Origin of the sequence: Caballeronia sp. SBC1, assembly GCF_011493005.1 — a bacterium.
Taxonomy (GTDB): Bacteria; Pseudomonadota; Gammaproteobacteria; order Burkholderiales; family Burkholderiaceae; genus Caballeronia.
Genome location: NZ_CP049156.1, coordinates 57672 through 115160 on the forward strand (window position 1 = coordinate 57672; position 57489 = coordinate 115160).

Below are 57489 nucleotides of genomic sequence, written 5' to 3' on the forward strand. Positions count from 1 at the left end.
ACTGCGACGAGTTGCTTGCCGTGTGCATCCAGCATGAGATGGATCACTTGATGGGCCGCGTGTTTGTCGAATACTTGTCGTCGCTCAAGCAGACGCGAATTCGCGGCAAGATGAGAAAGCTCGAAAAGGCGCTGTGACGCGTCGATTCACCAAGACTGATGCTGGAATTTGCAGGTTGCTGAATCGATGACTCAATCGCTGCGTGTCGTATTTGCTGGAACACCCGAATTTGCCGCTGTCGCGCTGGCCGCCATTCATGCGGCGGGGTTCCATGTGCCGCTTGTGTTGACGCAGCCGGACCGGCCGGCGGGGCGCGGTTTGAAACTGGCAGCGGGTCCGGTGAAGCGATTCGCGGTCGAGCACGGTTTGCCGGTGGCGCAGCCGACCTCCTTGCGACGCAATGGCAAGTATCCCGAAGAAGCGGCGGCTGCAATCGAACTGTTGAAGGCTACGCCGCACGACGTCATGGTTGTTGCTGCGTACGGGCTGATCCTGCCGCAGGAAGTGCTCGACATCCCGCCGCTGGGTGCAATCAATATCCACGGTTCGCTGCTGCCTCGCTGGCGCGGCGCGGCGCCCATTCATCGTGCGCTCGAAGCCGGAGACGGCGAGACGGGTATCACGTTGATGCAGATGGATGCAGGTCTCGATACCGGTGCGATGATCGTCAAAGGCCACATCGCGATCGCGCCCACCGATACCACCGCCACGCTGCACGACCGCATGGCGCAACTGGGCGCCGATCTGATCGTTGAAGCGCTGCGGGATCTTGAGCGGGACGGCGCCTTGGCCGCCACGCCGCAGCCGCAGGACGGCGCCACGTACGCGGAGAAGATTGCCAAACACGAAGCGGCGCTGGACTGGCGTCGTCCGGCGAGCATGCTCGCGCGTCAGATTCGCGCCTTCGATCCGTTTCCAGGTGCGTCCGGAACGCTCGATGGCGTAGTCGTGAAGATATGGGCCGCCGAGCCGGTGGAACTGACGGGTGATGCCGAGGCAGGCGTGATTGTGGAAAGCGGCGCGGAGGGTGTCTTGGTTGCGTGTGGTCAGGGCGGGTTGCGTCTTATGCAGTTGCAAAAGCCCGGCGGCAAACGACTCCCTGTGCGCGAGTTTCTCGCTGGATCGCCTATTGTTAAAGGGCAACGATTCGAACTTCGGGAAGTTGCGCCGGGTGCCTGAAAGGTGTCTGCGTATTTCCCACGCCGTCGCTAAGACGGTGGCTAACGCCAGCCAAAAACAAAAATCACCCAAGGGCCTGCCGCAATGCTCGGAATCACCGGTTTCACGCTATTTATCGTCGCCGTCATGTTGCTCAGCGTTACGCCGGGGCCCGATACGGCGTACATCGTCGGCCGAAGCGTTGCGCAAGGGCGGGGCGCGGGCGTGGTGTCGGCGCTGGGCATTGCGGTCGGCTGCATTGTGCATACGTTGGCCTGTGCGTTCGGACTGACGGCGTTGCTGGCGGCATCGGTGACAGCGTTCACCGTCGTCAAGTTCGCGGGCGCGATTTATCTGATCTATCTTGGCGTGCGGCTGATCTTCACCAAGCCGGCAGCCGCAAAAACCAGCAACAAGCAGAGTGGAGAAACCCGGGTTCGCGCCGCACCGAAGTCGCTGCAGCAACTCTTCACGCAAGGCTTCGTCACGAATGTGCTGAACCCGAAAGTGGTGCTGTTCTTCGTTTCGTTTATCCCGCAATTCGTTGCTGTCGACAGCCCACACAAGACACTCGCCTTCCTCGCACTCGGTTTTGTGTTCGTGCTGGTCAGCACCTTCTGGAATACATTCGTGGCGTGGATCGCCGGCAGCGTGACGCAACGCTTCTCCGGCAAGCCGAGCGTCAAGCTGTGGCTGGACAGGGTGGTGGGCAGCGCATTCGTCGGATTGGGCATCAAGCTGGCGACTTCGCACAGGTGATTGAATTTTTCCGTGATGCCCTTATCTAACATTTTGCTTACAATCCGAGGCCGGCCAATCGTTGATTGATTGCTCGGTCAGGCAAAAAGGCCGCTTCGGCCGCTCGCGCTTAAGGCGCATTGATATTGGGTGAGGAGTTCAAGACATGTTCAACTGGGTCAAAACGGCGATGCTGATGGCAGCGATCACGGCCCTTTTTGTCGTGATCGGGGGAATGATCGGCGGCAGCAAGGGGATGATGCTTGCGCTGATCGTCGCCCTCGCTATGAATTTCTTCTCGTACTGGTTCTCCGACAAGCTCGTGCTGAAGATGTACAACGCACAGGAAGTCGACGAAGCCAGCGCGCCGCAGTTTTATCGCATGGTTCGCGAGCTTGCCACGCGGGCGCAATTGCCCATGCCGAAGGTGTATCTCATCAACGAAAACGCGCCCAACGCGTTCGCAACCGGGCGTAATCCGGAGCACGCGGCTGTTGCTGCGACTACCGGCATCTTGCGGGTGTTGTCCGAGCGCGAGTTGCGCGGCGTGATGGCGCATGAGTTGGCGCATGTGAAGCACCGCGACATTTTGATATCGACGGTATCGGCGACCATGGCTGGTGCGATCTCGGCGCTGGCCAACTTCGCCATGTTCTTTGGCGGCCGGGATTCCGAAGGCCGGCGCTCGAATCCGATCGCCAGTATTGCTGTAGCCATGCTGGCGCCACTGGCGGGTGCGCTGATCCAGATGGCGATATCCAGGGCGCGGGAATTTGAAGCCGATCGCGGCGGCGCGCAGATTTCCGGCGATCCACAAGCGCTCGCCAGCGCGCTCGAGAAAATTCACGCCTATGCAGCGGGTGTGCCGTTCCCGGCTGCCGAGCAGCACCCGGCCACTGCACAGATGATGATCATGAACCCGCTTGCGGGCGGCGGAATCTCCAAGCTCTTTTCGACGCACCCGGCGACCGAGGAGCGCGTCGCGCGCCTGATGGAGATGGCGCGAACCGGACGAATGGAGTGATGTCGCCTGTCTGTCTGAGGCCATAGTCATGGATTCATTGCCGCGCGAGCGGCGATGGGTCCATGTTCATAGCGTGTCGTAAACAGCGGCGCGCTGCCTCCAATCCCGCCCGTTCGGCCAGCATCCGGGTTCCAATCTCAGCCCAAACCCCTTGCAAGTTACAATGCTTCGTTTGTGCGGACCGGCATCGGCCGGCTCGAACGCCTTCGCCCCGACATGACCGAAAAGCCTTCCCGACGCCGCGCCGTTTCATCGGCGGATAGCAGCCGAGCGTCGTCCGACGCCCGTCTAGCCACGCTTCACCTCGCTCCCGATTCACTTGCGTTCGCGCTCGATGCCGCCGCGCAAGCGGTCGGCGCGGTGCGTGCCGGTTCTGCGTTGCCCGCAGCTTTGCAGACGGTCATCGAGGCAACGCACGTGGCGGTATCGCGCGGGGCGACACAGGACATTGCGTACCGCACGCTGAGGCGTCTTGCCGTGGCCGACGCGCTGCTCGCGAAACTGGTGCGCAAGGCGCCGCCGCCGCATGTGTCAAATGTGATGGCCTGCGCGTTCGCGTTGCTCGTGGACGATGAAGCCCACGCCGCGTACACGCCTTTCACCGTTGTCGATCAAGCAGTCAACGCGATAGCCGCACGGCGCGAATTCGCGTTTGCGAAGGGTCTGGTCAATGCCGTTTTGCGCTCGTTCCTGCGCGAACGTGAAGCGTTGCTCGCCGAGGTTCAAAGTAACCCCGTCGCACGTTTCAACTATCCCGCATGGTGGATCGACGCGGTCAAACGCGGCCAGCCCGACGAATGGGAAAACATCCTCGACGCCGGTAACCGGCAAGGCCCGCTCACATTGCGCGTGAATGCACGGCGCATGAGCGTGGCGCAATATCTCGAAGTCCTTAAGGCAGAGCACATAGAAGCCGATGCCGTCGGTATTCACGCCGTGCGCCTCAAGACGCCGATGGCGGTCGACAAGATCCCCGGTTTCGCTGACGGCGTTGTGTCGGTTCAGGACGCCGGCGCGCAGCTCGCCGCACAGTTGCTGAACGCGCGCGACGGCATGCGCGTGCTCGACGCATGCGCCGCGCCTGGCGGCAAGACAGGCCACGTGCTGGAACTGGTGAACGTCGAGTTGATCGCGGTGGAAAGCGATCCGGGGCGCGCACGGCGTATTGGAGAGAATCTGCAGCGCCTGAATGTGCAGGCGGAAATTCGCGTAGGCGATGCCGGCGAACCGTCGGGCTGGTCGGACGGCGATCCGTTCGATCGCATTCTTGCCGACGTGCCGTGTTCGGCATCGGGGATCGTGCGGCGTCATCCTGACATTCGCTGGTTGCGCCGTCCGTCAGATATCGCAGCCTTGGTCGAAGAACAGCGCCGCATTCTCTCCGCGCTCTGGCCCCTGGTCGCGACCGGCGGCGAGTTGCTCTACGTTACGTGCTCGATCTTCCCCGAAGAGGGCGAGTTGCAGGCGCAGTGGTTTGGAGAGGTGCACGAAGATGCGGTACGATTGGACGCGCCGGGGCAATTATTGCCAACAGCCAGCCGCACCGGCGCGGCTGGTTCGCAAGTATCACCGGACCCGGTCACGAACTCGCTGACGGACAATTCAGGCGAGGCGCAACGTACCCGCTCAACACGGACGCGGGACGCGGAAGCCTTTGCGGACCATGACGGATTCTTCTACGCGCGCTTTCAGAAACGGTGACGATCAAACGCTTTTTCCCGCTGCGGCTCGCGCCTGCCGGCCAGGCCGTGCTGGCCTTGTTGTTGAGCCTTGCGCTGTCGTTCATGCCCGCTTCGGCCGCGCAGGCCGATCCCATTGCTGTGCAGCGCGCGTCGTTGCAAGCGGACGGATCGGGCTGGAGTCTCGACGCCCGTTTCGACTTCGATCTCAACAGCAGCCTTGAAGACGCTGTGAACAAGGGCGTGCCTTTGTATTTCACAACCGATTTCGATTTGTCACGGCCGCGCTGGTATTGGTTCGACGAAGAACCGGTGAGCGTATCGCAAAGCATCCGGCTTTCATTTCAGCCCCTGACACGCGAATATCGTGTCTCCACGGGCGGCTTGCAGCTCGGATTCGCCACGCTTGAGGAAGCACTCGCTGTCATCAAGCACGTGACGTCGTGGCACGTGATCGATCGTAACCAGGTCAAGCCAGGCGAGACGTATAACGCGTCGGTGCGCATGCAGCTCGACATTGCACTGATGCCCAAGCCGTTCCAGATCGACGCGGTCAACAACCGCGACTGGAATCTCTCTTCCGACTGGAAGCGTTTTACTTTTACGGCGGCGACCAGTGCTAAATAAACTACGCCGCCGGCCGTTGCGCCGCACGAACATGACGGGGCTCGTGGTTCGCGTGCTTGTGACAACGGTTGCGCTCACGGCCATTCTGCTGCTGGTCATGTTGGCCCTTGCCAGCGCGAACACCGAGTTCTTCGATCGTTATTATCAGTGGCTCTACGCCGCGAATCTCGCGGTGGCGGTCGTGCTCATCCTGATTGTCATCGGGCTGGTGGCGATCATTATCACCAGGGTGCGACAGGGTAAGTTCGGTACGCGGTTGCTCGCGAAACTCGCGTTCATCTTTGCGCTCGTGGGTGTGGTGCCGGGCGCGATCATCTACGTGGTGTCGTATCAGTTCGTCTCGCGCAGTATCGAATCATGGTTCGACGTGAACGTGGAAACCGCGCTCACGTCCGGATTGAATCTCGGGCGCGGCATGCTCGATGCATCGCTGTCAGATCTGCAGAACAAAGGCCGCCTGATGGGCGACCAGCTCGCGAGCGCCGATCCAACCAGTCTCACGCTCACGCTGTTGCGCTTGCGCGATCAGTTCAACGTGCAGGACGCCACCATCGTTGAGCCGGCAAGAAGCGGCTCCGGCACCGCGCCCGATGTGCGCGTGGTGGCGCAGGCATCGAGTAATTTCGCGGCGCTCGTGCCCGACGACCTGCCAACTCCATTGCAACTGAATCAGGCGCGTAGCAGGCCGTATGGGGCGATTGAAGGCGAGGTCGACGGCGATTCAAGTCAGACCGGGCCAAAGGGCGCGTTGAGGCTGCGGGTGATCGTGAAGATCCCCGACAGTTCGACCACGGAACTGCAGCCGGCCGAACGTTTCCTGCAGATCGAACAGCCGGTCAGTACCGGACTTGCCCGCAACGCGGACGCCGTGCAGCGCGCGTATCGCGAGTATCAGGAAAAGGCGCTCGGGCGGACCGGCTTGCGCAAGATGTATATCGGCACGCTGACGCTGGCGTTGTTTCTCGCCACCTTCATCGCGATGATGCTTGCGCTTGCGCTCGGCAATCAGCTCGCGCGGCCGTTGTTCCTGCTCGCGCAAGGCACGAAGGAAGTCGCCGAGGGCGATTACACGCCCAAGCGCGAAGTGAAGTCGCGAGACGAGCTCGGTTTCCTCACGCAGTCGTTCAACGCAATGACGCGGCAATTGTCCGAGGCGCGTGCGGCGGTCGAGAACAATCGGATCGCGCTCGAACATTCGAAGGCGTATCTCGAGAGCATTCTCGCGAACCTGACCGCCGGCGTGTTTGTGTTCGACCGGCAGTTCCGCCTGACCACGGCGAATCGCGGCGCCGAGCGGATCTTCCGGCAGCCGTTCAATGCGTCGCTGAACTTGCCGCTTGAGCAGATCGGCGTGTTGTCCGAATTCGGCGCGATGGTGCGCAAGGCATTTGCGGATCGCGATGCAGCCGCAAGCGGCAGCGGCAAGCCCATTGGCGACCGCGGGCATTGGCAACAACAACTCGCCGTTCCGGTAGCCGGCGAGACTGATCCGTTGACCTTGCTGGTACGCGGCACGCAGTTGTTGACCCTGACCGAAAGCGATACCGACGACGCTGAAACAACCGGCTATGTAGTCGTATTCGACGACATCTCCGACGTCATCTCGGCGCAGCGTTCGGTGGCATGGGGCGAAGTGGCGCGGCGGCTCGCGCACGAGATCAAGAATCCGCTCACGCCGATCCAGCTATCGGCTGAACGGTTGCAGATGAAACTCACCGACAAGCTCGCACCCGCCGACGCCGAGGTGCTCAAGCGTGGCGCGACCACTATCGTGAATCAGGTGCAGGCGATGAAGCAGATGGTCGACGACTTCCGCGAATATGCGCGTACGCCGCCGGCTGTCCTGGGCAACCTGCAGCTCAATGATCTTGTGACCGAAGTGCTGACCTTGTATGGCATTGAAGAAGGCAAGAGTCATATCACTATCGAGCTGACAAAATTGCCGGTAATTCGCGGCGATGCCACGCAGCTTCGACAGGTGATTCACAATCTTTTGCAGAACGCGCAGGATGCGGTGGCCGATGTGGCTGAACCGCGCGTGCTGCTTGAAACGAAGACAGTAGAATATGGCGATCCCGATGCCTCTGGACATGCCCGCGTAGCGGTGCGGTTGACGGTATCGGATAACGGTTCTGGTTTTCCCACGCGAATTCTTTCGCGCGCGTTCGAGCCTTATGTGACAACGAAGGCCAAGGGCACGGGTCTGGGTCTTGCAACGGTAAAGAAGATCGTCGACGAGCATGGCGCGCGCATCGACATCCGCAATCGTTCGAAGACTCCTGACGTGATCGAAGGCGCGCAGATCTCGATTCTGTTCCTGCAACTCGCGGACGATTCCGCCGAACCGGGCGCGACGTCGCCCTCGGCGGCGGCGAGCCACGGAACGACAAAAGCATTAGTGCAGACAAGGGCAGCGTAAATGGCAACCATCCTGGTGGTAGACGACGAAATGGGTATCCGGGAATTGCTCTCGGAGATCCTGAGCGACGAAGGTCACGTGGTGGAGACGGCGGAGAATGCGCAGCATGCGCGGGAGTACCGGTTGCGGCAGGCGCCGGATCTCGTGCTGCTCGACATCTGGATGCCCGATACCGACGGCGTGACGCTGCTGAAAGAGTGGGCCGCGCAGGGCAAGCTCACCATGCCGGTGATCATGATGTCGGGCCATGCGACTATCGATACGGCGGTTGAAGCGACGAAGATCGGTGCGCTCAACTTCCTCGAGAAGCCGATCGCGTTGCAAAAATTGCTCAAGGCGGTTGAGCAGGGTCTTGCGCGTGGCACGGCTGCCGCGCCGATCGCGAACGCCGCCATGCGGCCGCCGTTGCCGGCAAGTGGTTCAACGGTGCCGGCTTCGGCTGCGGTGCCGGTGGCTTCGTCGCTGAGTCTGGCGGGCGGCGACTCAGGCGCGCTGGGTGCGGCAGCAGGTCCGGCGGGCGCGACGGCATCCATCTCCTTTGACATCCCGTTACGCGATGCCCGCGATGCCTTTGAGCGTGCGTACTTCGAATATCACCTGGCGCGTGAGAACGGCAGCATGACGCGCGTGGCGGAGAAGACGGGACTGGAGCGTACGCACTTGTATCGCAAGCTCAAGCAGCTCGGCGTGGACCTGGGCAAGAACAAAAGCGAGGCTTGACTGGCGGGGGTTCCAGGATCGTTGCAGTAAAAAGGTGGCAAAAAGCACTTGAGCGACATAATCCCCTTTGATATACTTTCGTTCTTCGTGGCCCGGTAGCTCAGTTGGTAGAGCAGCGGATTGAAAATCCGCGTGTCGTTGGTTCGATTCCGACCCAGGCCACCACAGTTGCAAAAAATGCCCGGAAACCGCAAGGTTTCCGGGCATTTTCAATTGGGTTTCGCGCGCCCTTCCGGGTTGCTGCCTGCAAACAGGCGACTAACCTTGAAAGCACCCAACCCGTCTCCGTTCTTCTTGACGCGAGTCAAGTCCTGGCCGAGAGCGAACGGACGCCTTCATGATAAAATCCTTGGTTCTTCAAAGACTTGGCTAAGATAGAACTCGTGCAGCGACGGCTTCTCAACATTAGCCAAATCGTGCACTTCATCCTCTCCATCGGAGTTTTACGGTGACTCGGACAGACGTTAAAGACAGCGCATTGGTGCTGTTTTCCGGTGGCCAGGATTCGGCCACATGCCTCGCGTGGGCGCTCGATCGTTTTACAACCGTCGAGACGCTCGGCTTCGACTATGGTCAGCGCCATCGTGTGGAACTTGAATGCCGCGACGGCTTCAGGGCATCGGTCAAACAGCAGTTCCCGCAGTGGGCCGAACGGCTCGGCGAAGACCACACGATCGACCTGTCCGTGCTCGGCGCAATCAGCGATACCGCCATGACGCGCGAGATCGAAATTGAAGCCAGCGCGAACGGTTTGCCCAACACCTTCGTGCCCGGCCGCAATCTGATGTTCATGACGATCGCTGCCGCCATCGCATATCGGCGAGGTTTGAAGGTGCTCGTCGGCGGCATGTGCGAAACGGATTTCTCGGGCTACCCCGATTGCCGCGACGACACCATGAAGGCGCTGCAAGTTGCCCTTAATCTCGGCATGGACAGCCGCTTCCTGCTCGAGACACCGTTGATGTGGCTCGATAAAGCCGACACGTGGCGCCTGGCTGAACAGCTAGGCGGCGAGGCGCTGGTGGAACTGGTGCGCGTCGAGACGCACACGTGTTATGTCGGCGAGCGCTCCGAGTTGCATGAATGGGGTTTTGGCTGCGGCCAATGCCCGGCTTGCAAGCTGCGCAAGCGCGGCTACGAAGCTTACAAGTCGGGTGAGCAAGTCACCACTGAACCGGTCTGATCATGACGTACGCAGTAAAGGAAATTTTCTACACGTTGCAGGGCGAGGGCGCAAACGCCGGCCGCCCGGCCGTGTTTTGCCGCTTCGCCGGATGCAATCTCTGGTCGGGTCGCGAGGAAGATCGCGCGGAAGCCGTCTGCCAGTTTTGTGACACGGATTTCGTCGGCACAGATGGCGAGAACGGCGGCAAATACAAAACGCCTGCAGACCTCGTTGCCATGATCGCGTCGCAATGGCCGGAAGGCGAAGCGCACAAGTTCGTGGTCTGCACCGGCGGCGAGCCCATGCTGCAAATCGACCCGCCTTTCGTCGATGCCCTGCATGCAGCCGGCTTCGAAATGGCGATCGAAACGAACGGATCGCTGCCGGTGCTCGACAGCATCGACTGGATTTGCGTGAGCCCGAAAGCCGGCGCGCCGCTAGTGGTGACGAAGGGCAACGAGTTGAAGGTTGTGGTGCCGCAAGACAATCAGCCGCTGGCCGATTACGCGAAACTCGACTTCGAGTATTTCCTCGTGCAACCCATGGACGGCCCGTCGCGCGACATCAATACGAAGCTCGCTATCGACTGGTGCAAGCGGCATCCGCAATGGCGCCTGTCCATGCAGACGCACAAGTACCTGAACATCCCCTAACGCGAATCAAGCCCAAGCTGAGCAGACGTGCAGACGATCACCCGAAAACTCGAATTCGATGCGGGCCACCGCATCCCCGATCACCGCAGCCAGTGCCGTAACCTGCACGGTCATCGGTATGTGCTGGAAATCACGCTGCAAGGCGAACTCGTCGAAACGGAAGGCGCGCCGGATCGCGGCATGGTGATGGACTTCGCCGACGTCAAGGCGCTGGCCATGGAACATCTGGTCAACAAGTGGGACCACGCGTTTATCGTCTATGCACGCGACGAAGTCGTGCGCAGCTTTCTCGAGAAAATGGCCGACCACAAGACCGTCGTGCTGGACCGCATTCCTACCGTGGAAAATCTCGCCGCCGAGGCATTCCGGATTCTCTCCAGCGTCTACAACGATCACTACGGCGTCGATCTGAAGTTGAAGCGCGTGCGTCTGTACGAAACGCCTAATTGCTGGGCAGACGTCGAAGGCGTCTGACGGCTTCCTTCACAGGTCGTCAAAGCGGGCTCCTGCCAGCGCTCTTTTGTCACGGTATGATCTTTGGACAAGCCGCACGTTTTATTGCGGCGCATTCCAGCGACACAGCCTATTGGAGCGAGACATGCCTGCCAGCCATCCCGCCGCGCCTGACCTACCAAGGATCACGCGATGAGCACCTACACCAATCTCCTCAAACAGCGTTTCACCGAATCAGGCACCTTGTATGGCCTGTGGCTGTCGCTCGGCAGCGCGGACGTGGCCGAAGCCGTGGCGCATGCGGGTTTCGACTGGCTGTGTATCGACATGGAGCATTCGCCGAACGACAGCCATGACGTCGTCGCGCAACTTCGTGCCATTGCCGCCGCGCACTTGCCGACCGAACCGATTGTCCGCGTGCCGGCGCATGAGGGCTGGCTGGTTAAGCGCGTGCTTGACGCGGGCGCGCGCACCCTGATGTTCCCGAACGTGGAAACGGCGGAAGAGGCCGCACAGGTCGTGCGGCTCACGCAGTATCCGAACGCCGATGCGCGCGATGGCCTGCGTGGCGCCGCTGGCGCAGTGCGCGCAGCGGCATATGGTATCCGGCGTGATTACGTGAGTTCGGCGAACGCGCAGATATCGACGATCGTGCAGATTGAATCCGAACAGGCGCTCGCGAATGTGGAAGCAATCGCGGCTACGCCGGGCGTCGATTGCCTGTTCATCGGGCCCGCTGATCTGGCCGCGAGTCTCGGTCATCTCGGCGATACCAAACATCCTGACGTCCAGGCGGCAATCACGAAAATTATCGATACCGCAAAACACGCGGGCATCGCGAGCGGCATTTTCGCGCTCGATGTCGCGAGTGCGCGTTCATATGCAGAAGCGGGTGTGAGGGCAATCGCGTTATCGGCCGATGTGGGCTGGCTGTTAAAAGCAGCGCGCCAGGCGTTGCAGGAGGCAAGGGCATGAAACCCGGAATATTGGGCGCGGTATCCATAGCGTTGGTGATGGCATGCAGCGCGGCGAGTGCGCAGACCGTCAAGGGGAGTGACATGGCGACGCAAAATGCTGTCGCCGATTACAACGCCGGCAATCTCGGCGCCGCGCGCTCGGAGTTTCTGCGTGCGGCGAAGAACGGCAGCCGTCTCGCCGAATTCAATTACGCGATGATGCTCGTGAACGGTGAAGGCGGTCCGGCAGACGTGGAGGAGGGCAAGAAGTGGTTGCGCAAAGCCGCCGACGCCAACATGACGCAAGCGCAGTACGTGTACGGGAAAATGTACGACGATGGCGAGTTTGTCGGGCGTGATCCAGTCGAGGCGCATCGCTGGTTCTTGCGGGCGGCGAACCAGGGTCATGTCCAGGCGGAACTCGCGCTGGCGAATCAGTTCCTCGATGGCCGCGGCACGCCTCGCGACAACGCGCAGGCGTTCGTCTGGTACAAGAAGGCGGCGGAAGGCGGGGACATGACGGCGCAATACGTGGCCGGATCGTTTTACGAGCGCGGCGGCGATGGCGTGCAGAAGAACATCAACGTGGCACGCGCGTATTACGCGGCGGCGGCAGCCCAGGGCGATCCCGCTGCGAAGCTGAAGTACCAGCAACTTAGCGCGGAACTCGCACACGAGCGACCGCAATAAAACCCAAGGCCCACGATGATGGATTCATCGTGGGCCTTGCTTCGACAACGTATGCAATCGAAAAACGTTAGCCTTTCATCAGCCGCTTTTGTCGTGACACGCTCATGATGAGCCCGACCGCGACACCGAGCGTTGTCAGCGCGGTTCCACCATAACTCATGAATGGCAACGGCACGCCGACCACCGGCAAGATCCCGCTCACCATCCCGATATTCACGAACGCGTAAGTAAAGAACGCCATGGTCAGCGATCCGGCCAGGAGGCGTCCGAACAGCGTCGCCCCGTTCGCCGCGATAAACAACCCTCGCGCGATCAACGCCATATAGAGGAATAGCAGCACAAGGCCGCCCGCGAGCCCAAACTCCTCCGAAAACACCGCGAAAATGAAGTCGGTATGTTTTTCAGGGATGAACTCCAGATGAGACTGAGTACCCTTTAGCCAGCCTTTTCCGAAGGTCCCGCCCGAGCCGATCGCAATGACGGCCTGAATGGTGTGAAAGCCTTTGCCGAGCGGATCGGAGGTTGGATCCAGAAGCGTACAAATACGGTGCTTCTGGTAATCGTGCATCAGCGGCCAGTTCACTTCCGGTTGGCAAATGCGCTCCTGGAATATGCCGATACTCGCGACCACCAGCACGGCAGCCACGAGCACTGGCACGATCAGCTTGAAGCTCAAACCCGCGAAATAGATCACGAAGAGGCCCGCTGCAAACACCAGCACGGCGGTGCCCAGATCTGGCTGCTTGGCGATTATCGCAACCGGCAGGATCAGGATCAGGAAGCCGACGATGTAATCCCACCACCGGATGCCGCCCTCACGCCGCTGGAAATACCACGCGAGCATGAGCGGCATCGCGATCTTCATGATCTCCGAGGGCTGGATCACCACGCCCACGTTCAGCCAGCGTTTCGCGCCCTTGCGCGTCAGCCCGAACGTGGCGACCGCGATCAGCAGCGCCATCCCGATGGTATATAGCGGTACAGCGAAACGCATCAGCGTGGGCGGTGGCACGTTGGCGAGAATCCACATCAGCACGAACGTGAGCATGATGTTGCGCAACTGGTCTTCCACGCGGCCAGGGACGTCGAGACTCGCGCTGTACAGCGTCACGATGCCCACGCACAGCAGCAGGAACACAATCAGCGCGAGCGGTTTATCGAAACCCGCGAACATGCGCTTCGTGCGGTCGAGCCAGACGCGCTTATCGAATTGCAGCGCTTCCATGGATATTCTCCTTTACTCGTCGATGCCACCAGACGGCGTCAACGTCTGGATGGCGCTTTTGCCAGTGTTGCGCTGGATCGCGGCGGTCGGCGCCGGTTCTTTCGGCGGTGATGGCGGCGTTGGCGCGGCAGGCCCCTTGCGGACCTCTGCGATACGAGTTGTTTCCTTCCCGTTAGCCGCAACTGGCGCTTTCGATCCCGCTGCCGGGTGTGCAGTTTCCCGGGCTTCCGTAGCGATAGGCGCGACCGGCACGCGCGGCGCTTCCAGCGCGCGCAGCATGCTCGGCACGACAGGAACGGCCGACGCAGCCGGCGCGCTCGACGCTGCTTCGGCTCCGCTGCTTGCAGACGCAGCCGAATCAGACGCCCCGGATGCTCCGGATGCAGCCGCTCCCGCACTCGCCGCCGCTGAATCGGACGCCGCTTGTGGCTTGAATGCTGGCGAAACACCCGTCACCGAAGCGGGCAGCGCCGCGTCCACCGGGGTTTGCGCGCCCCCGATCACCGGTGCGCCCGCATCTTCCGTCGCTGATGCTGCTGCTGCCACGGCCGCCGCTTCCGCACCGGGTTTCAATCGGTCGACGAGATAATAATCGAGCACTTTTCGCGCGATCGGGCCCGCGGACTCCGCACCCCAGCCGCCGTTTTCCACGATCAGCGCAACCGCGATAGTCGGATGATCCGCTGGTGCGAACGCGATAAACAACGCGTGATCGCGCAAATGTTCCGCTATCGCGCCGTGCGAATAATTGGCGCCTTGCAGCGAATAAACCTGCGCTGTTCCGGTTTTACCGGCGGCTTGATACGGTGCGCCGCGGAAGATCTTGGCGCCGGTACCGGTGGTCACGACGCCTACCATCGCTCGCTTGACGAAGTCGATATCGGCTTGCTTGACCGCGATCTTGTCGCTCGGATCACGCACTGTGACGCGTACCGCCTTGCTGATCGGATTCTCGACTTCCTTGACCAGATGCGGTTTCATGACCACGCCGTTGTTCGCGAGCGTCGCTGTGGCATGGGCAAGTTGCAGGATGGTGAACGAGTTATAACCCTGCCCGATACCCAGGCTGATCGTCTCGCCTTCATACCAGCGCTGCTGTTCCGGCTTGCGATACGCCTTCTTTTTCCATTCCGTCGACGGAAGGATGCCGCGCGCTTCGCCGTTGATGTCAATACCCGTGATCTGTCCGAATCCCCATGGCTTCATGAAGCCGGCCATCGCGTTCACGCCGAGATCGTGCGCCAGCATGTAGAAATAGGTGTCGTTGGAAACCACGATCGCGCGGTTCATGTCGACCCAGCCCTGGCCCGCGCGAACGTCGTTGCGGAAGGTGTGACCGCCGAATGTGTACGAACCCGGGTCCTGGAATCCCCAGCTGGTGGTGCGTTTATGCAGCGTCAACGCGGCAAGCGCCATGAACGGCTTGTAGGTGGAGCCGGGCGGATAGGTGCCGTGCAGCGGGCGGTTCAGCAGCGGGTGATCGGGCGAATTGTTGAGCGAATCCCAGGTCTGCTGGTCGATGCCATCGACGAACGAATTCGGGTCGAAACTGGGCGCGGATACGAACGCGAGCACATCGCCCGTCGCCGGCTCGATAGCGACCAGCGCACCGCGCTTGCCCGCGAATGCCTGCTCGGCGACCTGCTGCAAACCGATATCCAGCGACAACACCAGGTTGTTCCCCGGCGTAGCCTGCGTGCGCGACAGCGTGCGCACCGGCCGGCCGCCCGCGGTGACTTCCACTTCCTCGAAGCCGGTCAGGCCATGCAGCTCGGTTTCGTAGCTCTGTTCCACACCAATCTTGCCGATGTAGTCCGTGCCCTTGTAGTTGTTCGCGTCCAGACGGGGATCGTAGTGATCGGTGTCGGCGTCGTTCTGGTCGCTCGCTTCGTCGATACGTTCCTGATCGCGCTGCGAAATCCGCCCGATATAGCCGATAACATGAGCCGCGGTGGGTCCGAGCGGATATTGCCGGAACAGCCGCGCGCGCACTTCCACGCCCGGAAAGCGGAACTTCTGGGCGGTGAAACGGGCGACTTCTTCGTCGGTTAAGCGGGTGCGGATTGGCAGGCTCTCGAAATTCTTCGAGTCCTCCAGCAGCTTTTTGAAACGCCGCCGGTCGCGCTGATCGACAGGAATCACCGTCGCAATGCGGTCGATTTCATCGTCGAGCGTGGTGTTGATCTTCGACGGCGTGATTTCCAGCGTGTAAGCGGAATAATTCTTTGCCAGCACCACGCCGTTGCGGTCGGTGATGATGCCGCGGTTCGGCACAATAGGCGCGACCGAAATGCGGTTTTCATCGGCCTGCAGCGAGTATTTGCTGAAATGCCAGACCTGCAGATACAGGAAGCGCACACCGATCAGCCCGAAACAGACGAACACGAACAGGCCGGCGGCAGCCACACGCAGGCGAAACTTCGACAACTGTTGTTCGGCGTTCTGAAATTCGGTCATGCAATGTTCGCGGGGCCCGCGTGTGTGGCGTATGTGGCGCGTACGGCGTTTGAGGCGTGCAGCGGTTGCAGCAGGCGCTTAGTCAACTGATCCGTCAACTCGTTAGTCAACTCAGATTGGCCGGGTGTCGTCGGGATCGGTGGCGCGGCGCTGCGGAATCAGCAGCAGGAAACTTGCGAGCGGCCACAAAATAGCCTCCACGAACCCGTCGATCAGATAACCCCAGCCGGGAAATGCCGCACCCGTCAGTAGGCGAATCACGAACGGCACAATTTGCGCGCCGATCAGCAACGGCGCCACCACGAACGTTTGCACGGGCAGTGACATCCACAATACGCGCCTGTGAATCGTGATGGCGCCGTACGACAACAGCGTATACGCAAGCGCGTGCTCACCAAGCAGGCTGGCATTGTGAACGTCCATGAGCATGCCGAGCATGAACGCGATACCCATGCCTACGCGACGCGGCTGGTGAACGTTCCAGAACAGCAGCACGACCGCGACGAAATCCGGGATGCCGAAAGTCCGGCCCCACGGCATCAGGTTCAGCAGGAACGCGGCGGCCAGACTAAACGTGATGAAATACGGATTGACCGGCTGCAGGATGTATTGCGGGCGGCTCATGGCGTGGCTCCGGGCGCGGGCTTGCGGGCAGCTTCAGCTTTCCTGGCGTGCTCGGATTTTTCGGCTTTCTTCACGGCTGCGGGCTCGGTTTTCTTCGCGGCCACGGGTGGTTCCGGTTTTTTTGCGGCCGGCGTACTCGCCGCAGCCGCAGGGGCGGCCGCGCTGGCGCTTTTCGCCGGCGCTGCCTTGCCCTTTTTACCCTTATTGTCCTTCGCTTCCTTGGCTGCGGCCGCTGCCTCGACTTCTTCAGGATTCGGCGGCTGGTTGACCTCGTAATGCAGCACAAGCAACTGGCGCGCGCCGCGCACCGGTGCGACTGGCAAGCAGACTACGCGAGCGAACGCGGTATCCGCTTGCTTATCGACGCGCACCACTTTCGCCACGGGCAATCCCGGCGGATAAATGCCATCCAGACCGCTGGTCACAAGTTCGTCGCCAGTTTGCACGTCGGCGCTGATGGGGACGAAACGCAAGTCGAGCGTGTCGCCCTTCGGCGTGCCGTAGATCACGCTGCGCAATCCGGTCCGTACGATCTGCACGGGCACGGCCTCGTCTTTGTCGGAGAGCAGCGTGACTTCCGATTGCAGCGGGAACACACGCGTGACCTGCCCGATGACGCCGTCTTCGTTCACCACGGGCGCGCCGTTTTGGATGCCTTGCTGCGCACCCTTGCCGATCACGACTTTCTGTGTGAAAGGATCGCGAGTGTCGTACTGCACTTCGACCGGCGTGGTTTGCATGCTGGCGCGCGAGCCGAGCTGGAGCAGCGCGCGAAGATGCGCGTTCTCTGCGGTGAGCTGGGTCGCGTCGGCTGCTTTCACCGACAACTCAAGGTTCTTTTCTTTCAGCTTGGTGTTTTCGTTGCGCAGGGTTGCGCTGGTGACGGCCAGATCGGCCGCACCCATGAAAATATCGCGCGGTACGAGCGCAGCGCGCTGCAGCGGATACAAACCTGCGCCCAGCACGCCGCGCACAATCTCGAGCGTGTTGAAGCGAGCGTCGGAGATCAGCAGGGCGAGGGCAAGCACCACGAAGAAGATCAATCGCGCGAGAGCGGATGGACCTTGCTTAAAAAGTGGCGGCGGACTGTATTCCATGGTCGGCGCCGAGGGCGTGATCGGTTGGTTCGATGCTGCGGGTCCGCGTGGGGGCGCGGCCCTGCCCAGCGCAGTTCGCCGCGGTCCGGACTAAGCCAGACCGCGTGAACCATTGCGCAAGTCGCATACTTCGCGCACGTCGCCGTTGTTGCCTAGAGCGAGTGCGTGCTGTTGGCGCCTTAATAAAAGGCGTCAAGGCTTACTCGTAAGAGAAGATGCTGCCGAGCTTGTCCATGCGTTCGAGCGCCATGCCCGAACCGCGTACAACGCAAGTCAGCGGATCTTCAGCGACGAGCACCGGCAAACCGGTCTCTTCAGCCAGCAACCGGTCCAGATCGCGCAGCAAAGCGCCACCGCCGGTCAGCATCATGCCGCGCTCGGCAATGTCAGCGCCCAGTTCCGGCGGCGTCTGCTCCAGCGCAATTTTCACCGACGAAACGATCTGGTTCAGCGGATCGGTCAGTGCTTCGAGAATTTCATTGCTCGAAATGGTGAAGCTGCGCGGAATGCCTTCCGACAGGTTACGGCCCTTGACTTCCATCTCCTTGACTTCGGAGCCCGGGAAAGCCGAACCGATTTCCTTCTTGATCGCTTCAGCCGTCTGCTCGCCGATCAACATGCCGTAGTTGCGACGGATGTAATTGACAATAGCTTCGTCGAACTTGTCGCCGCCCACGCGCACGGAACCCTTGTACACGATACCGCCGAGCGAAATCACGCCCACTTCGGTCGTGCCGCCGCCGATGTCCACGACCATGGAGCCCGTTGCCTCGGACACCGGCAAGCCGGCGCCAATGGCCGCAGCCATGGGTTCCTCGATCAGATACACCTGCGACGCACCCGCGCCGTGCGCGGCTTCCTTGATCGCGCGGCGCTCGACCTGGGTCGAACCGCACGGCACGCAGATGATGATGCGCGGCGAAGGCGAAAACATACGCGATTCGTGTGCAGTCTTGATGAACTGCTTGATCATCTGTTCCGTGACGGTGAAGTCGGCGATAACGCCGTCCTTCATAGGCCGGATGGCTTCAATGTTGCCCGGCACCTTGCCGAGCATCTGCTTCGCTTCGCGGCCGACGGCCTGAATGGTTTTCTTGCCATTCGGACCGCCTTCCTGGCGAATGGAAACCACCGATGGCTCGTCAAGGACGATGCCCTTGCCCCGCATGTAGATCAGCGTGTTGGCGGTGCCGAGATCAATCGCCAGATCGTTTGAAAAGTAGCTGCGCAAAAAACCGAACATTCAAAATCCTGTCTCGCTGGGAGCCGTGCCTCGCTTCGAGCGCCAAAGGACGGCAGCGGAAAAAAATGACAGCCTGCAGCGGGACCCATTTTTGGCCACGCAAATTGCAAGACTGCGGAGAAATCTACCGGAGGATGCAAGCGAACCAGGCACGCACTTTTCTTAAAAAATATGTAACTAAGAACAGGCTGCTGGTAAGTCGATCCGGATTTGGGTCGAACGCGTAATGATACCTTATAATTTTGGGGTGTTCGAAGGAAAAGGACGGTACATTTTGCCACCGTCAAGCCTGCTTTTTAGGGCTCCTTTATCTCGAATTGCAGCTCGAATTGCAGTCGCGCTGTTTGTCAGCGTGTAAGTCGAAAAAAAACCGGTGATCGAATGTCTCTGACCCTGACCGATGTAAAACGCATTGCGCACCTCGCGCGGCTCGAATTGCCTGAGCACGAGGCCGAACCCACGCTTGCGCGACTGAACGACTTCTTCGGTCTCGTCGAGCAAATGCAGGCCGTGGATACCACGGGTATCGAACCGCTTGCTCATCCGATCGAACAGATCGAGAAAGCCGAGCTGCGTTTGCGAAACGATGCTGTTACAGAGCATGTAAACCGCGAAGAGTTCCAACGACCTGCGCCTGCCGTGCGCGACGGACTGTATCTTGTGCCGAAGGTGATCGAATAAGTGTGGTGCTTTGAGACGGCGCCTCTGAGGCAATGTATTTGAGGCGACGCAATATACGCACGAAAACAAAAAGGCGCGCGGTACCCCATACCTGGCGCCCATCAGGAAGAACGCAATGCATCAAAAAAGCTTGACCGAACTGCGCGCGGCACTTGATGCCAAGACCCTCTCCGCCGTCGAACTCGCGCAGCTCTTTTTGCAGCGCATCGACGCAGCCAAGGATCTCAACGCCTTCATCAGTGTTGACCATGAACTCACGCTCGACCAGGCGAAAGCAGCGGATGCGCTGATCGCCAAGGGCGAAGCAGGCGTGTTGACCGGCCTGCCGATCGCGCATAAAGACGTGTTTGTCACGCGCGGCTGGACCTCCACGGCCGGCTCGAAAATGCTTGCCAACTACGCGAGCCCGTTCGACGCCACCGTTGTCGAGCGCCTCAAGAACGCAGGCGTGGTGACGCTCGGCAAGACCAATATGGACGAATTCGCGATGGGTTCGTCCAACGAGAATTCGTATTTCGGCCCGGTCAAGAACCCTTGGGATCTGAAAGCCGTGCCGGGTGGATCGTCGGGCGGCTCGGCTGCCGCAGTGGCCGCACGTCTCGCGCCCGCTGCCACCGGCACGGATACCGGCGGCTCGATTCGTCAGCCCGCGTCGTTCACCGGCATTACCGGAATCAAACCAACGTACGGCCGCGTTTCGCGTTACGGCATGATCGCGTTTGCATCGTCGCTCGATCAGGGCGGACCCATGGCTCGCAGCGCCGCGGATTGCGCACTGTTGCTCAACGCCATTGCGTCGTTCGATCCGCGCGACTCGACCAGCCTCCAGCGCGCGGACGAAGATTACACGCGCTATATCGGCCAACAATGGTCCGGCACGGACGTCGCCAAACCGCTCGCGGGCTTGCGCATTGGCTTGCCGAAGGAGTTTTTCGGCGAGGGTTTGAGCGCCGAAGTGCGCAGCGCTATCGATACCGCCTTGAAGCAATACGAAGCGCTCGGCGCAACGTTGGTCGAGGTATCGCTGCCGAAGACGGAGTTGTCGATTCCCGTGTACTACATCATCGCGCCGGCTGAAGCTTCGTCGAACCTGTCGCGTTTCGATGGCGTGCGCTACGGGCATCGCGCGGCTGAGTACACCGATCTTCTCGATATGTACAAGAAGTCGCGTGCCGAAGGTTTCGGGCCGGAAGTGAAGCGCCGGATATTGGTGGGCGCGTACGTGCTGTCGCACGGTTATTACGATGCGTATTACCTCCAGGCGCAGAAAATCCGCCGCATCATCGCGCAGGATTTCCAGGAAGCGTTCAACCACTGCGATGTGATCATGGGACCGGTCGCGCCATCGGTGGCATGGAATCTCGGCGAAAAAACCGATGACCCTGTCCAGATGTATCTCGCCGATATCTATACGTTGTCGATCAGCCTCGCCGGTTTGCCGGGCATGAGCGTGCCGTGCGGTTTTGGCGCTGCCGGCAGCGCGCATTCCACGCGGCCGGTCGGCTTGCAGATCATTGGCAACTATTTCAACGAAGCCCGGTTGCTCCAGGTCGCCGACGCGTTTCAGCGCGCGACAGAATGGCACAAGCAATCACCGGCAGGAGTATGAGTATGAGTACGCAATGGGAAGTCGTTATAGGGCTGGAGACGCACGCGCAGTTGTCGACCGTCTCCAAGATTTTTTCGGGTGCGCCCACGCAGTTCGGCGCTGAGCCGAACACGCAAGCCTGCCCGGTGGATCTGGCGTTGCCGGGTTCGTTGCCCGTGATGAACCGCGGCGCTGTGGAGCGTGCGATTCGTCTTGGTCTTGCTGTCGGCGCGACCATTGCGCCGCGCAGCATTTTCGCGCGCAAGAATTATTTCTATCCCGATCTGCCGAAGGGTTATCAGATCAGCCAGTTTGAAATCCCGGTCGTGCAGGGCGGCAGCGTCACGATCCAGGTTCCGGCCAACGAAAAAAACGGCACAGCCGCTTACGAAAAGACCGTCAACCTGACGCGCGCCCATTTGGAAGAAGACGCAGGCAAGTCGCTGCACGAAGACTTCGCGGGCATGACGGGTATCGATTTGAATCGCGCGGGCACGCCGCTGCTCGAGATTGTGACGGAACCCGAAATGCGCAGCGCCGCTGAAGCCGTGGCCTACGCGAAAAGCCTGCACAGTCTCGTGCAATGGCTCGGTATCTGCGACGGCAACATGCAGGAAGGCTCGTTCCGCTGCGACGCGAACGTCTCCGTGCGTCCGGTCGGGCAAGCTGAATTCGGCACACGCGCCGAGATCAAGAACCTGAACTCGTTCCGTTTCCTTGAAGAAGCCATTCAGTACGAAGTGCGCCGGCAGATCGAGTTGATCGAAGACGGCGGGACGGTGGTTCAGGAAACGCGTCTTTACGATCCCGACAAGCGCGAAACGCGTTCCATGCGCACCAAGGAAGACTCGCACGATTACCGCTATTTCCCCGATCCCGACCTGATGCCTTTAGTCATCGATGAAGCGTGGATCGCGCGGGTTCGCAGCGAATTGCCGGAATTGCCCGAGGCCATGCAAACGCGCTTTGTCGAGCAATACGGTTTGACGCCGTATGACGCGGCGGGGCTGACGTCGTCGAAGGATATGTCGGTGTATTTCGAAAGCGTTGTTGGCGTAGTCGGACCGACGCATGCGAAGCTCGCGGCCAACTGGCTGATGGGCGAAGTATCGTCGCAACTGAATCGCGATTCGCTGGATATTGCGAACTCGCCGGTTTCTCCCGCGCAACTCGGGCTCGTGATTCAGCGTGTGGCCGACGGCACGATCTCGAACAAGATTGCGAAGGATATTCTCCAGGCTATCTGGGAAGAGAAAGCCACCGACGACAACGCCGCCGACCGGATTATCGAAGCGAAGGGATTGAAGCAGATCTCGGATACGGGCGCGCTGGAAGCGATCATCGACGAGGTGATGGCTGCGAATCAGAAGTCCGTCGATGAATATCGTTCGGGCAAGGAGAAAGCGTTCAACGCGCTGATCGGCCAGGCGATGAAAGCGACCAAGGGTAAGGCGAATCCGCAGCAGGTCAACGAGCTTTTGAAGAAGAAACTATCCTCTTGAGCTGACGGCTGGACTATTCGCGGGTTGCTGCCGGTCTTGTCTGGCAGCAACCCTTTCTTTTATCAACCGGGATCAACTGAGAACCGCACGCGTGGCTAAAAAACCTGAGCTGGACGATTATCGCGTGCCTTATTTCGACGGGAAGAAGATCAAGCCGTTTGATCTGGAGTCTATCGATACCGCGTCGAAGCCGTTTTCGTCCGGCGAGAAAGACGCGGATCGCGAGCGTCTAAGCGAGTTAAGCAACGCACTCGACGGATTGCAGGAGAAGCTGCACGCACAACGCGCGCATCGCATTCTGCTGATTCTTCAAGGCATGGATACGAGCGGCAAGGACGGCACAGTTCGCGGCGTCTTTCACGAAGTCGATCCGCTCGGTTTGCGTGTCGTGCCGTTCAAGGCGCCTTCCGAAGCCGAAGCCGCCCACGATTTTCTCTGGCGCGTTCATTCGCAGGTTCCGGCCGCTGGCGAGTTCGCCATTTTTAATCGCAGCCAATATGAAGACGTGCTGGTGCCGCGCGTGCTGAAACAGATCGATCAGGATGGGTGGGAACGTCGTTATCGACAGATTCGCGACTTCGAAGCGATGCTTGCCGAAAACGGCACGACGATCGTGAAGTGCTTTTTGCATATATCGAAGGATGAGCAGAAGGTGCGTTTGCAGGCGCGTATCGACAATCCCGAGAAGCACTGGAAGTTTGATCCGTCGGACCTCGATGCCCGCAAACTCTGGGACGAGTATCGCAAGGCTTATGAAGACGTCCTCGGCGCGACATCGACGGACATTGCGCCTTGGTACGTGATTCCCGCCGATTCGAAGACGCACCGCAACGTGATGGTTGGGGAGTTGATGGTGCGCACGCTGCAAGGTTTGAAGCTCGAATATCCGCCGGCGAAAGAGTCGCTGAAAGGGATCAAGGTCGAGTAGTTCACCAACATACAAGGATGCTTCATGTTTCGTGTCATCACCGCTAATTTGAACGGCATTCGGTCGGCCGCCAAGAAGGGTTTCTTCGACTGGTTTGGCGAGCAGGATGCTGACGTTGTCTGTGTGCAGGAGATCAAGTGTTCGCAAGACGATCTCACGCCGGAATTTCTCGCGCCGCACGGCTTTCAGGGTTACTTCCAGCACGCAGTGAAAAAGGGTTATTCCGGTGCGGGGCTTTATACGAAGCACGAACCGGATGAAGTGATCATCGGGTTTGGCAGCGAGGAATTCGATCCGGAAGGGCGCTATGTGGAGGCGCGCTTTGGGGATTTATCGGTGATATCGGTGTATGTGCCTTCCGGGTCCAGCGGTGAAGAACGGCAGCAGGCCAAATATCGGTTCATGGACGAGTTCATGCCGCATCTGGAAAAGCTGGCCAAGAAACGCGAAGTGATCTTGTGTGGCGACGTGAATATCGTGCACAAGGAAATCGACATCAAGAACTGGAAGAGCAATCAGAAGAACTCAGGTTGCCTGCCGGAAGAGCGCGCGTGGCTTACGCAACTCTTCGATGAAAAGGCTTACGTCGATGTATTCAGAACGCTGGACCAGCGGCCTGAGCAATATACGTGGTGGAGCAATCGCGGCCAGGCTTACGCAAAGAACGTAGGGTGGCGGATCGATTACCAGATCGCAACGAAGGGTGTTGCAGACACGGCGGCGGCAACGTCCGTTTTCCGCGATATCAAGTTCAGCGACCACGCGCCGCTGATCATTGACTACGACTGGAAGGTTTAAATCTTTTAAAGCCTCGGCTTCTTAAACCGGCCCATTCCCTCGTAATTGGGCAACTGGTCCACCGTTTTTCCGATCGCTTTTGCGTAGAGCGGCATCATGTCGGGCAAACGCTTCATCAGATCGTGTACGCGCGCAGCGCCATACGGATGCATCCAGATAAAACCGTTAGGCGTGCGCCGCGTACGCGTATCAATCTTCTTCCACAACGTGATGGCGGCGCGGGGATCGTAACCCGCTCGCGATGCAATTTCGCTTCCAATCACATCGGCTTCGGTTTCATCGGCGGGTGTGTATCGCATGGCCAACAACTGCTCGCCAATTCCCAGCGGGGTAGAGCTGATATCGGCGAAACCGAATAACGGCGGAATCGTTCCCGTACTCAGTTGCGCCGCCTGCTGACGCCCCAGCCTATCGCGCGCATGTTCACGCAACGCGTGCGCAATCTCATGGCCGATCATCATGCCGAGTTCGTTATCGTTGAGACGCAACCGGTCGATCAGCCCGCTGTAAATCACAATCTTGCCGCCCGGCAGGCAATACATGCGGATTTCGTCCGAACGCACTACATTAACTTCCCATTTCCAGTTCTTCGAGCGGTCATTCCACTTCAGCGCAAACGGAATTTCGCGATTGGCAATTTCGCGTACGCGCTTCACGAGCGGATTGTCGTCGCCGAGAAGATGCTTCGTACCCCGTGCCTCGCGCAGGATTTGAGCGTATTCGTCGGCGGACTGCTGTTCCAATATCGCCGATGGAATCAGGTTGCGGAACAACGCCGCATTGCCGAACCGGATCTGGTCGCTGGCCGTGGAATAGGGCGGTTGTGCGTTGGCCGCGGCGGCCGACGCTGCATCAGATGCCCCGGACGCCGCCGCGAAGCTCAAGCCAGCATGTAGCGACACAGCGCAAGCGGCGACGCGGATTAAGGCGTGCACCTTCATCGGATAGGTCTCCAGGGCGCGATTTTCGGCAACAGTAACATGCCTGGAATAGACAACGCAGCGCAGATCATGAAGTACTCGAACCAGCCGGTTTGCGCGACCACAAAGCCACTCGATGCCGACGCCAGCGTCCGCGGCACCGACGCAAGACTCGTAAAAAGCGCGAACTGCGTAGCGGTATATCGCGGGTCGGTCGTGCTTGCGATGTAAGCCACGAACGCGGCCATGGTGAGGCCGGTGGCGAAGGTTTCGAACCCGTAGAGCGCGGCTAGCGCCACGGGCGACGGCCCGATTTTCGCGAGCCACGCAAAGCCAAGCGTGGAAACGATCTGCAGCACGCCAAAGATCCAAAGCCCGCGCGCAATGCCGATCTTCACCAGCCATACGCCACCCACAATCCCACCCGCCAGGCTTGCCCAGAACGCGACAGTCTTCGCAATCACGCCGATCTGCGTCTTGTTGAAGCCGATATCGAGGAAAAACGACGTGGAGAGCGTGGTCGCCATCGTGTCGCCGAGCTTGTACAGGAAGATGAAACCGAGAATCAGCAACGCCGTGCGCCAGCCGTCCCGGGCGATGAATTCGCGAAACGGCTGGATGATGGCATCGCGTAGATTCTTGGGCGGCGTGCCATGTATTTCGGGTTCTTTGACCACGAGCGTCAACACCATACCCGGCAGCATGAATGCCGCCGTGACCAGGAAGACGGTGGACCAAGGCAAGTGATCGGCGAGAATCAACCCGAGCGAACCGGGGATGAGCGCCGCGATCTTGTACGCGTTGACGAAGACGGCGTTGCCGAGTCCTTGCTCGGTATCGGCGAGGAGTTCGCGACGGTACGCATCAATCGCAATATCCTGGCTTGCGCCGAAAAACGCGACGAGCGCGGTCAGCGCGGCAACGGTCCAGATCTGGTCTTTTGGCGATATAAACCCAAGTGCGCCAATAGCCACAGCCACCAGCAACTGCGTGACGATCATCCAGCCGCGCCGCCGTCCAGGCCGCCAGCCGGGCAGACGAGGCACGTAGCGGTCCATCAGCGGCGCCCAGATGAATTTCCACGTATAGGGAAACTGGATCAGCGCAAACAGGCCGATTTCCTTCAGGTTCACGCCTTCAGTGCGTAACCACGCCTGGACCAGATAGACGAGCGTGAAGAGCGGCAGCCCCGACGTGAAGCCGATAAACACGCAAATCAGCATGCGTTTGTTGAGAAACGCGCGCCAGCCGGGGTGATCTTCGTGAGCGGTAAGAGCGGGCGCCTCGTGTGGCGAGTTGGACATAGGGTCGATTCGAAGCAGTAAGCGGTGCGCGAGCGACGAACCGGCAAGCTCAGTTCAGCTTCGCTTTACGCGATAGACCGCAAGGCTACCACGCCAGTTCGCACCCCAACGGATGGACTGCCCACCATGCAGCACGGCGCGATCGAGGATCTCGATACCCACTTCCGGGGCCAGCGCCTCGAAATCCCGAATGGTGAGGACCCGCACGTTCGGCGTGTTATGCCATTGATACGGCAGCGTTTTCGACACCGGCATGCGTCCCTGCAAGACGGTCAGCCGATGCCGCCAGTAGCCGAAGTTAGGGAACGAGACAATGCATTCACGCCCGACGCGCACGGTTTCACGCAGGATGGCGGCGGTCTGATGGATCGTTTGCAGCGTCTGCGAGAGGATCGCGAAGTCGAAACTGTTATCTTCGAACAGGCGTAGTCCGTCTTCCAGATTCTGCTGAATCACGTTCACGCCTTTCTGGGCGCAGGCGAGCACGCCCGCGTCGTTGATCTCAATGCCATAGCCCGCGACATCGAGTTCTTCGGCGAGCAACGAGAGCAGCGACCCATCGCCGCAGCCGAGATCCAGCACCGATGAGTTCGGTTCAACCCAGCGCGCAATCGCCCGAAAGTCCGAGCGCAAAGAGAGAGAGTCCAGCGTGATTTGGTTCATGCGCCCACCTCGGCGGCAATGCGTTCGTAATAGGCGCGCATCAGGTTGTGATAACGCGCGTCGTCGAGCAGGAAGGCATCGTGGCCGTGCGGCGCATCGATTTCGGCGTAGCTCACCGTGCGTTTGTGATCGAGCAGCGCTTTCACCAGTTCGCGCGAGCGGGCGGGCGCAAAACGCCAATCGGTGGAAAAGCTTGCGATCAGATATTTCGCCGTGGTGTGAGCGAGCGACTTGGTCAAGTCGCCGTCGAACGCCTTGGCGGGATCGAAGTAATCCAGCGCGCGGGTGATCAGCAGATACGTGTTGGCATCGAAGTATTCGGCGAATTTATCGCCTTGGTATCTTAAGTACGATTCCACTTCGAACTCGACGTCGAAGTTGAAGTTGTACGCATCCAAAGCGCCTTCCGCACGACGCAACGCACGGCCGAACTTGGCGGCCATGTCGTCATCCGACAAATACGTGATGTGGCCGATCATGCGCGCGACCCGCAACCCGCGACGGGGCTTGATGCCGTGCGCGTAATAGTCGCCGCCATGGAAATCGGGATCGGAGAGGATGGCGGAGCGCGCGACTTCGTTGAACGCGATGTTCTGCGCGGAGAGTTTCGGCGTCGATGCCACCACAATGCAGTGCGCCACGCGATCCGGATACATCATGCTCCAGGCCAGCGCCTGCATGCCGCCGAGACTACCGCCCATGACCGCGGCGAAGCGCTCGATACCGTATAGATCCGCGACGCGAGCCTGTGCGTGGACCCAGTCTTCAACCGTGACAACGGGGAAACTCGCGCCGTAGGGTTTGCCTGTGACGGCGTTCACGCTCATGGGGCCGGTCGAACCGAAACACGAGCCCAAATTATTGATGCCGATGACAAAAAACCGGTTGGTATCGAGCGGCTTGCCCGGACCCACCATGTTGTCCCACCAGCCGACGTTCTTGGGGTCATCGGCGTAGATGCCGGCCACATGATGCGACGCGTTCAGCGCATGGCAGACGAGCACGGCGTTCGAGCGCGCAGCGTTGAGCGTGCCGTAGGTTTCGACGACGAGATCGTAGTCACCGAGCAAGCTGCCATTTTGCATGCGCAGCGGTTCGGTGAAATGCAGTGTTTGGGGAGTGACGACGCCGATTGATTCCATTCATTCCGCCTAGAGAAAACAGGGCGGCTAAACGGCGTCGGCGATGCGCGGAAAGAGAGAATCGGCGCGGCTGACAACCTCTTTAGCCGCATTTATAGTGAACCGGTCAGGGTTCGCGCGCCCGCAATCGAGTCAGCAAATCGGCGCGTTGAAACAAATCAGGATAGCGGTGAAGTATATCGGAAAAACGGAAAAGGGAGCTAAGGGGGCTCACGGAGCGGCGAGACAGGCGATGACCTTTGAAGTCCGTACTACTTTCGCGCTTCGGCGGTGATCGGCGTGACGCCCGCTCTAGCCGAGGCTGCGCAAGTCTTTCAAAGAGCGGATCTTGAGATCGACGTAGTGCGGCCGTCCGCTGCTGGGAGACCGAAACGACCTCGCGCCGCTGGCATTCAAAACCGACGGCAGATGCCCCGTGATCCAGACCGTGCGAATTCCCAAGCGCTTATAGCGTTTCAAATGCCCACGCGTATCTTCTACAAGAACCGCGTCGGAAAGTGGCACATGAGCCCGCCGCATCGCACGCCGAAGCATTCCCGCGTCGGGCTTCGCGCGCCAATAACCGCTTCGATCCTGCATATCCTCGATGGCAATCACGCGTTCAAACAGCTTGGCGATACCCAGTTCGTTGAGCACGGCGTGGGCATAAATTGAAGGCGCGTTGGTCAACACAATCTTCCGTCCCGGAAGCCCGCGGATCATTCGCGCGAGACCGCGTTCGGCACGAACCATGGATCCGAGATCGGCGAAGGTATGGACTACGTGCAGGAAGTCGGTGGCATCGACTGGATGATGGCGCACCAGGCCGAGCAGGGCGGCGCCGTATCGCTGCGTATAACCGGTGCGCAACCGGTTGGCTTCGTTCACATCCACGCCCAACCGGTCGATGATGTACTGCGTCATCCCGCGATTGATCGCGGGGAAAATCGCGTGCGACGCGTGGTGCAGCGTGTTGTCGAGATCGAATAGCCAGACGGGGCGCTTGTTCGCGTTCAACCGGCGTCGGGAGGAACGCAAAAGCTCAACTCGAGCGCCGGCAGGTTCCACGTTCAATGCGAGCGGATCATTGTCCCGAACGGCTGTTCGGTCAGGATTTCGAGCAGCACCGAATGCTCGATTCGCCCATCGATAATATGCACCGAGCGCACGCCGCTCTTCGCCGCGTCGAGCGCCGATGAAATCTTGGGCAGCATGCCGCCGGAAATGGTGCCGTCGGCAAACAGCGCGTCAATCTCGCGTGCCGAGAGATCGGTCAGCAGATTGCCTTCCTTGTCCATCACGCCGGGGATGTTCGTCATCATCACGAGCTTCTCGGCGTTCAGCACCACGGCAAGCTTGCCCGCGACCAGATCGGCGTTGATGTTGTACGACAAACCGTCTTCACCAAAGCCGATTGGCGAGATGACCGGAATGAACGCGTCGTCTTGCAGCGCCTTCACCACAGCCGGATTGATGGCTTCGACTTCACCCACCTGACCGATATCGATGAATTCACCCGGATTGTCGCGATCCGGCATGAGCAGCTTGCGCGCGTGGATCAGGCCGCCGTCCTTGCCGGTGAGGCCGACCGCATGGCCGCCGAAATGATTGATCAGCGTAACAATATCCTGCTGCACTTCGCCGCCGAGCACCCATTCCACGACTTCCATGGTTTCTTCGTCGGTGACGCGCATGCCTTGGATAAACGTGCCCTGCTTGCCGATCTTCTTGAGCGCCTGGTCGATCTGCGGACCGCCGCCGTGCACGATCACCGGGTTGATGCCGACCAGCTTCAGCAGGATCACGTCGCGCGCGAAGCCCTGTTTCAGGCGCTCCTCGGTCATGGCATTGCCGCCGTATTTGATCACGATCGTCTTGCCGTGATACTGGCGAATATAGGGCAACGCCTCAGCCAGAATTTCGGCTTTCAGGGTCGGCGCGATCTGCGTAAGGTCGGGAAGCTCGGACATGGCGGCGATAAGGCGAGGAGCAGTTTAAACAGGCGGAATTGTACAGGACTGACGCGCTGCATCATGCGTTTCCGATAGCATTCCGATGACGGGTGAAAGTTAGCCTCTGGTCGTGCCAGTATGGGCTTGGCGCGTGAAATAATAGTGCGATCGGGCATGCGTGGGCGGGTCGAAAACGTGGCGCTTCGGCAACGGCCGCATCGCGCGCAATGCGGCTCGTGACTGTCTGCTGCGTTTTCAAAAGGCTTGGCTCCCTAATGAGTTCCACTGATCCCGCTCTGAATCCCGCTTCACAATGCTGCGCTCTGTGCGGAGCGTTTTTCCGCTGCGCTCAGCAAACCGGCGATGCGCAATGCTGGTGCGCAGCGCTTCCGGCCTTGCCGGCCGAGCGCTTGAATCCGCGCATGACGTGCCTTTGCCCGGATTGTTTGCGTGAAGAAACGCAACGTAGCATAAACATGTGAATGTCGCGTTCGTCGCTGAGTTGCCAGAATTTGCGCGCACGTGTTTTTTGTGTCGGCAGAATGGCCCAAGTAAGCGAATCAAGAAGAAACCGAGCACGAAAAAAATCGGCGATTCGTTGCCAGATCGCCGATTTTTGCTGATTTGAACTCGTCGTAGTGCTTACACGGCCGTTTTCTTTGCCGCCCGCTTACGCGGCGCCGCGCCCGTATGTGTTGCCGCGAGCGCGGCCAGATCCCGCGCGACGTCGGCCATCACCGGCTCCCACTGCGAAAACTCCTTCTGCCTATACAGCGTCGCCGTCGGATACCACGGGCTGTCCGTGCGCTCCAGTTGCCACACCCAGTGCGGATTGACGTCGAGGAGAATCCAGGTCGGTTTGCCCAGCGCCGCGGCCAGATGCGCCACGCTCGTGCAAACGGTAATAACAAGATCGAGTGAATCGATGAACGCTGCCGTGTCGTCGAACGTTTCAAACTTGCCGGTGCGATCCGCGATCTCAAAACCACTGTCCCGAGCCGTGGATACCGCGCCCGACGCATCCTTCTGCAGCGAGAAGAACGCAACGTTCTCGATCCCGCTGAACGCTTTTGCATATCGCTCGATGCCCACGCTGCGGAACATGTTGCGTTGATGACCTTCGCTGCCGCTCCACACAAGACCGACGCGCAGGCGTTTGTCGGCGGCGAATTCGGCGCGCCAGTCGGCGGCGAGGTCGGCATCGGCGGAAAGATACGCGCGTTTTGCCGGAATGGTGTCCGCGTCGACGCCGAGATGCAGCGGCAGGCTTAGCAACGGGAAATGGAAATCAAACTCGGGCAACGGGCCGTCGTGCGGCAGGCATTCGACCCCTTTCGGCGCCATGCGTGCCATCAGCGGATGCACCGCTTTGAATGCGGCCCACACCAGCGTGCCGCCCTGCGCATGAACCTTTTTCGCGAGCATGGGGACGAAACGGGAGAACTGCAGCGCGTCGCCGAAACCTTGCTCGCCCCAGAGCAATAAGGTCTTGCCGCGCAGCGCTTCGCCGTTCCATCGTGGTGCCGAAAAGTCCGGATGCGCGTTGCGGAGTTCGCTTGAACCGTCCCAGCGTGCTTCGAAATTGGCCCAGCCGCGAGCGTAGTTGCCCTGCGCGAGATCGAGAAGCGAGAGATTGAACGGTAGTCGTGGCATTCCAGGCGTGAGCTCCGCGGCTTTCCTGGCGGTTTCTGTAGCGTCCGGCCAGCGCTGCGCTTCTTTTAACGCGAGACTGTAGTTCGACAACGCGAGCGCATTCGACGGATCGATCTCAACCGCGCGTTTGCCAGCCGCAAGCGCATGCTCGAGTTCGCGGCGGCGCGGATAGATGCGGGACAGATTAGTCCACGCTTCAATATCGTTCGCGTTCGCGGCGACGGCTTCTTCCAGCATGCTCAGTGCTTTATCTGCGTTGCCCGTGATTTCGTAGGCGACCGCCAGATTGTTGCGCAGGGTCGGGACGGTCGGTTCGACTGCGTGAGCGCGTTCGTAAAAGGGAATGGCTTCTGCGTGACGGTTGGCGAGCTGGAGCACATAGCCAAGATGCCAAAGCGCGAGCGCGTGCTGCGGATGACGATCGACGACTTGCGCTGCGAGCTGAATGCCGTCGGCGATGCGGTTCTGCTTCAGCATTGAATCGATCAGATCGAGACCCGTCTCCGGCCGATCAGCTTGCAACATCAAGGCTGCTTGCAGCCATACGGCGCGCTCGACCTGATTGCCTTGCGCGTTCGCAGTGCGGGCGTTGTCAATGAACGCGTCCAGCGCACGCGGGATAATGGTGTCTTGAGTGGTGCCGGTCTGTGGCGCTTCGCTGAGAAGCTGATTGGGGCGGGAGGATGGGCTGTTAGTCATTTTGAATATGCGGCCGTGCCGCCCTGTACGAGACAACGCTAGATGTTGCGGCAAGCGACTAAGTCAAACCATTAGACTAATCTGAAATATGAGGTGAAATTCACCGCGATGCATCGAATAACGAACACAGGCCGCGTCAATCTCGGTCACCTGTTTTGGCTCCGCAGCCTGGCAATCATCGGTCAATTGGTTACGATCGCCGTCGTACAGGCGTTTTACGGAGCGCATCTCCCGCTAGCGGGCATGCTGACCATTGTCGTGCTGGAGGTATTGTTCAACGCGCTGACATGGGTACGCGTTGCGCGTGCGCAGCCTGAAACGAATCTCGAACTGTTCGGGCAGCTCTGGGTCGATCTCGGCGCGCTGTCCGCGCTGCTGTTCCTGAGCGGCGGCGCCACGAATCCATTCGTCACGCTGTACCTGCCGTCGCTCGCGATTGCCGCTGCTGTGCTGCCGTGGCGTTTAACGATTTGGCTCGCGTTGTTCGCGGTCGTCTGCTATTCGCTGCTGACGGTCAGCTACGTGCCGCTGAACATGGAAGATCCGCTCAATTTGTTCGAATATTTCCGCATTGGGCTGTGGGTGAACTTCATGGTCAGCGTGGGGTTGATCGGCTGGTTCGTAGCGCGGATGTCGCGTGCGCTCCGGGTGCGGGATTTTGCGCTGGCCGACGCCCAGGAGCGGCTCCTGCGCGACGAGCGCGCCGTGGCGCTGGGTGTTCAGGCGGCAACGGTCGCGCATGAAATTGGCACGCCGCTGTCGACCATTGCAATGCTGAGCGAGGAGTTACGCGATTCCGCCCGGCACGATCCGCATCTCGCCCCGTATTCCGCCGATATCGAACTGCTCGAGCAGCAAATGACGCTGTGCACGTCCGCGCTCGCGCGTCTGCGCAGCCGCGCGACCGGACCCGCGCCGCGGCAGCCGCTGGATGACTGGCTGCATGGGTTTGTTGAACAATGGCGGTTGCGCCATCCGCACGTGCGTTTCGAGTTGATCGAGTCGGAAAACGAAGCGGAAGAACACAAACGCGCGGGCCTGTTTCTCAGCGATCCCGTCGCGGTAGGGCAAATACTGACCATTCTGCTGGATAATGCGGCGCGGGCCAGCAGCGATTCGGTGACGCTGATGACGTCGGCGAGCCGGCACCTTGGCGAACCCGTGATTCAATTCGATGTCCGCGATCAGGGCCCCGGCATTCCGGCGGCATTACGGGGTTCGCTCGGCGCGATGCCCGTCGACAGCACGCAAGGCGGCCACGGTGTCGGCTTGTATCTGGCATTCTCAGCGGCAACGCGGCTTGGCGGGTCGATCGAGCTGGCGCCGGTCAGCCCGCACGGCACGCATGCCATCTTGCGTCTCGTCGACACAAGCGCCCCCGAATCGCGGGAAAAAGCAGCAAGGACGGGCCGCGGCGGCGTCGCCGCTTCCGTCACTACGGAGAAAAGAGCATGAGCGATACAAATTTTTTGGTCATCGACGACGATGAGGTTTTCTCGGGCATCCTCGCGCGTGGCCTGACGCGGCGCGGCTATACGCCGCATCAGGCGCACGACGCCGCCACGGCGTTGCGATTGGCGAACACGCAGAAGTTCGGGCAGATCACCGTCGATCTGCATCTCGGCAATGATTCCGGGTTGACGCTTGTCGCGCCCTTGCGCGATCTTCAGCCCGACGCACGGATTCTCGTGCTGACGGGTTACGCGAGCATCGCGACGGCGGTTCAGGCCGTGAAAGACGGCGCCGATAACTATCTGGCCAAGCCGGCGAATGTCGAGACAATCCTGTCCGCGTTGCAGGAAGAGGCCAGTGAGCAGACGGCCGAAGACGCTATCGAGCACCCGGCGCTGCTGTCCGTCGCGCGACTGGAGTGGGAGCATATCCAGCGCGTGCTGGCAGAGAACAACAATAATATTTCAGCCACGGCGCGAGCGCTGAACATGCATCGGCGGACACTGCAGCGCAAGCTGGCGAAAAAACCCGTGCGGCAATAAACGTTATGTAGAACGTAAAAGGGCGGCTCCTGATTTCAGCGAATGACTGAAATCGGGAGCCGCCCTTTTCTGATACGACGTTGTTACAGCACGTAGCGCGACAAATCTTCGTCTTCGGCTACATCGTTCAACGCTTTATCGACATAAGCGGCATCGATCTTCACCGGGTGGCCCGTGTGATTGCCCGCCGCGAACGACACTTCTTCGAGCAACTTTTCGATCACGGTATAGAGCCGCCGCGCACCAATATTCTCGGTCTTCTCGTTCACCGAAAACGCGATTTCAGCCATCCGGCGAATCCCTTCCGTGCTGAATTCGAGCTGTACATCTTCGGTCGCCAACAACGCTGTGTACTGCTTCACAAGACTGGCATCGGTTGTATTCAGAATGGATTCGAAATCCTCCACGGACAGGGAATCCAGCTCCACGCGAATCGGAAAACGCCCTTGCAGTTCGGGGATCAAATCGCTCGGCTTCGCCAGATGGAACGCACCGCTCGCGATAAACAGGATGTGATCGGTCTTGATCATCCCGTATTTTGTGTTGATGGTGGTGCCTTCCACGAGCGGCAGCAAGTCGCGTTGCACACCGGCCCGCGACACTTCCGCGCCACCCGTTTCGCTGCGCGACGCGATCTTGTCGATCTCGTCCAGGAACACAATACCGTTCTGCTCGACGTTCTGAATAGCCTTCGTCTTGACCTCTTCGTCATTCAGGAGCTTGCCGGCTTCTTCGTCGGTGAGCATCTTCAGCGCGTCCTTGACCTTCACTTTGCGATGCGTTTTCTTGCCGCCGCCGATATTCGCAAACATGGAACGGATCTGGTCGGTCATTTCCTCCATGCCCGGCGGCCCCATGATGTCCATGCTTGGCTGCGGCGCTTCGATGTCGATCTCCACTTCCTTGTCGTCAAGCAGGCCTTCGCGCAGACGCTTGCGGAACGTCTGACGCGTGCTGTTCGCGCTGTCGTCGTGCAATTCGGCCGTGCCGAAACCCGCCGCCGGCCGCGCGCTCGGCAGCAGGATGTCCAGGATCCGGTCCTCGGCGCGATCGATGGCGCGCGAACGCACCTTGCGCATCTCGCTCTCGCGCGTTTGCTTGACCGAAATTTCGATCAGGTCACGCACGATGCTGTCCACATCGCGCCCCACGTAGCCAACCTCGGTGAACTTCGTTGCTTCAATCTTGATGAACGGCGCGTCGGCGAGTTTCGCCAGACGTCGCGCGATTTCGGTCTTGCCGACGCCGGTCGGTCCGATCATCAGGATGTTCTTCGGCGTGATTTCCTGGCGCAGCGGTTCGGCGACTTGCTGACGGCGCCACCGGTTGCGCAACGCCACGGCGACCGCTTTTTTCGCGCGGCCCTGGCCGATGATGTGTTTATCGAGTTCCGAGACGATCTCGGCGGGAGTCATGGTGGTCATCGTTGGTCCTTGTCCTGTGCTCGCGAATACGCGAAAGCCGTGTTACTCGATCGTCTCGATGACGCGATTGTGATTCGTGTAAATGCACATATCGCCCGCGATTGTCAGTGCTTTTTCGACGATATCGCGCGGCGAGAGTTCGGTGTTTTCGGAGAGTGCCTGCGCCGCGGCCTGCGCATACGCACCGCCCGAACCGATCGCGCAAATGCCGTTTTCCGGATCGAGCACGTCGCCGTTACCCGTGATGACGAGCGTGGTTTGCGCGTCGGCGGCAATCAGCATGGCTTCCAGCCGACGCAGCATGCGATCCGTGCGCCAGTCTTTCGCGAGCTCGACGGCGGCGCGTGTCAGGTTGCCCTGGTGTTTTTCCAGCTTGGCTTCGAAGCGGTCGAGGAGCGAAAACGCGTCGGCCGTGCCGCCCGCGAAACCGACCAGGACCTTGCCGCCATAGATGCGGCGCACTTTCTTCGCGCCGCCTTTCATCACGATATTGCCGAGGGTGACCTGGCCGTCGCCACCGAGGGCGACCTTGTCGCCGCGTCGTACGGAGACGATGGTCGTGCCGTGAAATTGTTCCATGTGCATTCCTTTGAAAGCGGAGTGGGCGCGGCGGCCGATAGACCGGTGTGCCGCCGCGCCGCCGGGGAATCCGTTGGGAGCGTGAGGCGTTCGGGCGCGCTGCAATGTTGCGCTCGAACAGACTCTGGCCACGCCCGCGCCACGAAAGCGCGTCCAGTTTATTTTAGGGCGCTGAGGAATTTATCAAGACGCTTCTTGCGCCATCTTGTGTGCGACGGCGTTTTGGGTCGCCAGCCTGACGGAGTAAGTCCGATCGGCTGCAAATACAGCGTACAAAAACAAAAAGGCACACGATTTTTCGTGTGCCTTTTGTGTTTTCCAGCGGTGTTTTTCACCGCTTTCCAATCGCTTCGATACAAATCCCGGCGGCAGCTTTCCCGCCGCGGTCCAGGCCGCAGCGTACGCCGCTCCGGCAGATCAGTCGCCGAACAACTTTTGGCGCAGTTCGCGTCGTTCCTGCGCTTCGAGCGAGAGCGTTGCCGTCGGGCGCGCGATCAGGCGGGGGATGCCGATGGGCTCGCCCGTTTCTTCGCACCAGCCGTAGTCGCCGGACTCGATACGCGCCAGCGACTGCTGCACTTTCTTCAGCAGCTTGCGTTCGCGGTCGCGTGTGCGCAGTTCGAGCGCGTGCTCTTCCTCGATCGTCGCGCGATCAGCAGGGTCCGGAACGATGACGGTTTCCCGCAGGTTTTCCGTCGTCTGGCCCGCATTCTTGAGAATGTCGGCCTGCAACTGTTCCAGCCGGACCCTGAAGAACGCGAGTTGATCCTCGTTCATGTAATCCTTGTCGGCCATCTTCAGGATTTCGTCTTCGGTCAACAATCGTTTCGTCGTCATCTGGCTTGCTTCTTCAATGTGGGGCGATGTCGTTCGCCATCTTCGCGGTCGCTCGCCGCGCTCGCCGCCGCCGTTGTCCGGTTTACCCGCACTTCAGCGATATTCGCCAACAATTACTGCATGCACTTACTACGCTAAACGGGCTGCGACTCTCGCGGCGCTGGATAGCGCCACGCAGGGCCGATTCATTTGGACCAATCCTTTACTGATTTTCAAGCAAATCGATCGGTGTCCGATGTTCGGAACAACACCTTACTTTTCACTTCCACTCTCGCGCCGGGGCTTGCAAAACAACGGTGAAACGTTGCTCGCGGCGCCGGCGGGACAGCTTTCCAGTACTTTTCGGTACTTTCCAGTAGCACTTGCGCCGGGCTTTGTAGTCAAGGCTTGCCGGTGTACCGGCTTCTCCAGTGGGGCTGTATTGTAACTGAATCGCAAATGCGTACTACACCTGAGCAAAACACTGGCGCGATTCGTTTGTTATCTCAAAAATATAACGCGCTGACGTTTAAAAAGCGATGGTTCTTGGTGGTCGTGAACACATATTGCAACGACGTTCATCGCGAAAAAGCGCCGACTCCCGAAGGCGCAGCGATTTTAGCCTCGCTAACGCGTCGCAATGGCTGCGCTTCAGGAGAGAAATAGCGAGAACTGTGCCGAAAGCGGAGGTTTTCGGATTGCGCGGCGGCGCGAAGCCGCCGTGTGAGGGCTTCGCGTTTCGCCGGTTTCTTCGGTTTTCTTCGGTTCAGCGCATTCAGCGCATTCAGCGTCTTCGATCAGACCAGACAGGCGGTCAGTCCGTCGATGATCAAATCCTGCGGCAGTTCAATACCAATAAACACCATTTTGCTGTTCTTCTTTTCGATCGGTTGCCATTTCGCGGCAAGGTCGCTGCCCATCATCTGATGCACGCCCTGGAACACGACCTTGCGATCGACACCCTTCATAAACAGCACGCCCTTGTAGCGCAACAGGCGTTCGCCGTAGATCTGCAGGATGCCACCGAGGAAATCTTCGAGCCGGTTGGGATCGAAGGCGCGGTCGCTGCGGAATACAAACGACTTGATCTTGTCGTCGTGATGCGCGTGATGGTGATTCGCGTGACCATGCTCATGGTCGTGGCTGTGATCGTGGCCACAGGTGGCGTGGTCGTGATCGTCGTCGTGCGCATGGTCGTGCGCGGCGTGATCATGGTCGTGATCGTCTTCCGCCAGGAAATCCGGATCGATTTCAAGCTTCGAGTTCAGGTTGAAGCCGCGCAGATCGAAGATTTCCTTGATGTCGGCATCGCCGAAATTCACTACTTTGATCGCGGCGCGCGGGTTCATGTGAACCAGCCGGTGCTTGAGTGCGTCGAGCGCGGCGGCGTCGACCAGATCGGACTTCGTGATGAACAGGCGGTCCGCGAAACCTACCTGGCGCTGCACGACTTCGTGCTCGTCGAGCTGATGGTTGGCGTGCTTCGCATCGACCAGCGTGATGATTGCGTCGAGCAGGAATTCGTCGGCGACGGTGTTGTCCATGAAGAACGTTTGAGCAACCGGGCCAGGATTCGCGAGGCCGGTTGTCTCGATCACCACGCGATCGAAGTTCAGCGTGCCGGCCTTCTTGCGGTCGGCGAGATCTTCCAGCGCCCGCGCGAGGTCACCGCGGATCGTGCAGCAGATGCAGCCGTTGCTCATCTGGATGATCTGCTCGTTCGTTTCCTGGACGAGGATCTCGTTGTCGATGTTCTCTTCGCCGAACTCGTTCTCGATCACGGCGATCTTCATGCCGTGCTGGTCGTTCAGGATGCGCTTGAGCAACGTGGTTTTGCCGCTGCCCAGAAAGCCGGTCAGGATGGTAACGGGAATCATGGTGGTCGCCCTGTTCTTTAAAGTCGAAGGATCGTGCGGCATGTTTTCGGGCTGCGGGCGTGGCCTGAGGCGCCTGCGCGACGCCCGAAAACATGCGGTCGGTCGATTATTGAAACATATTTGTCAAGCGGACGCTCTGTGCTGTCCTGAACGCGCGCTGTCCGAAGCGCTCAACTATGGGCGATCAGGCGATTTGCAACAATAGGCCTTTCAGGTATTCCCCTTCGGGAAACGCGGTTAAAAGCGGGTGATCGACGCCTGCGCCAAGGCGCTTCAGGATACGTGCGTCGACTTTCGCGTCGGCCGCGGCGCCTGCCACGATCTTCTGGAACAGATCGGCGTCAATGGCGCCAGAGCACGAATAAGTGAACAGGAGGCCGCCTGGGCGCAACAACTTGAAGCCGGTCAAGTTGATGTCCTTGTACGCACGCGCGGCGCGGTCCACGTGTTCCCGCGAAGGCGCGAACTTGGGCGGATCGAGCACGATCAGGTCGAAGCGCTCGCCTTCCTCATGCAAGCGGCGCAAGGTCTTGAAGGCATCGGCGTCGAGCCATTCGGCACGTTGCGGATCGAAACCGTTCGCCGTGACGTTTTGCTGGGCGAGGGCCAGCGCGTCGCCGGAGGAGTCGATCGATACCACGCGTTTTGCACCGCCTTTCAACGCCGCCAGCGAAAAGCCGCCGGTGTAGCAGAAGCAGTTGAGCACGTCGCGGTCGCCGGCATATTCGCGGACAAGCGCGCGATTGTCGCGTTGATCGATGTAGAAGCCTGTTTTATGACCCCGTTCGACGTCGACGTGATATCGAACGCCGCCTTCGTTCGCAATCAGCGTGGCCGGGGGCGGATCGCCGGCCAGCACGCCGGTGATCTGTTCGAGCCCTTCCTTCTGCCGGATAGACACGTCCGAGCGTTCATACACGTTCGGGCAGCCGGTTGCGCTAATCAACGCCTTCACGATCGCTTCTTTCCAGTGTTCCACGCCGGTCGCCATGAACTGGCAGACCAACTGACCACGCTGGCTTTCATCGTCCGCGATGTAGTAATCGACGATCAAACCCGGCAGTCCGTCCGCCTCGCCGAAAATCAGCCGCGTGGCGCCGGTGTCGCGCACCATGGTTTGCCGGTGTGCGATCGCCCGCTGTACGCGGCGCTTGAAGAACGCGTGATCGATGGGCTCGCTTTCGTCGAAACTCCAGACACGGGCGCGAATTTGCGAGACTGGACTGTATGACGCGCGTGCCAGAAACCGGCCATCGTGGGCGCGGATCAGCACGGTGGCACCGGGCGCGGGTTTGCCTTCCACATGTTCTATCGCGGTGGAATAGATCCACGGATGGCGGCGCGCAAGCGACTTGTCTTTCGCCGGTTTCAGCGTGATGGTGTTCATTCGGGTCTTCGGTGAAAGCGCTGACTGGACGGGGGAAGTGAACGCTGAGGAGTTTCGGGCCGCGGTTCTGTTTCTTTTGTTTCTGTTAGCAGCGAGAGAATCTGGGGGGTACGCCGGTCATGCCGGTAACACGGTGAGTCGGCCACGTTTTTGGGCGCAGCGACACGCCCGCATCTTGTTGCTTGCGGCTGCGCCGGCTTAGTCGCGTTTTTTCGCGCGCGGATGCGTCTGGTCGTAGACGCGAGCCAGATGTTGGAAATCGAGCGCCGTATAAACCTGCGTGGCCGCGATACTGGCGTGGCCAAGCAGCTCCTGCACGGCCCGAAGGTCACCGCTGGATTGCAGCACGTGCGTGGCGAACGAATGCCGCAAGACGTGCGGATGCACATTCGACGGCACGCCGGCGAGCAAAGCCATGCGTTTCACCCGATCACGGACCACGTTTGGCGACATCCGGTTACCGCGCACCGATAGAAATAGCGCGTGCGGATCGTCTTTCACGAATTGCCCGCGCACTTCAATCCACGCGCGCAGTGCGGTGATTGCCTTGCTGCCTACGGGCACCGACCGCCGCCGGTTTCCCTTGCCGAGCACATTGACTTCAGCGCTGGCGAGGTCGAGCCAGCCGGCCGACAAATACCCTTCGGATTGCACGAAATGCACGTCCAGCCCGACCAGCTCGGCGAGCCGCAAGCCGGACGAATAGAACAGTTCGAGTATGGCGTGATCCCGCAGCGCTTCAGGCGTGTCGGCCTGGGGTGCTTCCATCAGCGCGTTGGCGTCGTCGACGGAAAGTGCCTTGGGCAAGGACTTCGCGCGTTTCGGCGCACGCACGGTCGCGACCGGATTGGCTTGCATTTCAACCTGCTCCGCAAGCCACCGATAAAACGCCCGCCACGCCGATAACCGATGCGCAATTGAGCGCGCCGACAACCCGCCGCCATGAGCACGCGCTACTGCGCCACGCATGTCGGTGGCGGTCAGCGATTCCAGCGCCCGGCCGTTGGCCAACTTCTTCAGCTCGTCGAGTTCGTGTGTATAACCGCGCAACGTATGGTCCGATAACCGCCGCTCGTGCTCGAGCATCGAAAGATAGGCGGCTACCGGATCGTCGGTCATGTCAGTGGGGCAGCAAGCGGCTGAGCGCGGCGCTGGCAAGCGTACCGATCTGTGTAAGGAAGTCGGTGGCCATGCCTTCGTGGAACCGGCGCGGATCGGGTGACCCCAGGACCAGCAAGCCGAACGCGGGCGCTTCGGGACCGGCGGCCGGATCACGCAGCGAGAGCAGGGCGATGGATTCGGTGGTGTTCGCGGTGTCCACGACACCATCCGTTGTAGCCGATGCCACCGAGACCGAACTCGCCGATGTCAGCCACTGTGCAGCCTCGAAGCCGGTGTTCGGCCCGCAATATGGCGTGGTCAGGCCGCTCGTGAAGGAGCGGACTTCTTCGCCCGTGGTCCGCGCGAATTCGGCTTGCGCGTAGGGCTCTGCGACATCCCACACGCGCAGCGCGGCCTGCGGCACCTCGAAGATTTCACACAGGCCAGCAGGAATGGTTTTCGGCAGCGCATGCGGATCGCGTTCGGACATGACGCGAATGGTCCATCGATGAAACTTCGCGGCGATGCTGTCGTTCTCGTGTCCGTAACGAAGCAATTCGGCCAACCGGCGCTCGATCTGCTTGTTCTTGTCGCGCAGCATTTGCATCTGGCGTTCCTGCAGCGACACCGCGGACTTGCCATGCGGATTGGACAGCCGGATCGCGCCCAGCAACTCGGCGTGCTCGGCAAAGAAATCCGGATTGGCGATCAGGTAGTCGGCGACTTCACGTTCATTCATGGTATCGGGCAGCATCGGGTTCCTGACGGTCAGTCGGCGCGAGCGAGCGTGGGATCAAGCTCGATCTCGCCTTCGAATACGGTGGTGGCGGGGCCGGCCATGAAGAGCGGGGCCACGGCGTTGTGCGCGCCTTCCCAGGCAATGGTCAGCACGCCGCCGTGAGTCTGGACCTGCACCGGCGAGTCGAGCAGTCCGCGCCGGATACCCGCCGCGACCGCTGCGCATGCACCAGTGCCGCACGCCAGCGTCTCGCCCGCGCCACGTTCGAAAACACGCAGCTTCACCGCGCCACGATTCACGATCTGCATGAATCCCGCGTTCACTCGCTTCGGAAAGCGCGCGTGATGTTCGATCACCGGTCCTTCGATCAGCACGGGTGAATTTTCCACGTCGGCCACGATCTGTACGGCGTGCGGATTCCCCATGGATACCACAGAGATCCAGCGCGTTTCACCTTGTACGTCGAGCGGCCAGAGGGTGTCGGCGCCCTCGTTGCGGCCTTGCAATCCTTCAGCGCTGAATGGCACCAAGGCAGGTTCAAACTCAGGACGGCCCATGTCCACCACCACGTCGCCGTTCTCCTGCATGGTCAGCACGATCACGCCGTGATGTACCTGCACCCGAACACTCGTCTTGCTGGTGAGGCCACGGTCGCGCACAAACTTCACAAAGCAGCGCGCGCCGTTGCCGCAATGCTCCACTTCGCCGCCGTCGCAATTGTAGATGCGGTATTTGAAATCAACGCCTTCAATGTCTGGTTTTTCGACCAGCAGCAACTGATCCGCGCCGACGCCGAAATGCCGGTCCGCAAGCGCGCGCACCTGGGCTCCGCTCAGCGAGAGCGGTTTGGAGTAGCCGTCGAGCACGACAAAGTCGTTGCCCGCGCCATGCATTTTGGTGAATTCGAGTTTCATGACGCTATTGTAAGTGACGCGCAGCAACGGCATGCACTAGACCGAATGGGGGATGAGCCCAATCTTGTGCAGCAATCTTCGATTGTTTCCCGGAGACTGGTGCAAGGGCGTTAATAAAAGCCCGGCTCGCCCGGCGGCCGCGTCTTGAAGCGCTTGTGCACCCAGTAATACTGTTCGGGCATCAGGCGGACCTGCTCTTCAAGGAACGCGTTCATGCGGCGGGCGTCGGCTGCATCGTCGCCGGTCGGGTAATTGTCCCAAGGCTTGAATACTCGCAGCCGGTAACCCTTGTAGTTCGGCAGGACTTCGCCCACGAACGGCATGATTTGCGCGTGGCCGGTCTTGGCCAGGCGGCCGACCGCCGTCAGGGTGCATGCTTGCACGCCGAAGAACGGCACGAAGGTGGAATTGCGCATGCCGTAGTCCATATCGGCGCCGAGCATGACGGGCTTGCGATCACGCAGCCAGCGCAGCACGATCCGAGCGCTGTCCGCGCGGCTCGCCATTTCGGCGTCGAAACGGCCGCGCTGCTTCTTCGCTATGTCATCGAGCGCTTTGTTCGACATCGGCTGATACAGCGATCCGCAGGGCCTGTGCAGCGAGTAGTTGATCCACACCGAAGCCGCCTCGATCGCGACGAAGTGAAAGCCGAGCAACAACGTGGGCGGCATGTCGGGATCGAGGAGATCGACCTCGCTATCCACCTGGATCAGCTTGGTGAGTTTCTCCGCCGAGCCGAACCATTGCACGCTGCGCTCCACGTAACTGCGGATCGCGTGCCGGAAATGCTTCTGAGCGACTTCTTCCCGGCGCTCGGGCGTCCACTCAGGAAAACACAGGCTGAGATTGATATGAACGATCCGTTTCCTGTGGCTCGGGACTTGATAAAGCAGCCAGCCGAGACCGTCGCCGAAACGTGCGGTGATGCCGTAGGGAATGAGGGCGAGCAGCTTCAGGAAGCCCACCGCCAGCGCGACGCCAATGCGACCTAACATGTGACGCTCCCATGGGTCCGGAAGAGAGGAGGGGTTCGACTTTGCCGGGGAGCGTTCCGGGCATGACGCGGGTGAGGGTATTTCTGGGTTGGCAGCAAACGTTCGGCTCTGTGACAAAAGTGAGAAGCCGCTATAATAAAACCTTCGCCGAGTTAATGGACAACTTGCGGGGCGAAGCCGGATAGCGCTTGACGGTGCTATCCGGACCATGTTTTCCGCTAAAGCGTCGCCGCTTCAGACTCCAGACGAAGTCGGCTACGTGAGCAACTTACCCGTACTCAAATGGAGTCTGAAGCGTGTCAAACAATTACTTCTTTACCTCTGAATCCGTCTCCGAAGGCCACCCGGACAAGGTAGCCGACCAGATCTCCGACGCCATCCTTGACGCCATCCTGGCGCAGGACAAGTATTCGCGCGTCGCGGCCGAAACCCTTTGCAACACGGGTCTTGTCGTTCTGGCGGGCGAAATCACCACGCAAGCGAACGTCGACTACATCCAGGTCGCGCGTGACACCATCAAGCGTATTGGCTACGACAACACGGAATACGGCATCGACTATCGCGGTTGCGCGGTGCTTGTCGCCTATGACAAACAGTCGCGGGACATTGCGCAAGGCGTGGACGCCGCTCATGACGACAATCTCGATCAGGGCGCAGGCGACCAAGGCCTGATGTTCGGCTACGCATGCGACGAAACGCCCGAGCTTATGCCGCTGCCTATTCACCTGGCACACCGGCTGGTTGAGCGTCAGGCGAATCTGCGTCGCGACGGTCGCCTGAACTGGCTGCGTCCGGACGCGAAGTCTCAAGTCACTGTGCGTTATGTCGATGGCAAGGCGCATAGCATCGACACCGTCGTGCTCTCCACGCAACATGCACCAGACATCGAACTGAAGGCGCTGCGTGAAGCCGTGATCGAAGAGATCATCAAGCCGGTGCTGCCGCCCGAGCTGATCAAGGGCGACATCAAGTTCCTGGTCAATCCGACCGGTCGTTTCGTGATCGGCGGTCCGCAAGGCGATTGCGGATTGACGGGGCGCAAGATCATTGTTGATACCTACGGTGGCGCGGCGCCTCATGGCGGTGGCGCGTTCTCGGGCAAGGATCCGTCGAAGGTCGATCGTTCGGCAGCGTATGCCGGCCGTTATGTCGCGAAGAACATTGTCGCGGCAGGACTGGCTTCGCGTTGCCTGATCCAGGTGTCCTACGCAATCGGCGTGGCGCGTCCGACTTCGGTCATGGTCAACACGTTCGGCACGGGCCGAGTGTCGGATGAAAGGATCCAGGAACTCGTGCTCGAGCATTTTGACTTGCGTCCGAAGGGCATCATCCAGATGCTCGACCTGCTGCGTCCGATCTATGAGAAGTCGGCAGCGTACGGCCACTTTGGCCGTGAAGAGCCGGAATTCTCGTGGGAAGCCACAGACAAGGCGCTCCTGCTGGCGGAAGCCGCCGGTACGGAACCGGTTGCTGAAACGGCCTGAGTGTCTGGTTTGAGTATATAAAAAGCCCGTTGAGCGTCGCGCTCAGCGGGCTTTTTTGCGAGTGCGCTGTTGGCACGCTCTGTTCATGCGTTGGACACGGCTACGTCCGCTGTGCGCAACGCGTTGCATCATCCGGTACAGGCAGCAGCAAAAGCGCACACGCGTGGAGTCAGGTTCCAGCTAACGTGTTGGGTCTTCAGAAGTAACCAGCAGGCAGATCAGCGGACAGCAAACGCAAACCATTCGTCGCTGGTCGAAAGCCTGCGCGGACGACGGCTTGTCGTATTAATTACACCGGGCGCCAGTTTCAATTTAGCCACGGGCGCGCGTAATTGCGTTGGTTTTCGCAATAGCGCTTTAAATGCGGCTTGTCGCGATGCCGCCCTTAATCGCAGATTCGAAAAAAATCCGTGAAACCAGGAGCGAATGCCATCGACGGGGTGGGTATTCCTGAATTGTCCTGCGAGCAATTGAGTGCGCGCGGAGTGATGGCGCAAAGCCCGAACAACACTCCGTCCGGCAGGACGTGCCGCACGGACGGCGGCACGGGTAAGACGATTCGTGAAACGGATATTCATGGATTTCACAGGCTCGGGTTCGCAATGGCTGCAACCCGACAATAGTCGGATCAAAAAAAGCGTTCAACAGTTTGATCGATTGAACACAGTAAAAGTTGCGAGCTCGAATCGCGCACTTATTTAATAGATTTTCATCGAAAGCGATTTTCGATGTGCTCTCTCAATGCACGACGGCAGGTTATAGAAGAAATGTTACTACCGGAAGTCGGCATTTTCCCGCACGGATGTTCGAACAAGTGTTCGCCGTCCCGAAACCCGCAGGACGGAGCGCCGGACCGCCCGGGCGATTTACAATCGATGTATTCGCCCTAATTTGCCGGTTTCCTTACAGGATGTATGCCTGATGAAGCAAGCCGGCCAGGCGCTTTCCCTGTGAGTCGATATGCCGAATCAATCGAAGATGGAACAAGTCCGCGCATTGCGTGAGAACGGCTACGTGGTGGTGTCCGGCCTCGTCACGCCGGAACGCTGTGAAGCCATGCGCAACGTAGCGCGGCAGCAGCTGGTGGAAGCGGCGACGCCCGTGGAGTTCGAGGCCGATCTGCAATATCCCGGCGCGCCGAGTTCGAAGGACGCGCCCGGTGGACATACCGTGCGCCGCTTGCTCGATGCCTACGGGCGCGATCCGCGATTCGCCGCGTGGGCCACGTCGCCCGATGTGCGTGGCTGGATGGAGGTGTATTTCGGCGAGGCGGCAACACTTTCGCGCGCCCATCACAACTGCGTGATGACGAAACATCCGGCTTACGGCAGCCTGACCGGCTGGCATCGCGACGTGCGTTACTGGAACTTCGAGCGGGACGACCTGGTGTCGGCGTGGGTGGCGTTGGGTAACGAGACGGTCGAAAACGGCGCGTTGTGGTTCGTGCCGATGTCGCACAAGTTGACGTTCACGTCCGAACGTTTCGATAAAGCCAAGTTCTTCCGTTCCGACCTGCCCGAGAACGAGGTGCTGATTCGGAGCGCGGTGTCACCAAAACTGAACGCTGGCGACGTTGTGTTTTTCCACTGCAACACGCTGCACTCGGCTGGCAAGAATCTCACCGATCAGGTGAAATTCTCGCTGGTCTACACCTTTCGGGGCGCCAGCAACTTGCCGTTGCCGGGAACCCGGTCGGCGTCGATGGAAGACGTGCCGTTGATCTGACACCGACGCCTGAACGCGTGTCAGCGTTTGCTGGGAATCGCCAGGCCGATAAGCCCGGCCAGCATGGCGACCATGCCGCCCGCGATCAGCCAGATCGTCTTGTTGGTTGGCGAGCCGGTGAAGAAGCGCGAAACGTCGTTGCTGAGCGAATGGAACGACTGGCCGCCGAAATACAGCAGCACGACGCCGCCTACGATCAGTGCAATGGAAATCGCCTTGGTCATGAAAATCTCTTCAATGTGCGGACGGCAAGCTTATTAGGCCTTGACCGGAGCGTCCAGCGCCGCATCAGCCCCAGGCGCGGGAGGCTTCGGGGCTGGCGTGATGCCCGGCTTGATCTGGCGCAGCAAGTCGGCCTGCACGTTCGCATAATCGGTCCGGGCCGTCCAGACGGAAATGTTCAGTTTCACGCCGGTATCGGTGTAGTCAGAGACGGCGATCCACGGTTTGGTCTTGTCGTCGATGATGATGCGCGGATCGGTATCCACAATCCGATGCAGCGACGCCAGCGACTCTTCTATATTTTGACCCTCCGGAATGATCACGTTCAACACCACGCGTCGCCGGTCGTTCGCGGTGAAGTTGGTGACCGGGTTCGCCCAGATCGTGCTGTTCGGCACGAACATGATGACGCCGTCGCTTTTGGTCAGACGCGTGGTGAACAGGCCAATTTCGTTTACGGTTCCGGCAGTCGCGCCGATTCCTTCAATGTAATCGCCGACCTTGAACGGCCGCAGCAGCAACAGCATCAAACCTGCAGCAATGTTCTGCAACGTGCCCTGCAGTGCGAGGCCGATAGCCAGTCCGGCCGCGCCGAGCACGGTCAGGATGCTGGCCGCCGCGACGCCAAATTTGCCCAAAGCCGCAACAATGGCGACTACCCGGATTGCCCATTGCACCAGGCTCGCCATGACGGGCGTGAACGTGGCGTCCGCGTTCGTGCGGGCCAGCGCGCGTTTCACCGCGTTTGCCACGCGGTTCGATACCCACCACCCGACCAGCAAAATCAGGATGGCCATCAGTACGTTGAATCCGTACGTCACGCCTGCTGTCAGTAAAAAATCGTAGACAGGGCGTAGTTTGTCCAGCGGGTCCATGAAACTTCTCCTCATTCGAATGAACAGGGTTGGTCTGGGTCCGCCCCCTAATCGTTCCCTTTGCTGGCCATTTGATCAGGTCCCGAATATCGGGATAGCCTTGAAGTCTTTCGGGTCAAGCCCGACGCGAGTCCGCGCGATTCGCTAACATGACGGACTCGGCGCACGTCAGACGACACGTTCCGCGCGATTGTTGCTTGTCTGTGCTTACGCACCCCATTTGCCCCTTCACCAATTCGAGGATTCGTCATGGCTTACGAAGCAGCTTCCGAACGCTATTCGCAGATGGCTTACCGCACCTGTGGCAAAAGCGGCCTGAAGTTGCCGGCGTTGTCGCTGGGTCTTTGGCACAACTTCGGCGACACCACGCCGATCTCCACGCAGCGCGACATCCTGCGCACCGCGTTCGATCTCGGCATTACGCACTTCGACCTAGCGAACAACTACGGGCCGCCGTACGGCAGCGCGGAGACGAATTTCGGGCGGTTGTTCAAGGACGATTTCCGTCCGTATCGCGACGAATTGCTGATTTCGTCGAAGGCGGGGTGGGACATGTGGCCGGGGCCGTACGGCCAAGGCGGCGGATCGCGGAAATATGTGCTGGCGTCGCTTGATCAGAGCCTGCAGCGCATGGGCCTGGATTACGTGGATATTTTCTATTCGCATCGTTTCGATGCCGACACGCCGCTCGAAGAAACCGCCGGTGCACTCGCGACCGCCGTGCATTCGGGCAAGGCGCTGTACGTGGGTATTTCGTCGTATTCGTCGGCTAAAACGCGCGAGATGGCGAAGCTGCTGGCCGAGCATAAAGTGCCGCTGCTGATTCATCAGCCGTCGTACAACATGCTGAACCGCTGGATCGAGGAAGATCTGCTCGATACGCTCGACGACGTAGGGGCGGGCAGTATCGCGTTCACGCCGCTTGCGCAGGGACTGCTGACGGGCAAATACCTGAACGGCATTCCCGCCGATGCGCGCGTCAACAAGCCGGGCGGTGGGTCGCTGAAACAGGAGCATTTGAGCGGGAAGAATATCGAGCACGTGCGCAAGCTCAACGAACTCGCCCAGCGGCGCGGTCAGAGTCTCGCGCAAATGGCGCTGGCGTGGGCGTTGCGCGGCGGGCGCGTGACGTCGGTGCTGATCGGCGCGAGCCGTCCTGAACAAGTGACGGAGAACGTCGGCGCGTTGAAGAACCTGGAGTTTTCGAAGGAAGAACTCGCCGAAATCGATCAGCACGCGACCGAAGGCGGGATCAACCTGTGGGAAAAGCCGTCGACGGATCAGCGAGTCTGAATCCGCTCCGGTGAGCAGAAGGGGCGCGGCATTGGCTGCGTTCCCGGCTGTTGCTCGAAGCCGCCAACGTTGCTTCGACACCGAGGATTGGCGCGGCATTGGCTGCAACGCCAAGGTGAAAACCTGTCGGCAATGCCAATTGTCTTCCGACCTCGACGAAACCAGCCTGACGGCAGCAGGGCCTTTGCCTTGCTGTCCGCGTGGGTTGCTATCATGCGGACTCCGGAACGCTCGCTTCGTTCGCGATTACTTCGTACGCCCTAAAGCCGGGTCCGGACGAGCCTGCGGATTTCTTCTTTCGGCCGGTCATCTCAGTGCCGCGTGTGGAAAGAGCGCGCCTCGAACCCAGAAATCGCGTGTGCGGTAAAATAAGCGATTGCGCGTGAGGCAAGCGGGGAATGCGGAACATTCGCTCCGAACGCGCGGGCCGCGGCAGCAATCGGCCCGGTTCTCGCGTGCCGCCAGAAATTCCGCTTTAGCATCACGCATTGCTTTCGTTGCGCCTTCGAGGTGTTGTCGCCGGAATCGAGCCCAAGTTAGCCAGACAACGGCCGCCGGAACGCACTACTGCGCCGCCCTGATTCCGCACTATCCATGAAGCCATGAGCAACCTTAATCCTCAAACCGTTCTAAGCGTCCATCACTGGACAGACACGCTGTTCAGCTTCACTTGCACGCGCGATTCCGCGTTCCGTTTCGAAAACGGCCAGTTCACCATGGTCGGCCTCGAAGTCGATGGCAAGCCGCTGCTCCGCGCCTATAGCCTGGCGAGCGCGAATTACGAAGAGCATCTCGAATTTCTCAGCATCAAGGTGCAGGATGGTCCGCTGACATCGCGTCTTCAGCATTTGAAGGTCGGCGATCCCGTGTTGATCGGCAAGAAACCAGTGGGCACGCTGGTCGCCGACAACCTCCTGCCCGGCAAGACGCTGTGGCTGCTGTCCACCGGCACGGGCCTGGCGCCGTTCATGTCGATTATCAAGGACCCGGACGTCTACGACCGTTTCGACAAGATCGTGCTCACGCACACCTGCCGTTTCGTCGATGAACTCGCGTACAAGGATTTCATCACCGAGCACCTTCCGGCACACGAGCATCTGGGCGAGTTGATCCAGGAAAAGCTGGTGTATTACCCGACGGTTACGCGTGAAGAGTTTGCCAATCGCGGCCGGATCACGGACCTGATCGAGACGAAGAAACTGTTCGCCGATCTGGACGTGGCGCCGTTTTCCGTGGAAAACGACCGCGTGATGCTCTGCGGCAGTCCGCACATGCTGCGCGACACGCGTCAGCTCCTCGATGAAATGGGCTTCCAGGAAGGCAGCAACAATCATCCGGGACATTACGTTGTGGAGAAGGCTTTCGTCGGCTGAGCTTTGTGTGCTGTCTCGCTGGCGTGCTGGAAAACAAAAACCGAAGCCCTTGTGCTTCGGTTTTTTCATTTCGACGGTTCATCAACCGATCGCGTTATGCAACTCCGCGTTGCGACAAGATGCCCTAAAAAGCGGCTTTTGCCACTGATTCAACGTACAAAAGCCGATCTCATCCAAAAACTGCTCCAATACGCAATTTTAAAACGTTTTCAAAAGAAATTCGCTGACGCCAGGAAGTCAAAATTCCGTTGTGTGCAACGTTTTGCGACGATTAACCTCCTCAATCCGATAAAATCGCAGGTTTTCCAATCGATTTAGCGCGCCGCGCTCGAGGTTTGAGGAGTCACCCGTTCATGTCCCTGTTCCGCAAGAAAAGCATCGAGCACATGCTCGCCGGCGCGCAGCGCGCCGGACTCAAAAAAACGCTGGGGGCGCTCGATCTGACGTTTCTGGGTGTCGGCGCGATTATCGGCACGGGGATTTTCGTGCTCACCGGGACCGGCGCGGTGCAAGCCGGTCCGGCGCTGATGGTGTCGTTTATTCTCGCGGCCATTGCGTGCGCTCTCGCGGCGCTCGCATACGCGGAGTTTGCGTCGACAATTCCCGTCGCCGGGTCCATTTATACCTATTCGTATGCCACGCTCGGTGAACTGGCCGCGTGGATCATCGGCTGGGACCTGATGCTGGAATACGGGCTCGCGACCTCCGCCGTGTCGGTGGGCTGGTCAGGTTATCTGCAGTCGCTGCTGTCGGGCTTCGGCATCGGTTTGCCCACTATGCTGACAGCCGCGCCCGGTGCCGTACCGGGCCATTTCACGCTGTTCAACCTGCCCGCGTTTCTCGTCATGATGGTGATCACGGCGTTGCTGTCGATCGGTATCAAGGAATCCGCGCGCGTGAACAACGTGATGGTCGCAATCAAGGTCGCGGTCGTGCTGATGGTGATTGGCGTGGGTGTGTTCCATGTCACGCCGGCGAACTGGCATCCGTTCATGCCCAACGGCTGGGACGGCGTGTTCGGCGCTGCGGCCGTGATGTTCTTTGCGTTTATCGGCTTCGACTCGGTGTCGTCGGCGGCGGAAGAGGTGAAGAATCCGAAGCGCGATTTGCCGATCGGCATTATTTCGTCGCTGGCGGTTTGCGCCGTGCTGTATGTGGCGGTCGCCGCCGTGGTGACGGGCATCGTGCCGTCGGCGCAGTTCGCCAGCATCTCGCATCCGGTGTCGTACGCGTTGCAGGTAGTGGGGCAAACGTGGGTGGCGGGTTTCATCGATCTGGGCGCGGTGCTCGGCATGCTGACCGTGATTCTGGTGATGAGCTACGGCCAGACCCGCATCATCTACGCGATGTCCCGCGATGGCTTGCTGCCCGCGCGTCTGTCGACGGTGCATCCGAAGTTCGGCACGCCGTTCTTTACGACGTGGCTCGTAGGTCTGTTCTTCGGGCTGATTGGTGCGCTCGTGCCGCTGAACGTGCTGGCGGAACTGATTAATATCGGCACATTGGCCGCGTTTTCGATGGTGTCTATCGCCGTGCTGATTTTGCGACGTACGCATCCTGATTTGCCGCGTGCGTTCCGTTGCCCGGGCGTACCGGTCGTGCCGGTGCTGGCGGTTGCGGCTTGCCTGTTCCTTATGCTGAACCTGAAGGCCGTGACGTGGATTGCATTCGTGGTGTGGCTGGCACTCGGGCTGGCGATCTATTTCAGCTATTCGCGCTGGCATTCGAAACTAGGGCGCGGGGTGGAGTGAATTTCACTTAGCCAGCGGGCGACTGTCGAGGCAGGAGTTTCGGAGCACACAAAGCCGTTTCAACTTAAGTTGAAACGGCTTTTGCACAGTTGCGAGCAGTTTCAGAGAATTGATGGTCGCAGACGGTTATCTCAGGTCCGCAAGGGCGTTGTTCATTCGTTTCGGTCGCGACTTTCCGATTTCTCTGATTCACTTGTGAAGACAGCTCCCGCTAAAACTCATGGTTCTAATCCAATAAATAAAGGCAAAGAACCTGTGAGACGAAACTACCTGAAAGTTGGCGATGTAGCGACCAACGGAGCGACGATCATCGAAGGTATCGATAAGATCAAATTCGGCGGTGTGTATCTCACCTATCTCTACGCGAAGGTCCGTTGTCCTGTCTGCAATACCATCGGCATCATCGTTCCATGGGGTCTACGCCGTCCCGGGAAATGGATGGGCAAAGATCCGGCCTTACACGATGATCTCTGCGACTGCCAATGCGATCCAAAACCGCATTTGATCTCTTCACAGAGCGGCATGTTTATGTCGTTCGAGTCTCACGAGTTAGCTGCAATGGGTTTTTCGCCGACGGGCAAGCGGCTCCAAAAATCACCGCTGCCTGCAGGGCTAGCGGAACAGACTCCAGTTGAATCGACCGACAGTAATCCAGCGACCGGCCCTAGCGGTCAACCGGCAACTGATTGTTCATATCTCGATGGTTCAAAGAGTCGAATTGATGCACCAGCAGGTTTTTACGTCTCGCGAAATGCCGTGAGCCTTTCACCTGGAAAGCCAACCCAAGCTGACTTCCCGGCGGGCGGTAAAGCAGACGCAACGCAATTTGAAGCGAAGGTCGATGGTAAGCAGATTCCGATCTTCGTGCCGACTCAGCCGCCTACGGACGGCCTGCCGATGATCAGAGAGCGTCAACTCGCGAAAGCGCTGGAGAAGTTGCCATCGCAGAACTTGGAAAATATCGGTCAAATCACGACCAATGCGAGTCCGAATCCGGAAGACGCGATCTGGCAACGCGACTATGGGCAACCAGACTTCTCATCGGCCGCGACCGCCAGCCTCAAACAGGGCATCGCTTTTTATCCGTGGCCCGCGTGGAAGGGCCACAGCGAAATCCCGCAGCGATACATCGACAGCACGATGCTCCATGAAACAGGACATCAGGTGAGTGAGGCACTTTGGAAAGATCCTGCGATGAAGCAACGTTTCGAGGATGCGATTGCTAGCGACGGACAGGCGCCGTCGCAATATGCGGGACGGAACGTGAACGAAGACTTTGCTGAATCGGGAAATATGTATTGGTCGAGCAAAGGGACACCGTGTGAGGGAGAGGGCCGGAAGCGGTATCCGGCGAGATTTGCTTACTTCGATTCACTTACCAAATGACGAAGCTGCTTGGGTTTATTACTGCTGTAGCGACAGCGATTGCGCTCGCCACTGGATGCTCGACAAAGATAGAGGGAAAAATAATGCCAAAAGATTTTTCGTTGGAAGGCTTTCAAACGGCGACCTCGTCGCACCCCGGCACCATCACATTTATCGAGTCGTGGAACGACGTCCCCAAGCGAAAAACTGCTGACGACTATCCCGATTCGTTCAAATTTCTTTGCCTGGATGAGAATGAGAAGGAAGTTTCCCGTGACAAAGCGAAGTGGTGCATCCCTATAGTTGAGTTCGATGTTTTTTCTGTGGACGACAACGGAAAGTCAGTTCCCTTTAAAGAGGCATCCTCCATTTCGATAACGGCGTATGGACCCGACCATCGATTTGTCCGTTCTCTGTCGACCGCGCCGCGCCCCCCATCGCCCGCGGCGCCGGTTCCGAAGTCCGGAAGCGCTATGCCACCCAATATTGGCGACGCGTCACGAACCGCCTCGTCGACGAATGCCACTCCGCTGAAATCAGCCCCATCGGTTCCCCAGTCCTCCGGCGCCGTGCAGGACAAAACGCAGACGACATTCTGGGAAAGGCTTAAAAGGACGATTCGCGACATTTAAGCGTCCCCCACCCGCCTTTAGCCCAATAGCGACCGTCTTCGTTTTGTGCTTTACTCATTGCTGCAACAAATACAACAAATAAACACGAACCCAGCCAGACCCTCACAGTCGTGAAGTCCGCAAGGTCAGTGAAACAAAGGCGGTGAGTGAGCTTCGGCTGTTTATCTTCCGAAGGAGACAGAAGCATGGCGCTCAGCATCAGTCTGACGGTCAACGGCAAAGCCGTTACTGCAACCGTCGAACCCCACATCCTGCTAGTCCAGTTTCTCCGTGAGGAGTTGCGTCTCACGGGCACGCACATTGGCTGCGACACCGCCCAGTGCGGCGCATGCACCGTTCACCTGGATGGCCGCGCCATCAAGTCGTGCAATATCCTCGCCGTGCAGGCCGACGGGTCGTCGGTGACGACTATTGAGGGAATCGCGAAAGACGGCGAACTCCACCCCATGCAAGCGGCGTTCAAGGAGTGCCACGGTCTGCAATGCGGCTTCTGTACGCCCGGCATGGTGATGAGCGCGACTTCCCTCGCCGCGCAAAAACCCGATCTCACCGAAGCCGATGTCCGCGAACAACTCGACGGCAATCTCTGCCGATGTACCGGGTATCACAACATCGTGAAAGCGATAGTGCAGGGCGCCCAGGCCATGAAGGCCGCGCCCTGAGCCGCCGCTCGCGCTTCCAGCGAAGCCTTACCGAAGCCGCACTCACCTTTCCGATGAAAATGAAGATTCGCGCCTGAACAGGAGTCCGCGATGAACGCCCCTGAAACACCCGATACCCATCACATGATCGGCGCTGCCGTTAGACGCAAGGAAGACTATCGCTTCCTGACGGGCAACGGCCAGTACACCGACGACGTCGTCCTTCCCCAGCAAACCTACGGCGTCTTCCTGCGCTCGCCCTACGCGCACGCAACCATCCGCAGCATCGACATCACCGCGGCCAAAGCAGCGCCGGGCGTCGTCGCGATTTTCACCGGCGCGGACATGGCCGGCGAAAGCGTCGGCGGATTGCCGTGCGGCTGGCTGATCCACAATATCGACGGCAAGCCGATGAACGAACCGCCGCACCCCGTGATCGCGCATACGAAAGTGCGCCACGTGGGCGATCAGGTGGCGTTGATCGTTGCGGAATCGGTGAAGGAAGCGAAGGACGCAATCGAGTTGATCGAGGTGGACTACGACGTGCTGCCGGCCGTCGTCGATACCGCCACCGCCGCCGATCCCGGCCAGCCGCAAGTCCACGATGAAGCGCCGAACAACCTCTGCTACACCTGGGGCCACGGCGATAAAGCCGCCACCGACGCCGCCTTCGCCAAGGCCGCGCACGTGACCACGCTGGATATCGTGAATCAGCGCCTGGTGCCGAACGCGATCGAGCCGCGCGCCGTGAACGCGAGTTATTCGAAGTCCGACGATAGTTACACGGTGTACGTCGCGAACCAGAATCCGCACGTCGAGCGTTTGTTGATGGCGGCGTTTGTGTTGTCTTTGCCTGAGTCGAAACTACGGATCATCGCGCCGGACGTAGGCGGCGGCTTCGGCTCGAAGATTTATCTCTATGCGGAAGATGTGGCGTTGACGTGGGCGTCGAAGAAAGTCCGGCGGCCTATCAAGTGGACGTGCGAGCGCTCGGAAGCATTTCTCTCCGATGCCCATGGCCGCGATCACGTCACGAAAGCCGAACTCGCGTTGGACGCCGACGGCAAGTTCCTGGGCCTTCGCGTACACACGACGGCCAACATGGGCGCGTATTTGTCGACGTTCGCGTCCGCGATTCCAACCATCCTCTACGCCACGTTGCTCGCCGGCCAGTACGCCACGCCCGCGATCTACGCCGAGGTGAAGGCGGTCTTCACGAACACGGTTCCCGTCGATGCTTACCGCGGCGCCGGACGTCCCGAAGCGACCTATGTGCTCGAACGTATCGTGGAGACGGCGGCGCGCGAGATGAACATCGATCCGGCTGAATTGAGACGGCGCAACTTCATCCGTTCGTGGCCGTACACCACGCCGGTTGGCCTGACCTACGATTCCGGCGATTACTCCGCTTTGCTCGACCGCGCAATGCAAATAGCCGATGTGGAAGGGTTCCCCGCGCGACGTGAGGAATCGAAGAAAAACGGCAAGCTGCGCGGCCTTGGTTATTCCTGCTACATCGAGGCGTGCGGGCTGGCGCCATCGAATCTGGCGGGCGCGTTGGGCGC

At 59.8% G+C, this 57489-nt stretch carries 54 protein-coding genes and 1 tRNA gene (2 of these 55 running past the window's edge); 32 read left to right on the top strand and 23 right to left on the bottom strand.

Annotation, left to right across the window (positions count from 1 at the left end; all coding sequences use genetic code 11):
* The 14 genes from def to SBC1_RS00310 form a co-directional block, all read left to right on the top strand.
* Positions 1-137, top strand: partial view of a peptide deformylase gene (gene def, locus SBC1_RS00245; RefSeq protein WP_165085356.1) — the end only. It extends 367 nt beyond the left edge of the window; only the last 137 of its 504 coding nucleotides appear in the window; its start codon lies off the left edge, out of view; the stop codon is at positions 135-137.
* Between the two features lie 49 nt (positions 138-186).
* On the top strand, positions 187-1179 hold the full coding sequence (gene fmt / locus SBC1_RS00250; RefSeq protein WP_165085358.1) for a methionyl-tRNA formyltransferase: 993 nt from the start codon (positions 187-189) through the stop codon (positions 1177-1179).
* Positions 1180-1263: 84 nt separating this feature from the next.
* Complete coding sequence (locus tag SBC1_RS00255; protein ID WP_165986870.1) at positions 1264-1917, top strand: LysE family translocator; 654 nt, start codon at positions 1264-1266, stop codon at positions 1915-1917.
* A gap of 145 nt (positions 1918-2062) precedes the next feature.
* The gene (gene htpX / locus SBC1_RS00260; RefSeq protein WP_165085363.1) at positions 2063-2920 is read left to right on the top strand and encodes a zinc metalloprotease HtpX; all 858 of its coding nucleotides are present in this window, start codon (positions 2063-2065) and stop codon (positions 2918-2920) included.
* 216 nt (positions 2921-3136) lie between these two features.
* On the top strand, positions 3137-4621 hold the full coding sequence (gene rsmB / locus SBC1_RS00265) for a 16S rRNA (cytosine(967)-C(5))-methyltransferase RsmB (RefSeq protein WP_165085365.1): 1485 nt from the start codon (positions 3137-3139) through the stop codon (positions 4619-4621).
* Complete coding sequence (locus SBC1_RS00270; protein WP_165085368.1) at positions 4618-5226, top strand: DUF4390 domain-containing protein; 609 nt, start codon at positions 4618-4620, stop codon at positions 5224-5226. The genes rsmB and SBC1_RS00270 overlap by 4 nt, the downstream gene beginning before the upstream one ends.
* Before the next feature lie 31 nt (positions 5227-5257).
* Positions 5258-7645 (top strand): PAS domain-containing sensor histidine kinase, encoded by a 2388-nt coding sequence (locus SBC1_RS00275; RefSeq protein WP_165092995.1) that lies wholly within the window; start codon positions 5258-5260, stop codon positions 7643-7645.
* Positions 7646-8365 (top strand): response regulator transcription factor EsaR, encoded by a 720-nt coding sequence (esaR, locus tag SBC1_RS00280; protein WP_165986872.1) that lies wholly within the window; start codon positions 7646-7648, stop codon positions 8363-8365.
* An 89-nt stretch (positions 8366-8454) separates the two neighbouring features.
* Positions 8455-8530, top strand: a tRNA-Phe gene (locus SBC1_RS00285).
* Between the two features lie 283 nt (positions 8531-8813).
* Positions 8814-9548: a 7-cyano-7-deazaguanine synthase QueC gene (queC, locus tag SBC1_RS00290; RefSeq protein ID WP_165085375.1), complete on the top strand. Its 735-nt coding sequence runs from the start codon at positions 8814-8816 to the stop codon at positions 9546-9548.
* Between the two features lie 2 nt (positions 9549-9550).
* On the top strand, positions 9551-10183 hold the full coding sequence (queE, locus tag SBC1_RS00295) for a 7-carboxy-7-deazaguanine synthase (RefSeq protein ID WP_165085378.1): 633 nt from the start codon (positions 9551-9553) through the stop codon (positions 10181-10183).
* A 27-nt stretch (positions 10184-10210) separates the two neighbouring features.
* Complete coding sequence (queD, locus tag SBC1_RS00300; RefSeq protein WP_165085381.1) at positions 10211-10657, top strand: 6-carboxytetrahydropterin synthase QueD; 447 nt, start codon at positions 10211-10213, stop codon at positions 10655-10657.
* 171 nt (positions 10658-10828) lie between these two features.
* A complete protein-coding gene (locus SBC1_RS00305; RefSeq protein WP_165986874.1) occupies positions 10829-11611 on the top strand; it encodes an HpcH/HpaI aldolase/citrate lyase family protein in 783 nt (260 codons plus the stop codon).
* A 38-nt stretch (positions 11612-11649) separates the two neighbouring features.
* A complete protein-coding gene (locus SBC1_RS00310; RefSeq protein ID WP_241202132.1) occupies positions 11650-12282 on the top strand; it encodes a tetratricopeptide repeat protein in 633 nt (210 codons plus the stop codon).
* A gap of 67 nt (positions 12283-12349) precedes the next feature.
* Here SBC1_RS00310 and rodA read toward each other — a convergent pair whose 3' ends face one another.
* The 5 genes from rodA to SBC1_RS00335 form a co-directional block, all read right to left on the bottom strand.
* Complete coding sequence (gene rodA, locus SBC1_RS00315; RefSeq protein ID WP_165092996.1) at positions 12350-13498, bottom strand: rod shape-determining protein RodA; 1149 nt, start codon at positions 13496-13498, stop codon at positions 12350-12352.
* Between the two features lie 21 nt (positions 13499-13519).
* Entirely contained in the window at positions 13520-15964 is a 2445-nt protein-coding gene (gene mrdA / locus SBC1_RS00320) for a penicillin-binding protein 2 (protein ID WP_165085390.1), read from the bottom strand.
* Between the two features lie 111 nt (positions 15965-16075).
* Positions 16076-16588 carry a rod shape-determining protein MreD gene (gene mreD / locus SBC1_RS00325; protein WP_165085393.1) on the bottom strand — a complete coding sequence of 171 codons (513 nt, stop codon included), beginning with the start codon at positions 16586-16588 and terminating at the stop codon, positions 16076-16078.
* Positions 16585-17685, bottom strand: coding sequence for a rod shape-determining protein MreC (gene mreC, locus SBC1_RS00330; protein WP_165085395.1), 1101 nt, complete (start codon positions 17683-17685; stop codon positions 16585-16587). The genes mreD and mreC overlap by 4 nt, the downstream gene beginning before the upstream one ends.
* 199 nt (positions 17686-17884) lie before the next feature.
* Complete coding sequence (locus SBC1_RS00335; RefSeq protein WP_017772379.1) at positions 17885-18928, bottom strand: rod shape-determining protein; 1044 nt, start codon at positions 18926-18928, stop codon at positions 17885-17887.
* 381 nt (positions 18929-19309) lie between these two features.
* On the opposite strand from SBC1_RS00335, the gene gatC reads away from it, so the two are divergent.
* From gatC to SBC1_RS00360, 5 genes are all read left to right on the top strand, one after another.
* Positions 19310-19609 carry an Asp-tRNA(Asn)/Glu-tRNA(Gln) amidotransferase subunit GatC gene (gene gatC, locus SBC1_RS00340; RefSeq protein WP_165085397.1) on the top strand — a complete coding sequence of 100 codons (300 nt, stop codon included), beginning with the start codon at positions 19310-19312 and terminating at the stop codon, positions 19607-19609.
* A gap of 115 nt (positions 19610-19724) precedes the next feature.
* Positions 19725-21218, top strand: coding sequence for an Asp-tRNA(Asn)/Glu-tRNA(Gln) amidotransferase subunit GatA (gatA, locus tag SBC1_RS00345; protein ID WP_165085400.1), 1494 nt, complete (start codon positions 19725-19727; stop codon positions 21216-21218).
* Between the two features lie 2 nt (positions 21219-21220).
* Positions 21221-22699 carry an Asp-tRNA(Asn)/Glu-tRNA(Gln) amidotransferase subunit GatB gene (gene gatB / locus SBC1_RS00350; protein ID WP_165085402.1) on the top strand — a complete coding sequence of 493 codons (1479 nt, stop codon included), beginning with the start codon at positions 21221-21223 and terminating at the stop codon, positions 22697-22699.
* 91 nt (positions 22700-22790) lie between these two features.
* Entirely contained in the window at positions 22791-23627 is an 837-nt protein-coding gene (locus SBC1_RS00355) for a polyphosphate kinase 2 family protein (protein ID WP_165986876.1), read from the top strand.
* A 24-nt stretch (positions 23628-23651) separates the two neighbouring features.
* Positions 23652-24425: an exodeoxyribonuclease III gene (locus tag SBC1_RS00360; RefSeq protein WP_165085406.1), complete on the top strand. Its 774-nt coding sequence runs from the start codon at positions 23652-23654 to the stop codon at positions 24423-24425.
* A gap of 5 nt (positions 24426-24430) precedes the next feature.
* On the opposite strand, the gene SBC1_RS00365 is transcribed toward SBC1_RS00360, so the two are convergent.
* The 6 genes from SBC1_RS00365 to argB form a co-directional block, all read right to left on the bottom strand.
* Positions 24431-25366, bottom strand: coding sequence for a M48 family metallopeptidase (locus tag SBC1_RS00365; protein ID WP_165986878.1), 936 nt, complete (start codon positions 25364-25366; stop codon positions 24431-24433).
* Positions 25363-26649 (bottom strand): AmpG family muropeptide MFS transporter, encoded by a 1287-nt coding sequence (locus SBC1_RS00370; RefSeq protein ID WP_165085412.1) that lies wholly within the window; start codon positions 26647-26649, stop codon positions 25363-25365. The genes SBC1_RS00365 and SBC1_RS00370 overlap by 4 nt, the downstream gene beginning before the upstream one ends.
* Positions 26650-26703: 54 nt before the next feature.
* Entirely contained in the window at positions 26704-27312 is a 609-nt protein-coding gene (gene metW, locus SBC1_RS00375) for a methionine biosynthesis protein MetW (RefSeq protein ID WP_165986880.1), read from the bottom strand.
* Positions 27309-28454: a homoserine O-acetyltransferase gene (locus SBC1_RS00380; RefSeq protein WP_165085418.1), complete on the bottom strand. Its 1146-nt coding sequence runs from the start codon at positions 28452-28454 to the stop codon at positions 27309-27311. The genes metW and SBC1_RS00380 overlap by 4 nt, the downstream gene beginning before the upstream one ends.
* A 291-nt stretch (positions 28455-28745) precedes the next feature.
* Positions 28746-29471: a pyrimidine 5'-nucleotidase gene (locus SBC1_RS00385; protein ID WP_165085420.1), complete on the bottom strand. Its 726-nt coding sequence runs from the start codon at positions 29469-29471 to the stop codon at positions 28746-28748.
* 32 nt (positions 29472-29503) lie between these two features.
* On the bottom strand, positions 29504-30403 hold the full coding sequence (gene argB / locus SBC1_RS00390) for an acetylglutamate kinase (RefSeq protein ID WP_047895360.1): 900 nt from the start codon (positions 30401-30403) through the stop codon (positions 29504-29506).
* Between the two features lie 257 nt (positions 30404-30660).
* On the opposite strand from argB, the gene SBC1_RS00395 reads away from it, so the two are divergent.
* The gene (locus tag SBC1_RS00395; protein ID WP_165986882.1) at positions 30661-30867 is read left to right on the top strand and encodes a cysteine-rich CWC family protein; all 207 of its coding nucleotides are present in this window, start codon (positions 30661-30663) and stop codon (positions 30865-30867) included.
* Between the two features lie 160 nt (positions 30868-31027).
* Here the strand turns inward: SBC1_RS00395 and SBC1_RS00400 are convergent, their stop codons facing one another.
* Positions 31028-32737, bottom strand: a complete 1710-nt coding sequence (locus SBC1_RS00400) for a tetratricopeptide repeat protein (protein WP_165085425.1) — start codon at positions 32735-32737, stop codon at positions 31028-31030.
* A gap of 108 nt (positions 32738-32845) precedes the next feature.
* On the opposite strand from SBC1_RS00400, the gene SBC1_RS00405 reads away from it, so the two are divergent.
* Positions 32846-34192, top strand: a complete 1347-nt coding sequence (locus SBC1_RS00405) for an ATP-binding protein (protein ID WP_165085428.1) — start codon at positions 32846-32848, stop codon at positions 34190-34192.
* On the top strand, positions 34189-34731 hold the full coding sequence (locus tag SBC1_RS00410) for a response regulator transcription factor (protein ID WP_165085431.1): 543 nt from the start codon (positions 34189-34191) through the stop codon (positions 34729-34731). The genes SBC1_RS00405 and SBC1_RS00410 overlap by 4 nt, the downstream gene beginning before the upstream one ends.
* 83 nt (positions 34732-34814) lie before the next feature.
* Here the strand turns inward: SBC1_RS00410 and hslU are convergent, their stop codons facing one another.
* The 3 genes from hslU to dksA form a co-directional block, all read right to left on the bottom strand.
* Positions 34815-36155, bottom strand: coding sequence for an ATP-dependent protease ATPase subunit HslU (hslU, locus tag SBC1_RS00415; protein ID WP_165085434.1), 1341 nt, complete (start codon positions 36153-36155; stop codon positions 34815-34817).
* 42 nt (positions 36156-36197) lie between these two features.
* Positions 36198-36734, bottom strand: a complete 537-nt coding sequence (gene hslV / locus SBC1_RS00420; RefSeq protein ID WP_165085436.1) for an ATP-dependent protease subunit HslV — start codon at positions 36732-36734, stop codon at positions 36198-36200.
* Positions 36735-37151: 417 nt separating this feature from the next.
* Positions 37152-37571 (bottom strand): RNA polymerase-binding protein DksA, encoded by a 420-nt coding sequence (gene dksA, locus SBC1_RS00425; RefSeq protein ID WP_047895366.1) that lies wholly within the window; start codon positions 37569-37571, stop codon positions 37152-37154.
* 438 nt (positions 37572-38009) lie between these two features.
* Between dksA and SBC1_RS00430 the strand changes: the two genes are divergently transcribed.
* A complete protein-coding gene (locus tag SBC1_RS00430) occupies positions 38010-38216 on the top strand; it encodes a hypothetical protein (RefSeq protein ID WP_165986884.1) in 207 nt (68 codons plus the stop codon).
* Positions 38217-38347: 131 nt separating this feature from the next.
* On the opposite strand, the gene SBC1_RS00435 is transcribed toward SBC1_RS00430, so the two are convergent.
* The 6 genes from SBC1_RS00435 to SBC1_RS00460 all read right to left on the bottom strand — a co-directional run bounded on the left by SBC1_RS00435 (position 38348) and on the right by SBC1_RS00460 (position 44563).
* Positions 38348-39427 (bottom strand): GTP-binding protein, encoded by a 1080-nt coding sequence (locus SBC1_RS00435; RefSeq protein ID WP_165085441.1) that lies wholly within the window; start codon positions 39425-39427, stop codon positions 38348-38350.
* Positions 39428-39611: 184 nt separating this feature from the next.
* A complete protein-coding gene (locus SBC1_RS00440; RefSeq protein ID WP_165085444.1) occupies positions 39612-40814 on the bottom strand; it encodes a class I SAM-dependent rRNA methyltransferase in 1203 nt (400 codons plus the stop codon).
* Between the two features lie 198 nt (positions 40815-41012).
* Positions 41013-41933, bottom strand: a complete 921-nt coding sequence (xerC, locus tag SBC1_RS00445) for a tyrosine recombinase XerC (RefSeq protein ID WP_165986886.1) — start codon at positions 41931-41933, stop codon at positions 41013-41015.
* A 1-nt stretch (position 41934) separates the two neighbouring features.
* On the bottom strand, positions 41935-42654 hold the full coding sequence (locus tag SBC1_RS00450; RefSeq protein WP_165092997.1) for a DUF484 family protein: 720 nt from the start codon (positions 42652-42654) through the stop codon (positions 41935-41937).
* Positions 42655-42683: 29 nt separating this feature from the next.
* Positions 42684-43568: a diaminopimelate epimerase gene (gene dapF / locus SBC1_RS00455; protein ID WP_165986889.1), complete on the bottom strand. Its 885-nt coding sequence runs from the start codon at positions 43566-43568 to the stop codon at positions 42684-42686.
* Between the two features lie 110 nt (positions 43569-43678).
* Positions 43679-44563, bottom strand: coding sequence for a lipid A biosynthesis lauroyl acyltransferase (locus tag SBC1_RS00460; protein ID WP_165085453.1), 885 nt, complete (start codon positions 44561-44563; stop codon positions 43679-43681).
* A gap of 296 nt (positions 44564-44859) precedes the next feature.
* Here SBC1_RS00460 and metK point away from each other — a divergent pair, with 296 nt between their 5' ends.
* Both metK and SBC1_RS00475 read left to right on the top strand, forming a co-directional pair.
* Positions 44860-46047: a methionine adenosyltransferase gene (metK, locus tag SBC1_RS00465; protein ID WP_165085456.1), complete on the top strand. Its 1188-nt coding sequence runs from the start codon at positions 44860-44862 to the stop codon at positions 46045-46047.
* A 960-nt stretch (positions 46048-47007) separates the two neighbouring features.
* Positions 47008-47772: a phytanoyl-CoA dioxygenase family protein gene (locus SBC1_RS00475; protein ID WP_165986890.1), complete on the top strand. Its 765-nt coding sequence runs from the start codon at positions 47008-47010 to the stop codon at positions 47770-47772.
* 20 nt (positions 47773-47792) lie between these two features.
* Here SBC1_RS00475 and SBC1_RS00480 read toward each other — a convergent pair whose 3' ends face one another.
* Both SBC1_RS00480 and SBC1_RS00485 read right to left on the bottom strand, forming a co-directional pair.
* Positions 47793-47996 (bottom strand): DUF3185 family protein, encoded by a 204-nt coding sequence (locus SBC1_RS00480; RefSeq protein ID WP_165085461.1) that lies wholly within the window; start codon positions 47994-47996, stop codon positions 47793-47795.
* A 33-nt stretch (positions 47997-48029) separates the two neighbouring features.
* Positions 48030-48869: a mechanosensitive ion channel family protein gene (locus tag SBC1_RS00485; RefSeq protein ID WP_165085464.1), complete on the bottom strand. Its 840-nt coding sequence runs from the start codon at positions 48867-48869 to the stop codon at positions 48030-48032.
* 249 nt (positions 48870-49118) lie between these two features.
* Between SBC1_RS00485 and mgrA the strand changes: the two genes are divergently transcribed.
* The 7 genes from mgrA to SBC1_RS00520 all read left to right on the top strand — a co-directional run.
* On the top strand, positions 49119-50162 hold the full coding sequence (gene mgrA / locus SBC1_RS00490) for an L-glyceraldehyde 3-phosphate reductase (protein ID WP_165085466.1): 1044 nt from the start codon (positions 49119-49121) through the stop codon (positions 50160-50162).
* Between the two features lie 602 nt (positions 50163-50764).
* Positions 50765-51535 carry a ferredoxin--NADP reductase gene (locus tag SBC1_RS00495; protein ID WP_089166527.1) on the top strand — a complete coding sequence of 257 codons (771 nt, stop codon included), beginning with the start codon at positions 50765-50767 and terminating at the stop codon, positions 51533-51535.
* A gap of 353 nt (positions 51536-51888) precedes the next feature.
* On the top strand, positions 51889-53286 hold the full coding sequence (locus SBC1_RS00500) for an amino acid permease (protein ID WP_165085469.1): 1398 nt from the start codon (positions 51889-51891) through the stop codon (positions 53284-53286).
* A gap of 195 nt (positions 53287-53481) precedes the next feature.
* Positions 53482-54672, top strand: a complete 1191-nt coding sequence (locus tag SBC1_RS00505) for a PAAR domain-containing protein (protein ID WP_207958418.1) — start codon at positions 53482-53484, stop codon at positions 54670-54672.
* Entirely contained in the window at positions 54669-55283 is a 615-nt protein-coding gene (locus SBC1_RS00510; protein ID WP_165986894.1) for a hypothetical protein, read from the top strand. The genes SBC1_RS00505 and SBC1_RS00510 overlap by 4 nt, the downstream gene beginning before the upstream one ends.
* Positions 55284-55468: 185 nt before the next feature.
* Positions 55469-55945, top strand: coding sequence for a (2Fe-2S)-binding protein (locus tag SBC1_RS00515; protein ID WP_165085477.1), 477 nt, complete (start codon positions 55469-55471; stop codon positions 55943-55945).
* A 90-nt stretch (positions 55946-56035) separates the two neighbouring features.
* Positions 56036-57489 carry the 5' portion of a xanthine dehydrogenase family protein molybdopterin-binding subunit gene (locus SBC1_RS00520; protein WP_165986896.1) on the top strand. 970 nt of this gene lie beyond the right edge of the window, so 1454 of the gene's 2424 nt are visible here — the first part of the coding sequence; the start codon lies at positions 56036-56038; the stop codon falls past the right edge of the window.

Excerpts from the sequence above, each read along its gene's own strand:
- fmt (WP_165085358.1), top strand. The coding sequence starts at position 187 with ATGACTCAATCGCTGCGTGTCGTATTTGCTGGAACACCCGAATTTGCC.
- SBC1_RS00255 (WP_165986870.1), top strand. The coding sequence starts at position 1,264 with ATGCTCGGAATCACCGGTTTCACGCTATTTATCGTCGCCGTCATGTTG.
- htpX (WP_165085363.1), top strand. The coding sequence starts at position 2,063 with ATGTTCAACTGGGTCAAAACGGCGATGCTGATGGCAGCGATCACGGCC.
- rsmB (WP_165085365.1), top strand. The coding sequence starts at position 3,137 with ATGACCGAAAAGCCTTCCCGACGCCGCGCCGTTTCATCGGCGGATAGC.
- SBC1_RS00275 (WP_165092995.1), top strand. The coding sequence starts at position 5,258 with ATGACGGGGCTCGTGGTTCGCGTGCTTGTGACAACGGTTGCGCTCACG.
- esaR (WP_165986872.1), top strand. The coding sequence starts at position 7,646 with ATGGCAACCATCCTGGTGGTAGACGACGAAATGGGTATCCGGGAATTG.
- queE (WP_165085378.1), top strand. The coding sequence starts at position 9,551 with ATGACGTACGCAGTAAAGGAAATTTTCTACACGTTGCAGGGCGAGGGC.
- SBC1_RS00305 (WP_165986874.1), top strand. The coding sequence starts at position 10,829 with ATGAGCACCTACACCAATCTCCTCAAACAGCGTTTCACCGAATCAGGC.
- SBC1_RS00310 (WP_241202132.1), top strand. The coding sequence starts at position 11,650 with ATGGCATGCAGCGCGGCGAGTGCGCAGACCGTCAAGGGGAGTGACATG.
- mrdA (WP_165085390.1), bottom strand. The coding sequence starts at position 15,964 with ATGACCGAATTTCAGAACGCCGAACAACAGTTGTCGAAGTTTCGCCTG.
- mreD (WP_165085393.1), bottom strand. The coding sequence starts at position 16,588 with ATGAGCCGCCCGCAATACATCCTGCAGCCGGTCAATCCGTATTTCATC.
- mreC (WP_165085395.1), bottom strand. The coding sequence starts at position 17,685 with ATGGAATACAGTCCGCCGCCACTTTTTAAGCAAGGTCCATCCGCTCTC.
- SBC1_RS00335 (WP_017772379.1), bottom strand. The coding sequence starts at position 18,928 with ATGTTCGGTTTTTTGCGCAGCTACTTTTCAAACGATCTGGCGATTGAT.
- gatC (WP_165085397.1), top strand. The coding sequence starts at position 19,310 with ATGTCTCTGACCCTGACCGATGTAAAACGCATTGCGCACCTCGCGCGG.
- gatA (WP_165085400.1), top strand. The coding sequence starts at position 19,725 with ATGCATCAAAAAAGCTTGACCGAACTGCGCGCGGCACTTGATGCCAAG.
- gatB (WP_165085402.1), top strand. The coding sequence starts at position 21,221 with ATGAGTACGCAATGGGAAGTCGTTATAGGGCTGGAGACGCACGCGCAG.
- SBC1_RS00360 (WP_165085406.1), top strand. The coding sequence starts at position 23,652 with ATGTTTCGTGTCATCACCGCTAATTTGAACGGCATTCGGTCGGCCGCC.
- SBC1_RS00365 (WP_165986878.1), bottom strand. The coding sequence starts at position 25,366 with ATGAAGGTGCACGCCTTAATCCGCGTCGCCGCTTGCGCTGTGTCGCTA.
- SBC1_RS00370 (WP_165085412.1), bottom strand. The coding sequence starts at position 26,649 with ATGTCCAACTCGCCACACGAGGCGCCCGCTCTTACCGCTCACGAAGAT.
- metW (WP_165986880.1), bottom strand. The coding sequence starts at position 27,312 with ATGAACCAAATCACGCTGGACTCTCTCTCTTTGCGCTCGGACTTTCGG.
- SBC1_RS00380 (WP_165085418.1), bottom strand. The coding sequence starts at position 28,454 with ATGGAATCAATCGGCGTCGTCACTCCCCAAACACTGCATTTCACCGAA.
- argB (WP_047895360.1), bottom strand. The coding sequence starts at position 30,403 with ATGTCCGAGCTTCCCGACCTTACGCAGATCGCGCCGACCCTGAAAGCC.
- SBC1_RS00395 (WP_165986882.1), top strand. The coding sequence starts at position 30,661 with ATGAGTTCCACTGATCCCGCTCTGAATCCCGCTTCACAATGCTGCGCT.
- SBC1_RS00400 (WP_165085425.1), bottom strand. The coding sequence starts at position 32,737 with ATGACTAACAGCCCATCCTCCCGCCCCAATCAGCTTCTCAGCGAAGCG.
- SBC1_RS00405 (WP_165085428.1), top strand. The coding sequence starts at position 32,846 with ATGCATCGAATAACGAACACAGGCCGCGTCAATCTCGGTCACCTGTTT.
- SBC1_RS00410 (WP_165085431.1), top strand. The coding sequence starts at position 34,189 with ATGAGCGATACAAATTTTTTGGTCATCGACGACGATGAGGTTTTCTCG.
- hslU (WP_165085434.1), bottom strand. The coding sequence starts at position 36,155 with ATGACCACCATGACTCCCGCCGAGATCGTCTCGGAACTCGATAAACAC.
- hslV (WP_165085436.1), bottom strand. The coding sequence starts at position 36,734 with ATGGAACAATTTCACGGCACGACCATCGTCTCCGTACGACGCGGCGAC.
- dksA (WP_047895366.1), bottom strand. The coding sequence starts at position 37,571 with ATGACGACGAAACGATTGTTGACCGAAGACGAAATCCTGAAGATGGCC.
- SBC1_RS00430 (WP_165986884.1), top strand. The coding sequence starts at position 38,010 with ATGCGTACTACACCTGAGCAAAACACTGGCGCGATTCGTTTGTTATCT.
- SBC1_RS00435 (WP_165085441.1), bottom strand. The coding sequence starts at position 39,427 with ATGATTCCCGTTACCATCCTGACCGGCTTTCTGGGCAGCGGCAAAACC.
- SBC1_RS00440 (WP_165085444.1), bottom strand. The coding sequence starts at position 40,814 with ATGAACACCATCACGCTGAAACCGGCGAAAGACAAGTCGCTTGCGCGC.
- xerC (WP_165986886.1), bottom strand. The coding sequence starts at position 41,933 with ATGACCGACGATCCGGTAGCCGCCTATCTTTCGATGCTCGAGCACGAG.
- SBC1_RS00450 (WP_165092997.1), bottom strand. The coding sequence starts at position 42,654 with ATGAATGAACGTGAAGTCGCCGACTACCTGATCGCCAATCCGGATTTC.
- dapF (WP_165986889.1), bottom strand. The coding sequence starts at position 43,568 with ATGAAACTCGAATTCACCAAAATGCATGGCGCGGGCAACGACTTTGTC.
- SBC1_RS00460 (WP_165085453.1), bottom strand. The coding sequence starts at position 44,563 with ATGTTAGGTCGCATTGGCGTCGCGCTGGCGGTGGGCTTCCTGAAGCTG.
- SBC1_RS00475 (WP_165986890.1), top strand. The coding sequence starts at position 47,008 with ATGCCGAATCAATCGAAGATGGAACAAGTCCGCGCATTGCGTGAGAAC.
- SBC1_RS00480 (WP_165085461.1), bottom strand. The coding sequence starts at position 47,996 with ATGACCAAGGCGATTTCCATTGCACTGATCGTAGGCGGCGTCGTGCTG.
- SBC1_RS00485 (WP_165085464.1), bottom strand. The coding sequence starts at position 48,869 with ATGGACCCGCTGGACAAACTACGCCCTGTCTACGATTTTTTACTGACA.
- mgrA (WP_165085466.1), top strand. The coding sequence starts at position 49,119 with ATGGCTTACGAAGCAGCTTCCGAACGCTATTCGCAGATGGCTTACCGC.
- SBC1_RS00495 (WP_089166527.1), top strand. The coding sequence starts at position 50,765 with ATGAGCAACCTTAATCCTCAAACCGTTCTAAGCGTCCATCACTGGACA.
- SBC1_RS00500 (WP_165085469.1), top strand. The coding sequence starts at position 51,889 with ATGTCCCTGTTCCGCAAGAAAAGCATCGAGCACATGCTCGCCGGCGCG.
- SBC1_RS00510 (WP_165986894.1), top strand. The coding sequence starts at position 54,669 with ATGACGAAGCTGCTTGGGTTTATTACTGCTGTAGCGACAGCGATTGCG.
- SBC1_RS00515 (WP_165085477.1), top strand. The coding sequence starts at position 55,469 with ATGGCGCTCAGCATCAGTCTGACGGTCAACGGCAAAGCCGTTACTGCA.